This window comes from Paraburkholderia sp. (genome assembly GCF_036488795.1).
Taxonomy (GTDB): domain Bacteria; phylum Pseudomonadota; class Gammaproteobacteria; order Burkholderiales; family Burkholderiaceae; genus Paraburkholderia.
Window position 1 is genome coordinate 1 of record NZ_DASXHA010000135.1, and the last position, 57,006, is coordinate 57,006.

A 57,006-nucleotide genomic window follows, 5' to 3' on the forward strand; every position below is an offset into this window, starting at 1 on the left:
GCCTCGACTACGCGTCGCTCAAGGAAGTGAAACCGGATCTCGTCTATTGCTCGGTGACCGGCTTTGGCCAGACCGGCCCGTATGCGCAGCGAGCGGGTTACGACTTCATCATTCAGGGCATTGGCGGTTTCATGAGCATTACCGGCGAGCGCGACGGCCTGCCGGGCGGCGGTCCGCAAAAGGCCGGCGTGGCGATTGCGGACCTGATGACCGGCATGTATTCGACTGTCGCCATCCTCACCGCGCTGGCGCATCGGGACCGTACCGGCGAAGGCCAGTACATCGACATGGCGCTGCTGGACGTGCAGGTGGCCATGCTGGCCAACATGAACTCCAATTTCCTCGCCAGCGGCCAGCCGCCGGTGCGCTGGGGGAATGCGCATCCGAATATCGTGCCCTACCAGACCTTCCAGACCAGTGACGGATGGATCATCGTCGCGGTGGGTAACGACGGCCAGTTCCGCAAGTTTGTCGAAGCCGGCAAGCGCCCGGAACTGGCGGAAGACGAGCGCTTCGCCACCAATCCGGCCCGCGTGCGCAATCGCGACACGCTCGTGCCGATCCTAGCCGCGATGGTCCGCACGCTGGGCAAGGATGAGTGGATCGCCGCGCTGGAAGGCGCCGGCGTGCCGTGTGGGCCCATCAACGACCTGGAGGAAGTGTTCGAGAACGAGCAGGTGGTGGCGCGCGGCATGCAGGTGCACCTGCCGCATCCATCGGGCGGTACCGTGAAGCTGGTGCGCAATCCGATCAACATGAGCGGCACGCCGCCCGTGGCCCTGTCCCATCCGCCCACGCTCGGCGAGCACACCGAGAGCGTTCTGCGTGAGGTACTCGGTTACGACGATGAGAAGCTTGCCGCGTTGCGCGGGCAATCGGTGATTTGAGGCGGGCGGTACCGGAGCTGTCAGGAGCCCCGCAGACAGTGGAAACACCCCCGGCACTTCCGCCCACGCAGGCTACTGGAACACCCGTCCCACCCCCACGCCACGGGGATCGGCCGCAGGTTGCGGCGTCGTGCCATCGACGCGGATCAACTGCACGTCGCCGTTGAACGACTGACCCTCCAACGTATAGCCCAAGGCCTTCAACTGATCGGCCAGATCGCCGGTGATCGGATGGTACGGCTCCCAGTAGATGGTCTTCTGCGGCAGCAACTGGTGATGAAACCGCAGCGCGGCCAGCGCATCGGTGGGCGACAGGCCGAAATCGTAGATGTCGGTCATCACCTGGAAAATCGACGTGAAGATCCGCGAGCCGCCCGGTGTGCCGATCACCAGCGCCACCTTGCCGTCCTTGAGAAGGAGCGTCGGCGTCATCGACGACACCGGCCGGCGCCCCGGCGCAATCGTGTTGAGCCCATCGGCCGTCCCGCCTGAGGGGTTCGTCGCGGCAGGGGTGATGTCGAAATCGTCCATTTCGTCATTCAGCAGAAAGCCGCCGCCGTCCACCACTACGCCCGCGCCAAACGAGCCGTTCAGCGTGTACGTGTTCGACACCGCATTACCCCACTTGTCGACCACGGAAAAGTGCGTCGTCTGCGGCTTTTCCGCCGTCGTGCCACCGGCTCCCGCGCCGAGCCCCGGTTTGACCGGCGCTGCGCCCGGCACTTCGTCGGGACTGACTTCGTCGGCGCGCGGCCCGAGGTAGGCATCGTCGATCAGCCTCGCGACCGGTACCGGCGCCGCATCCGGGTCGCCCATGTATTGCTGGCGATCGGCGAACACGCGGTCCTCAATCTGCGCGATCAGGTGAATATACGGCGCGGAATTCAGGTCCAGCCCAGCGAAAGCCGGCTTCAGATCCGCCTTCATCTTGAGCATCTGGATCAGACCGACACCGCCCGAACCAGGCGGCGGCGCCGTGACCACGCGGTAGCCGTTCCAGTCGGCGGTCAACGGGTCGCGCCAGAGCGCCTTGTACTGCTGCAAATCTGGCTTCGTGATGAGCCCGTGCCCGTACATCTGTGCGGCGATCAGATCCGCCGTGTGGCCTTCGTAGAACTCACGGCCGCCGTCGCTGGCGATGCGCGAAAGCGTCTGCGCCAGTTCCGGCTGCCGGAAACTGACGTCCGCCTTCAGGTTCGAGAAATACGCGTCGAAGTTGGTCTTGCCCGCAAAGCCCGGCGCGGCGGCGTCATGAATTTTCTGCAGTCGCGCATCGACCTTGAAGCCATCGGTCGCGTAGTGGATGGCCGGGGCCAGCACCTGTTTCCACTTCAATTTGCCGAAGCGCCGCTGCGCCTCCCACATTCCGTCGACAGTGCCCGGCACGGTTGCTGCGCGATACCCCACCACGCTCATGCCGGGAACCGGCTTGCCTTTGTCGTCGAGGTACATCTCGCGGGTCGCCTGCTGCGGCGCCCGGCCGAGGTAATCGAGAAAATACGGTTTGCCGTCCACGTAGAGCGTCATGAAACCTCCGCCGCCCAGATTGCCGGCGTCGGGATAGGTCACGGCGAGCGTGAACGCGATCGCCACCGCGGCATCTACCGCGTTGCCGCCCTCGGCGAAAATCTGCTGCGCGGTATCGGCGCTATAGCGATCCGGCACGGCGACCGCCGAGCCGTCCAGCACCGGCTTCGGCTCGGCCGTTTTCGCGAGCGCCGGAACGCTGGCCGCGAGACTGCCCATGAAGCCGGCGACAAGCGCCGCGCCTGCGGCCGCCAGCTTCAGTGTGAGGGGTACAGTCCTGCGCATGGAAGCTTCCTTTCAACAGATTGCGGATTCTGCGAGGCGCCTCGTGGGCCGCCGCGACGGTCGCATCCTAAGGTGACGGCCGACCTCTCAACAAAGCGATTTACCTCCTGTTACAGCATGCAACAGAGCGTCGCGACCAGGAAAAAACGCGCGGAACCGCGCCCATCGTTGGCTGGACGCCGCACTCGGTCTGCCGGAAGGGTGGTCGTCAGGTAGAATTGACAGACAAGTGAGCGCATTGCGCGCCCTCGACCGACTTTCTCCATCTCGCATGAATACCGAACGCAACGACGCGCCAGCGGCATCCAATTTCATCCGCAACATCATCGACGACGACAACCGCTCCGGAAAGTGGGGCCAGCGCGTGGAAACACGTTTTCCGCCCGAGCCGAACGGTTATCTGCACATCGGTCACGCGAAGAGCATCTGCCTGAACTTCGGCGTGGCGCGCAGCTACGGCGGCGTGTGCCATCTGCGCTTCGACGATACGAATCCGGAAAAGGAAAGCGTCGAATACGTCGAATCGATCATCGACTCGGTGAAGTGGCTCGGTTTCGAGTGGACTCAGGACGACAAGGAACAGCTCTATTACGCGAGCGATTACTACGACAAGCTCTACGAATTCGCCGAGCTGCTGATTCAGCGCGGCAAGGCGTACGTGGATAGCCAGTCGGCCGAAGAAATGCGCGCCAACCGCGGCTCGGCTACCGAGGTCGGCACGCCCTCGCCGTTCCGCGAACGTTCGGTGGAAGAGAACCTCGATCTGTTGCGCCGAATGAAGGCGGGCGAATTCCAGGAAGGCGAGCACGTGCTGCGCGCGAAGATCGACATGGCATCGCCGAACTTCAACATGCGCGACCCGGTCATCTACCGCATCCGCTTTGCGCACCACTACCGCACCGGTGACAAGTGGTGCGTGTATCCGATGTACGACTACACGCACTGCATTTCGGACGCGCTGGAAAACATCACGCACTCGCTGTGCACGCTGGAGTTCGAAGATCACCGTCCGTTGTACGACTGGATCCTGAACGAGCTGGCCGAAGCGGGAATCTTCACGCGCCCGCTGCCGCAGCAAATCGAGTTTTCGCGTCTGAACCTGACATACGCCATCACCAGCAAGCGCAAGCTGTTGCAACTCGTGACCGAAGGCCACGTGGACGGCTGGGACGATCCGCGCATGCCCACCATCGTCGGCGTGCGCCGGCGCGGTTTTACGCCGGAGGCAATCCAGCTGTTCTGCGAGCGCATCGGTGTCACGAAGGTCGATTCATGGATCGACATGAGCGTGTTCGAAGGCGCGCTGCGCGACGATCTGGACGACAAGGCGCCGCGCATCGCCGCCGTGCTCGACCCGCTCAAGCTGATCATCGACAACTTCCCCGAAGGGCTCACCGAAGAGTGCAGCGCGCCCGTCCACCCGCATCATCCGGAACATGGCACGCGCCTGTTCCCGATTTCGCGCGAACTGTGGATCGAACGCGATGACTTCACCGAAACGCCGCCCAAGGGCTACTTCCGCCTGTTCCCGGGCAACAAGGTGCGCCTGCGCTACGGCTACGTGATCGAATGCACCGGCGCGGACAAGGACGAAAACGGCAACGTGATCGCGGTCCACTGCAATTACTTTCCGGACAGCAGGTCGGGCACGGAAGGCGCGAACAACTACAAGGTCAAGGGCAACATTCACTGGGTCAGCGCGGTTGGCGCCTGCCCGGCTGAAGTGCGCATCTACGACCGGCTGTTCAAGGAACCGCAGCCCGACGCAGGCGGCCGCGACTTCCTCGAAGCGCTCAATCCGGATTCGAAGCGGGTAGTCAACGCGTACCTGGAACCGGGCGCGCGCGACGCGCTGCCGGAACAACGCTATCAGTTCGAACGGCACGGCTACTTTGTGGCCGACCGCGTCGACTCCAAGCCGGGCAAGCCTGTTTTCAACCGCATCGTGACGCTGCGCGACAGTTGGGGCAAGCCAGCGTAAGCTGGGCTGGCTGACAACTATCGGACGCGCACATTGTGTGTACTCCTGAGGCCGCGAGCGCGCCGCGCCCGTGACCTCAGGCCAGTTTGTGGCACAACGGTCCATCGAAAGTGACGGTGCGAGCACCGCTTCGGGGAGGAACGATGAGGTTTGCAGCCCGCCATCCGTCATGCGTACGCAGTGCGCTGGCCGCGCTCGCGGCGGCATGGCTCGCGTGCTCCGCGCACGCGCAGGAACTCACCGGGACGCTCAAGAAAATTCACGACGACGGCGTCGTGACGCTCGGTGTGCGCGAAGCGTCGATCCCGTTCTCCTATTTCGACGGCAACGGCACGGTGGGCTATTCCCAAACCATCGCACTGCAGATCGTCGATCAGATCAAGAAGTCGCTCGGGCTGCAGGAATTGAAGGTACGCGAGATCACGGTGACGTCGGGCAACCGCATTCCCATGTTGCAGAACAACCAGATTGATCTGGAATGCGGCTCCACCACGCATACACACGAGCGCGATAGCGAAGCGGCTTTCTCCAATAGTTTCTTCCAGTACGCGGTGCGGATGATCGTGCGCCGTAAAAGCGGGATCACCGACTTTGCGGACCTCGCCGGCAAACCGGTGGTCACGACGGCCGGCACATCCGACGAGCGCCTGTTGCGTCAACTGAACAGCGAGAAGCATCTGAACATGCGCATCACGAGCGCCCGGGATCATCCGGATGCGTTTGCCGCACTAAAAGATGACCGCGCGGTGGCATTCGTGATGGACGAGCCGATCATTTACGGCTTCAAGGCGACCGACCCGCACCCCGACGACTTTCTGGTGACGGGCACGCCACTCGGCTATGAGGTGTATGCGTGCATGTTCCGCAAGAACGATGCACCAATGCGCGACCTGGTAAATGGCGTGGTCGCGCGGATGCAAACCTCGGGCGAGGCCGAGCGTCTATACAACATGTGGTTCACGCAGCCCATTCCGCCACACGGCATCAACCTGAACTTCCCGCTGTCAGAGTCGAACCGTGCCCTGTTCGCTCATCCTAACGATCGCGCGCTGGACTGATCACCTGAGGCGAACTGCCGCCCTCACCTTCTCGCAACGTGCGATGCAGTTCGACCAGCGACAGCGTGGTCTCGAAGAGTCGCGTCAGACTGCGGCTTGCGTAGCGTTCGACCTCGAGCGGCTCGGTCCAGCGATAGGCGTCCATTTCGGGAATCAGGACGCCGTCCGAGCGGCGCGGAAACATTGACGTGCACACGCAACCCGACAGATCGAGTTCGTCGGCACGAGCACGCGCTGCGAACAGATGCAGGTCCTTGTCGCGCCGGTAGACGAACAGGCCCAGATCCTTCAGGCGCGCTGCGTCAATCACCATGCCGGTCTCTTCGACCATTTCACGCAGCGCCGTGACGTGCGGTGCCTCGCCTTGCTCGCCGTGTCCTTTGGGAATGTCCCAATGAGACGTCTCAGTAGCGTGCGCGAGCAGGACTCGCCCATCCGGGTCGAGCAGGATGACGCCGCAAGAAACAATGCGTCCGCTCAATGCTTCTTCTGCAATTGCCACGCGCCGCTGCCTTCACGGCAGAACTGCGGGCGAAGCGTCATGGATTGTCCTTTCGCGTTCAGCACGACGGTGGTGTCGCGACAGGTGCGCGTGCCTTCCCTGCCCGTGCTTTGCGGCGTGATCGTTGCGTCGATGCGCACGCTGTTGCCGGTTCCTTCGTTGACCCAGGTAGCGGCTTCGCCGTCCTGCTTGTCGTCCAGGGCGCTGAATACGGCCTTCTTGACCGAATCGATGTCGCGCTGCTTCATATAGGCGATCGGTGTGTCGTTGAGAAAGCCAAGATTTGCTGCCTGAGCACACATGGCTGCGGCCAGCAGCAGTCCGCCCACCGTCACGTGAAACAGGGCACGGGTTCGCATCGACATGGGTCGTTCTCCTCGGAAGCTGGTTCGGGTGGTCATGAAGCGGTTCGCGATCTGGACCTGAAAAGAATAGCACGCCACCCGCCGGATAGTCGCCCGAAGCGTCCGCCCGACGCGTCGGCCTCACCTCACACCGCGGCCAGCGAGCCTACCCACCCGCGCTGCTCACTTAAGACACGAAGCGCGTTTTCAGACTCGTCTCATGGTCGCTCGCACGACCGCTCCATAACATTAGCTGTCTCGCACGACACTTTTGTGCGCACCACCCTTCGCAGTTCCCCCATGGATCTCTCATTCGCTCTCAAGTCGTTTGCCGTCGTGCTGGCCATCTTCGCCGTCGCGCTGGTGCCGTTCTTCGTGCGCCGCGACCCGGCGCCGGTGCCCAGCATCGTGCGCATCGAGCCGCTGCCACATCCGCAGTGGCCGGCCGTCATGACCCGCGTGGGCACCGTCACATTGCTCGCCTCGTTCGTGCTGCTGATCGGCGGCTGTTATCTGTTGCTTAATGGTTAGGCTGCCGAATTGATTTCGGCGTCCTCGGCGAGCTGGGCCAGGCATATCGGCATAGTCGACCGGCAGATACAAGCGACGGGCGCGTTTGTCGCGGGAGCTGACTTCTCTCTTGCGGACATTCCGGTCGCCCTGTCGATCAACCGCTGGTTCAGCACGCCGCTCCAACACCCGCGGTTTCCCGCAGTGTCAGACTATTTCGAGCGTCTCGCGAAGCGGCCCGGCTTCCTCGCTTACTGCAGGAACGGTTCGCCGTAAGCATGTAATGAGGCACGGCCCGAGACACGGCGGTGCCCGCGCAGGCCCGTAGCGCGGCACGGCCGTTGTCGCGCCGCGCTTCGCCGGCTTTGCGCGTGGCCGGAATCGGCGTCCCGGGCGTGTAGATTGCTATGCTCCGCAGTTGTATCCTCAAAGCAGTGCGGGAGCGTCGCGCGCCCCGTCAACCGGAAAGCCATTAGCATGAAACTATCGTTGCCGCCCCAAGGGCGGCCCAACCGCGTGTACCCGCCGGGTGCGCCCAGTTTGCATGGCCTTGCGTCGGTGATCACCGGCGTCGTGGTGGTCTGCGGGCTGTATTTCGGCCGCGCGGTCCTGATTCCCATCACGCTGTCCGTCTTGCTCAGCTTTCTGCTTGCGCCGCTGGTCGCTTCGCTGCGGCGTCTGCACATGGGCCAGTTGCCGTCGATTTTCATTGCGGTGTTTTTCGCTCTGGCCATCGTGCTGGGCGCGGGCGCGCTGATCGGCGCGCAAATCGTCCAGCTGGCGGCCGATCTGCCGCAATACCAGGTGGCGATCGAACGGAAGATCGAAACCGTGCAGGAAAAGACCGTCGGCCGCGCCGATGTCCTGCTGGGCAAGGCCGCCATTACCTTGCAGCGGGTCGCGCCGTCGCGGCCGGCGGCGCCGCGCAGTTTCAGCAAGGCGAACCGCAATGCGCCTCAGCCGCCGCTGCCCGTCGAAGTGCACGAGCCCGCCCTCACGCCGATGCAACTGGCGCAGCGCGCCTTTTCGCCCGCTGTCGCACCGCTCGAGACCACCTTCATCGTGCTGGTCGTCACCATCTTCATCCTGCTGCAGCGCGAGGATCTGCGCGACCGTCTGATCAGTCTGTTCGGCTCGCGCGATCTGCATCGCACCACGACCGCCATCAATGACGCCGCGAGTCGTCTGAGCCGCTATTTCGTCGCACAGCTCGGCCTGAACCTGAGCGTGGGCGCGGTGCTGGCGGTGGGGCTCGCGGGCATCGGCGTGCCGGGGGCGCTGCTATTCGGCGTCGTCGCGGCGTTGCTGCGCTTCGTGCCGTATATCGGCATCTGGATTGCCGCGCTGCTCGCGGTGTGTCTCGCCGCGGCCATCCAGCCGCAATGGACGATGGCGGTCTGGACGCTGATCCTGTTCGTCGTGGTGGACCTGGTTGCGGGCCAGGTGGCCGAGCCGCTGCTGTACGGTCGACGCTCGGGGCTTTCGCCACTCGCGGTCGTCGTCGCGGCGATTTTCTGGAGCTGGCTGTGGGGCCCGGTCGGGCTCGTGCTGTCGACGCCGCTCACACTGTGCCTCGTCACACTGGGCCGCTATGCCGACCGTCTGAACTTCCTGACCATCCTGCTTGGCGATCAACCCGCGCTTACGCCGGCCCAGACGTTTTATCAGCGCCTGCTCGCGGACGATCCCCATGAAGCCCTCGTGCAGGCAGACCGTCTGCTCAGTGAGATGTCGGTGATCGATTACTACGACCAGGTCGCGCTCGAAGGCTTGCGCCTCGCACGCAACGACGCGCTGCGCGGCGTGCTGACGCCCGAGCAACTGGCGCGTTTCAATGAGGCGGTGGTGGATATCATCGAAAATCTCGAGGCGATAGAAGGCGCAGCCGACCGTGGCGCAGCGCCCGAAGCGGCCGACAGTGCAGCGCCGCCCGAGCGCACCGAACCGCACTACAGTGGCGGCGCCGACGCCCCGGACACGCTAAGTGCTGCGAACGACGCCGTCGTGTTGTGCATCTCGGGACGCGGCGCGTTCGACGAAGTGGCCGCCGCCATCGCGGTGCAACTGCTCGCGCGACAAAACGTCACGACGGTCGCGACCACCTATGAACAGTTTCGCAACGCGCGCAGTGAAAGGAAACAGACGGACGGTGCACCGATCATCTGCATTGTTTCGCTGGATGCCGCCGAATCGCCGCCGTATCTGCGCAATCTGTTGCGGCGCATCCGCAATCAGCCGGCGCCATCGACGATCATTGTCGGCTTCGGCGGACAATCGGAAGGACAGTCTGAGATCGGCATCGTCAGCGGCCATCGTAATGCGACGACGTTTCGCGGCTTGATCGAGGAATGCCGCGCCGCTGTTGCGGCGACAGTGCGCCCCGAACATGTCCAGGGCGCCGCTTAGTCGGCGCACGGAGCGATTGCACGGCCCATGGGTCTGCCCTATGCAGGGATGGCCCGTGTGATCGCGCCTTGACCACGACGAGCCGCGTTCAAGGCGGCGCCAGCGGCCAGTACAATAAGCGTCACGTCTTCGCCCACCTCGCGACACCGCCATGCAGCATCTGAAATACCTCAGTGCCTATCCCGCCACGCTACAGGACAAGGTGCGCCGGCTGATCGCCGAACAGCAGCTTGGCGCGTATCTGGCCGAGAAGTATCCGCACCGGCACACGGTGCAAACCGATCGCGCGCTTTACGAATATTGCGCGGACCTGCGGCGCGAATTCCTGCGCAGCGGGCCGGCTATCGACAAGGTCATCTACGACAGCAAGCTCGACGTCTTGCGCCACGCGTTGGGCCTGCACACGACGATTTCGCGCGTGCAAGGCGGCAAGCTCAAGGCGAAAAAGGAGATTCGCATTGCCTCGCTGTTCAAGGATGCGGCGCCCGAGTTTCTGCAGATGATCGTCGTGCACGAACTTGCTCATCTGAAGGAAAGCGACCATAACAAGGCGTTTTACCGTCTGTGCGAGTTCATGCAGCCCGGCTACCATCAGACCGAATTCGACTTGCGGCTTTATCTGACGCATCGCGATCTGCTGCGCGGGCAATGAAAAACCCCGCAAAGCGAGGCTTTAACGGGGCGTGTCGCTGCGGCCGAAGATCGCCGCACGGATAGATGGCCCCCCCACGAGGAATCGAACCTCGATTTCAGGTTTAGAAGACCCGTGTTCTATCCGTTGAACTATGGGGAGGCGAAACTGGAATTTTAACCGACCGGGCAGCACTTGCCCGGGCGTATGTTGCGGTCAGCGGCCGCTGCAACCGACGCAGGGGGCGGATTATAACCGATCATCCTGCGCCGCCCACGCCGCTCAATCAGCCGCCCGGCCGCTCATGACCCGGTCTTAAACCGGTTGCGGGTGCAGCATGAACCAGCCCAGACACACGATGCCTGCGAGCACGCAGTACACGCCGAAGCTCGCCAGCCGGCCGCGGCCTTCGAAGTAGCGCATCAGGAAGCGCACGCTCAGATACGCGGCGATAGCGGTCAGCACACCGCCGAGCAGCGCGTCGCCCAGTTGGCCTGGCGCGTGAAACAGCTTCGGCAATTCGAGAATGCCGGCCGCGAAGATGATGGGCGTGCCGAGCAGGAACGAGAACTCGGCAGCCTTTTCGGCTGTCAGTCCGGCGGCATTGCCGGCGATCATCGTCAGGCCGCTGCGCGAGAAACCCGGAATCAGCGCGCCGATTTGCGCCAGCCCGACGAAAAACGCCTGGCGGAACGTCAGCTTTTCCGGTGCCTGATGCGCACGCGCACGCTGCAGGCGGTCGCCGAACCACAGCAGCACGCCATTGACGATGAGTGCGATCGCGACAATACGCAGATCGTGGAACAGCCGTTCGAGCCGCTTCTCGAGGATGAGGCCCACCAGACCCGCCGGAATCGTCCCGATGATCAACGCCCACATCATGTGACCGTCGTCGTTGCGGCGGCCGCCGAGCGACGCGAAAAAACCGCCTACGAGCGCGATCCAGCGCTTGCGGAAATACCACAGTAGCGCGAGCGCGGTACCGAGGTGCAGCGCAACGAGGAACGGCAGAAGCTGCGGCGCATGTTCGTCAATATGCATGCCGAACAGCGCGGGCACGAGCAGGGTATGGCCGAGGCTGCTGACCGGGAACAGTTCAGTGACGCCCTGCAGCACGCTCAAAAAAATCAGAAACGACAAGCTCACGCGGCGGTCCTCTTAACAGGTGGGGAATCAGGGGCAGCACGCGGCATGGGTAAGCCGGCGCCTCGAAGCGCCCCGATTATGCCTGGCCGGTATGTCAGCGCCAAGCTTTTGAGCCACCTTTGGGAAAATTTTGACGCGCTGCGTCACAACTCGAAACGGATGTTACGTAGCGGAAAGACTCCGGCGCGCCCCCGCGGCGAGTCCAGAATCCAGGTGCGAGGCAGATGGAAAATCACTCCGCGCTACAGAGAGCCGCAGGTCGGATCGCGACGGAAAGTTTAGCGTTCGAGCTTGAAGAAGAAGTACACAGTGCTGCCGGCGAACATGCCGAACAGGGCCACGGCCATAGCGGTCGCGAGATCCATTGCGCCTCCGGAATCGGTGGGGCCCAGCGGCTGGAATGCCGGGCATTCGTCCGAATTATCGGCAAGCTGACCGGTGGCGCGAACCCGCAATTTCCCCAGAAGGGTTTCCCCGTAGCGCAAAGCGGCGCAAAATCGGCGACACGCCGTGCCTTCGTCACGGCGCTCCTGGATCAACAACCGCTCCTCAATCTGATCGCCCAACATGCCCCAATTCCAGCATCAGGACATTCTCGAGATCGCGCACGGCGCCTCACTGCTTCGCTTCGCGCCGCAAGCCGGCGGCCGGCTACTGTCATGGCACATCGACGGTCAGTCGGTGATCCACTGGCCCGACGCGCCCGACTGGAGCCGCGCTGCGCACATCCGCGGCGGCAATCCGCTGCTGTTTCCGTTTCTCGGCCGCCATCGCGTGGATGGCCAGATCGGCCGCTGGCGCGACGCGCAAGGCACGGTGCGCGACCTGCCCATGCACGGCTTCGCGCGCGACCTGCCGTTTCAGGCCAGCGTCGATGAAGAAGGCGCAGGCATCCGGATGACGCTCGCCGACAGCGAGGCCACCCGCATCGCCTACCCGTTCGGCTTTCGCTTCGAAGCGGTGTACCGGCTCGCCGACGCTCACACGCTCGACGTCGAACTGATCACGACCAACACCGGCGACACCGCGCTGCCGTACTACGCCGGTCATCACTTCTACTTCTCGCTGCCGCACACGCAACGCGGTGAAACCGTGCTGGAGTTGCCCCGCACGAAGCTTTGCCTGCAACGGCCGGACGGCTCGATCAGCCCAGCCGAGCCGGGCAAGGCGAGCTATACGCTCGACGAAGCGGACATTGTCGACCGCTTCCATTGCCTCGACGGCGCGCCGCAGCGGCCCGTGCGGATCATCGAGTCCGGTCTGAAACGCACCATCTCGATCGACCTGCAACGCCCGGGCTCGGTGCCCTGGTACGCGGTCACGACGTGGACCGAAGCGGCGGAATCGGACTTCTATTGCGTCGAGCCCTGGCTCGGCCTGCCCGATGCGATCCACAACGGCCTCGGCCTGCGCTGGCTCGAAGCCGGCGAATCGGAAACGGCGGCGCTGCGCATCAGCGTCGGCGCGCTCGACTGAGACACTGCCTGGGCGGCGGCCACGCCGGGCGGCGCGGCCGCCCTGGCACGCGCCCTGCTGGACACCTCGCGCCCGCAGGTTTCGCGTGCTGCAATGCAAAACCGTTAGAATCGAACGCTTTGCCATCTGCCGTGTGATCGGGATCGGCGCGCGGTGGCGCTTTGCGAGGTCCAATGTTGGGAACAAGAAGAATACGACAGCTCGCCTGCACGGCGTTGCTGGCAGTCCTCGCCGCGTGCGGGTCTGCGCCGGTGGGGCCGGGGTACTATCGAGTCGAACGGGGCGATACGCTGTACAGGATTGCCCACAGCAGCCGGCAATCGGTGCAGAGCATCGTGCGCTGGAACAATCTGTCGAATCCCGACAGCATCGAAGTCGGCCAGGTGCTGCGCGTGGCTCCGCCCGGCAACGCGGCGCCGGTCACGGCGTCGACAGGCGGTTCGCGTGGCAGCAGCCGGAGCAGCGCGGCGTCGGCGCCAGAGCCGCGTAGCACGCCGGCGGAGGTGGCACCCTCGCCCGCTCCGGCCTCGTCGATCTCGCTGATCTGGCCGGCCAACGGCACGGTCATCCGCCGCTTCGACGGTTCGAACTCGAAGGGCATCGACATTGCCGGCAGCGCAGGGACGCCGGTCGTCGCGGCGGCAGCAGGCACGGTTGTGTATGCGGGCAATGGGCTGCGCGGCTACGGCAACCTGTTGATCGTGAAGCACAACGCCGACTACCTGACCGCCTACGCGCACAATCGCGCGCTGCTGGTGAAGGAAGGCCAAAGCGTGACGCAAGGCGAGAAGATCGCCGAAATGGGCGACTCGGACACCGACCGCGTCATGCTGCACTTCGAACTGCGTTACGAGGGTCGCTCGATCGACCCGTCGCGCGCACTCCCGGCGCGGTAAGCCGTGCGGCAACGCGCGGCAACTTAAGAGGAATCTCAGATGAAGACTGGATGGAAACCAACTGCCGCCGTGGTGGCGGCAAGCTTCGCGGTCCTGACGCTGGCGAGCCTGGGCGGCTGCGCCAGCTCTACCAACATGACCTATCTGCCGAGCGGCGACACCGGCTTCGCCATCAATTGCAGCGGCAGCGACGCCAGCGAGAGCTGGGCCGAATGCTATAAGCGCGCGGGCGAAGTTTGCGGCGCGTACGGCTACGATGTGGTTTCGAAGGACGTCGACAATGGCGCAACCTCCGGCGGTTCGATTGGCGGCATCTTCGGTGCCAACGTCAAGAATCGTTCGATGGTGGTTCGCTGCAAGCAGTAAATCACCCCGTTTTTCAAAATCCCGCTTGCAAAAAAAAGCCCGGCTCGAGGGCCGGGCTAACGGGGGTTCGGCGCATATCGGTAAAGGACCGGTTCACCATGCGCCAAAACCGAATCTATCAACGTGATCAGGCCCATGCAATAGGTTAATTTTGTCACAAATGTGACGCGGCGCACGGTGTACGCATTCCGTGAACTGGAAATAATCTAAAAGGCGAATTAAAATGAGGTGCAGGCCACATATAAAACGCCTAGAGCTCCCTGCCCCGGATCCGGCACGCCATCCGGACAGCCTTACTGGCATTGACTCTCATGGCCGGCCCTCGCTTTTTTCCGCCATTCGCGCCAATTAAAATGTCAAATCCGGAATCAACCGCCTTCCGATTATAACGACTCGCACTTCTTGGTGCGCCAACGCACCCTTCAGTGGCTTTATTGGCATTCCGCGTCACGCGAATTGTTTTTAGCTCCAGTTTATTCAGATTAATTCGCACCGCGCGAATTAACTGATCCGCCAAAATCCGCCAGACTAAAAAGGTGTTTGCGCTTTCTCCCTATCAAAGCACGCGCAGACCCAGTTCCGTCACCAGCACCGCGGCCTGTTGATGCGAAATGGTGGCGCCGCGAAACAGGCCCGCGTCGACGAGGCGCACGCCGCTCAGGTCGACGAGGCGCAGATCCGCGCCGTCGAAGCGTGCGCCCTTCAGGTTGGCGTCCTTGAGGCTGCCGCCTTCGAAGACCGCTTCCCGGAAGTCGGCGCCGGCGAGATCGGCATCGGAAAAATCCAGTTCCTGCAGGGTGGCTTTGCGAAACGACAGGCCGCGCAGGTAAGCGCCGACCAGCAAGGTCTCGGCGAATGTCAGGCCCAACGAGCCGCACTCCTCGAAGTTCGCCCCCGTCAGCTTGCAGCCCCGGAAAGCGGCCGATGCCAGCTTGGCGCGGCGCCACACGGTGTTGTTGAGATCGCTCGACTGGAACGCGGCATCCACGAGATCCGCGCAGGCAAAATCCGCCTGCCGGGCGCGGCAGCGCAGCCAGCGGGTTTGCGTGAGCACCGCGCCGAAAAACGAAGCCTCGACGATCGTGCAGCGATGAAACTCCGCGCCGCGCAGATCGAGCCGCGCCAGATCGGCACCTTCGAAATCGCAGTCTTCGAAACGAAGCGGCTGTCTGGCCGCGCCGATCAACCGTTCGACGTCTTGCCGCGAGAGCGTCGCAGCGGCGACGCTGTGAATATCGGAAGTAGGCGTCGTAGAATCCAGTGACATGAGAAGGTGTTCCAGTTGCTCCGGCGCGTGCCGGTCCGTCCACGATGAAGGACAATCAAGGCCAAAACGACAAGCCTACCGGAACACGCCGCTACCGTGGCGCGATCTCCGATGGTTTATAGTGACGGCCGCTTGTCTGAAACCTCGCCTACGCCGATGACTTCGAACGACGCCAACCATAGCCCGCTCTACCTCTCACTGCTTTCGGAAACCGCGAAAATCGGCTGGTCGGAACTCGAACAGTTCTTTGCCCGCGGCATCCTGCTGCATGTCGCACGCGATCTCGATCTGGTGAGCGTCGCCGAAGCCATCGCCAGCGACGACACCACGCAAGTCGCCCAATGGTTATCCGCGGGCCTCGTCGAACGCGTGCAGGCCGAAACCGCCGCCGATTACGCCGCGCGCGACCCGGATCTGTGGGCGGTGGTCGTGTCGCCCTGGGTGTGCGTACAGGAGCGCGGTTGAGCGGTACCGACAGCCCGGATGGGACCGTCGAGCGGTGCCTGGCTGACCCGCTGCAGGCGGTTCCCGCGTCGCCGGCGCGCTGGCATCGGCGCGTCCTCGCGCTCGCATTCCCGATTGTCCTCGCCAACCTGACCCAGCCGATCCTCGGCGCCGTCGACACCGCCGTCGCCGGTCATCTGGAGGGCGCGTCCTACCTGGGCGGCGTCGCGCTCGGCGGACTCTTTTTCAACTTCGTCTTCTGGGGCTTCGGCTTCCTGCGCATGGGTACCACCGGGCTTGTCGCGCAGGCCTGGGGCGCCCGCGATCACGCCGGTCTGCGAGACAACATCGTGCGCGCGCTGCTGCTGGCCGGCGCGATCGGCGCGGCGGTGCTGCTTCTGCAAACACCGTTAATAGGCTACGCATTGCGCGCCCTCGGCGGGAGCGCCGCCGTGCAGCAGCAGGCGCAGTTGTATTGCCACGCACGGATCTGGGCTGCGCCGTTCGCGCTCGCCAACTATGTCGTACTCGGCTGGCTACTCGGCACCCAGCGGGTGCGGCTTGCGCTTCTCGCGCAGGTATTCATCAACAGCGTCAATATCGCGGCCGTGCTGCTCTATGTGTACGCATTCAAATGGGGAGTCGCGGGCATCGGCGCCGCCACGGCCAGCGCGGACGCGCTCGGCTTTGTGCTCGGCGCCGCGCTGTTGTGGCATCTGCGGCCACGCGGCCTCGCCCCGCTGAGCCGTGCGGCATTGTTCGATGCAGCCGCGTTGAAACGCCTCGTTGCGCTCAACCGCGACATCTTCCTGCGCACGCTCTGCCTGCTGGGGTCGTTCGGCTGGTTCGCGCATCTGGGCGCCCGCCAAGGCGATACGACGCTAGCCGCCAACGCGCTGCTGCTCAATTTCCAGACCTTCATGGCGTATGGACTGGACGGCTTCGCGCATGCGGCGGAGGCATTGGTCGGTGCGGCCATCGGCGCGCGTGACCGTCATGCGTTCAGACAGGCGGTCAAGGTGACGATGCTCTGGTCGGCGCTCGGAGCGCTCGGCTTTTCGCTGATTTATTGGGGCGCGGGCGCGTGGATCATTGAGCGGCTGACCGATCAGGCCGCGGTACGTGCGAGTGCCGAAGCTTATTTGCCTTGGGCTGCGCTGTCGCCGGTGATTTCAGTGTGGAGCTTTCTGCTCGACGGCGTGTTCATCGGCGCGACCCGTACGCGCGAGCTGATGGTGTCGATGGCGATTTCGTTTGGGGTATTTCTCGCGGCGTCGTGGGCCTTCATGGCTGTGCACGGCAACCACGGTCTGTGGGCCGCGCTGCTGGTCTTCATGGCCATGCGCGGCGCCACGCTGATGCGGCTGTTGCCGCGCATCGCGCACGGCATTGCTCGGGCGCCGGCCGTGAGCGGGGCGCCCGGCTGAAGGTCGTGGCCGTGTCCGGACAGCCGCAGCCGTGCAGTTACCGCTTGAAACAAGCGCATACATATGACGCGAGGTGCGCACTCTAGAATGAATGCAGCCCGCGCTCTCCGCGCGAACAGTCTGCGCGGGTCAGAAGCGTCGGCGTGCCCGCGGCGACGCTTCGCCTTTTCTATTGCGCGCTTTCCGTTGACGTTTCATGCGCCGCTGAGCGGCGTCACCGCCGCGCCGGCGCTCTCGAGTTATTGCGGAGCGGCTTGCTGCGGCGCGCCGAGTGGCTCGGCGGGCGCGTTCATCATGGACGGTGGGCGGTCGTCGGTCGGCACGCCGTGATAATCAGGTGGATCTTTCGGGGGCGGACCATGGTGGACGGCCGCGGGGTCGTTGGTGCAGCCTGCGAGGACCGCCGCAACACATGCAATCAGAAGAACGCGATTCATAGACTCTCTAAAGGAAACATAACAACGGCGTGCGCCGAGAGTCTACCTGTAAAGGCTTGTGCACAGCAGCGAAGCGGACTAGACCTGCCGGCCTCGCACGCGGCATAAGCGCGCGGCGCGTGCTAGCGCGCCCGCGTTGTACGTTGCACCCTCCCTTCGCCGCCGCGTGACCTACTATGTATTGATGGCTGCAATCGTCAAAGGAGGCTGCCATGGATGCTGAATCGATCGCGGGTTTCGTCGGCCTGGGTATAGGGCTGATCGTCCTGATCGGACTGTCGATTTTCGAATCGCGGACCTACCGGCGCGAACATGACGGCGAAGGAATGATGCACCACTGGTTGTCGGAGCATCACGTGCTCAACCGGATTCGTCGAAGACATTAGCCCGTCATTCAGGCGTTGAATCTGGACTGCGGCGCTGCTTCGTTTGGGCCGCACGTCCGGTCTGCCTTGATATGCCGCTTTGTTGCTGGTTTGGTTAGCGGCACGCAGTAGTGTTGCCGCTTGAAACGCCCGCATCCCCTCTCCAAAGCGTGCCGCTTCTCCCACAAAACATCCCCCTTGGCATAGACGCGGTGTTTTCGCATTTCGCGATTGACGGCGGTGAGCAAGGCCAGATAGAATCTCTGATTCGTCGGAGCGTAGCGCAGCCTGGTAGCGCATCTGATTTGGGATCAGAGGGTCGAAGGTTCGAATCCTTTCGCTCCGACCAATAGAATCAAAGGGTTACACGCCTATGCGTGTAACCCTTTTTCTTTTCCAGCCGCCGTGTGACTTACTTTCAACAGCGGCCATTTCTCACGGTTCAATGACCGAAGTAAATCGAGCGCGTGCTGGGCGCGATCGCCGCTGCCGGGGCACCCGATGCCGACGAGCCACTCTCTACCCCGCCAACACCGCTGGACGATTCGCCTTGTTGCGCGGCGACCCGTGCTTCGGCCGCCTGAATCTGGGCCGGATAGGTCGCATCGTTGCTCGACGCAGGGTTATAACCGGCCTTTTCGAGTTGCACGAGTTCGGCGCGCACTTGTGCGCGGGTGACAGGTTGATTCGACTGGGCGAACGAAGCAATTGGAGCGGCCAGAACAGCGGCAATGGCAACGGCCTTGATGAGCGATTTCATGATGACTACCTCCAGAGATTGTTTTGCACGAAGCTGCAAGCAGTGTTGTTTGCAGCCGGTGAATACAGTCTAGGAAGCCAGGAACCCAGGGTAAATACCTAAGTTTTGAAATCACTTTTCTCGCAAAGCTCACAATGGGGATGGCCCGCAGGCACGAAGCTCCAACCCTGTCAGTCCGCCAGGAAGGGACCTGGTCAACAGGCACGGAGGACGCTACAGACGTAGCTGATAAACAGTAGAGCAGATGTGGGCCGGTTCAGCCCACCATTGCCGGAAGAGGCATTTCCGGAGAGATCCTGAACATCTGGAACCGGCTTGACTTCGATTGTCACGGCCCCACGAATATCGAATCGGGCTTATATCTTCGCGGCCGTTATGTGCGACGTGCAAAAACGCGTGCAAGCCTGCCCTCATCAAGAGCAAGCTTGCAGTTCCATCAAAGCGACGCTCGCCATCAGCGGTTATCGCATAACCTGCGGGCTGCGGCGGCAACTGCCTGCAGCCGCGGTCTCACCGCCGCGTCCGGCCGAACTCGTAGAGGCTGCGCCGATCCAGTTCGCCAATCACGCGCTTGCGCGCCGACTCTCTGCGGTAATGCGCCACCGCAAAAGCCAGTGCGACCACCAGCGCCGAAAACCCGATCACCGAACCCAACACAGTCGCGTCCATAGCGGCCTCATTTCAGAAAGTACGGTGACCGCTAGCAGAGCTTGAACTGGATGGGCTGCTTAATGATGACCGTATTGAACCACCGGCACCGAGTACGAACTCACCGCCGAGCTGGTGCGTTCACTCGCCTGCGACGTGCCGTTGCTGCCAGCCCCGTAACCGCCGTTATCCGCTTGCCCGCCGGCCTTTTCTGCAGCGACGCGAGCCTCAGCGGCCTGAATGTTTTCCGGGTAGTGCATCCAGTCGTTCGGGTTGTAACCAGCCTTTTCGACCCGCGCCAGATCTGCACGCACTTCAGCGCGCGTCAGCGGTTGCTGGTCCGACTGGGCAAACGCGGCGAGCGGCGCGGTAATTAAGGCAGCAATAACAGCAGCTTCGATCAGCGACTTCATGATGACGACCTCCGGGATTATTTTGTCCGGCGCCACACCCACCTTGGTGTGCAACCGATGACGAGAGTCTAGGAGTGCCCGACCCTAGGGTAAATACCTATATCCCGAAAACACTGTTGTGAAAAGCCGCACAATTGAGATAACGCCGGGGCGCTCCGCCTTGCTGTCACGTGCCTCGCCATGCAAAGTGATACAAAGACGGCGGCGCCCACAGGCGCGCCTCTCACCAACAAGGAGACACGCATGAACCTGATCCTGTGGCGTCACGCCGAAGCCGAAGACAGCGCCCCCAGCGATCTCGCCCGCCAGTTGACGACGCGCGGCCGCAAGCAGGCGCAAGCCATGGCGAAGTGGCTGCGGGCCCGCCTCGAGGAGGATGCCGTGATCCTCGTCAGTCCCGCCACGCGCACCGTTCAGACGGTCGAAAGCCTCACTGATCAATACCGCGTGATGCGCGAGCTCGCGCCCGGTGCGAGCGTCGACGACGTCCTCAATGCCGCCGGCTGGCCGGAAGGCATCGCGGCGACGGTGGTGATCGTCGGGCATCAGCCGACGCTCGGTCAGGTGGCGGCGCGGCTGCTCGCCCAGAGCGATGTCAGCTGGTCGGTAAAGAAAGCCGGTGTGTGGTGGCTTTCCGGGCGCGGGCGCGATGTCGTGCTGCGCGCGGTCATCAGTCCCGACCTGCTCTAAGTGCATCTTCGCCGGCCCGGCCCAACCTTCATTTCGATCACGCAAGGCTTACGGCACGTCATCTAATAGTCACGTGTTTGCCACGCGAGCGTCACCAGGCGTTACTACATTGGCGAAAAAGTGAATTTCTCTTTTTCGACCAGGAACGCCACATGCAAGATCTGCCGACGTCCTCCCTGTTGCTCGCTTCGAACGTCGAGACGCGCCGCCGTCTGCCGCGTGCCGAAGAAACGGTCACTGCCCAACACCGGTTGCAAGTGGCCTGGGCGCGGACCGACGACGAGCTTCGCGAAGCGCAGCATCTGCGATATCGCGTCTTTGCCGATGAAATGGGGGCACGCCTGACAGGCCCTGCAGGCCTCGACGTCGATGCATTCGATATGTACTGCGATCATCTGCTGGTGCGCGATCTCGACACGCTGAAAGTGGTCGGCACCTATCGCGCGCTGCCGCCGCATCAGGCGGCACGCATCGGGCGTCTGTATGCGGAAAGCGAGTTCGACGTGTCGCGCCTCACGCATCTGCGCGCCAAAATGGTGGAAGTGGGCCGCTCGTGCGTGCATCCGGACTACCGCAGCGGCGCAGTGATCATGTCGCTGTGGGGCGGTCTGGCAGCGTATATGTTGCATAACGGCTACGAGACGATGCTCGGCTGCGCGAGCGTCGCGATGGCCGATGGCGGCCACTATGCCGCCAATCTCTATTGCGGCCTGCGCGACAGCGCCATGACGGCGCCGGAATACCGCGCGTTCCCGCATACGCCGCTACCCGTGGACGAACTGAAGACGGGCGCGGATGTCGCACCGCCGCCGCTCATCAAAGGCTATCTGCGGCTTGGGGCGAAAATTTGCGGCGCACCGGCATGGGATCCTGATTTCAACACAGCCGACTTTTTGACCCTGCTGCGCCTGTCCGAGATCAATGCGCGTTACGCACGCCATTTCCTCGGTGACGCGCTGCCAGGTTAACCGGACATCGGCAGGCTGCGCGCACATCAGCACGCGCATCAAACGAAACAGCCCGGCAAGTCACTCTGCCGGGCTGTTTTTTCGAGGCATGAAAACCGTCGACGTTTGATCAGTCGTCCGTATAAACGACCCGATACGGGATACCGACCTTCTCCCACTCCGCCGCCTCCTGAATCAGGCTGTAGTCGGTCAACGGGTTATTCGCCACCCATTCGTTCGGCAGACGCACTTCATAGCCGTTGTTCACGCGCGACACGGAGATGCCCGGCAAACCGACATCCGCACGGCGCCGGCACAGCAGCGCGGCAAGCCGCAGACAGAACAGCAGCGGCCATTCCACCTCACGCGTTTGCGACAGCTTGCCGAGCTTGCCCGCATGCCCCAGCACGAGCGCCGCGAGGCGTGCCTGATCGGTGCGGGAAAAGCCGGGCATGTCCGCGTTGCTGGCGATATACGCCGAATGCTTGTGATACGCGCTGTGCGAGATCGACAAGCCGATTTCATGCAGCGATGCAGCCCAGCTGAGGAACATGCGATTCTCGGCGCGGCGCTCGGCGTCCGGTTCCTCGAACTGATCGTAGAAGCTCACAGCCAGCTCGCCAATCCGCCCCGCCTGCGCACGATCGACGCCATAGCGGCGCATGAAACCCTCCGCCGTGACCGTACGCATGTCTTCGTGCTGCGAACGGCCCAGCAGGTCGTATAGCACGCCCAGACGCAAGGCGCCGTCAGTGGTGTCGACGTAATCGACGCCCAGTTCGTCGAACACCGCCAGCATGATCGACAGGCCGCCGGCCAGCACCGGAATGCGGTCCGCCTTCAGCGCGATCAGTTTCAGCCGGTTGACGTTCTCCGCCTTGATCAACGCGCGCTTCAGCCGTTCCAGACCGCCGCGCGAAATGCCGTGCGTGATGCCCGCATCGTTGAAACCATTGGCCTCGACCAGCTCGGCCAGCGCGCGCGCCGTACCCGAGGAGCCGATGGCCTGCTCCCAACCCGTCTTCTTGTATTCGCTGGAGATAATCTGGATTTCGCGGCCGGCAGCGAGTTCCGCCTGGCGCATCGTGTATTCGTCGACGTTGCCCGCCGGGAAAAAGGCCCGGCTATGGCTCACGCAACCGATATACAGGCTCTCCATCTTGATGGGCGTGTAATGCGAGCCAATGATGAATTCCGTCGAACCGCCGCCGATGTCCACCACCAGCCGCTTGCCCGGGCTGGCAGGCACGGAGTGTGCGGCGCCCGCATAAATCAGACGAGCCTCTTCGCGTCCGGCAATCACTTCAATCGGGAAACCGAGTGCGGCTTGCGCCTCGCCGAGGAATTCGCCGGCATTCTTGGCGATGCGCAGCGTATTGGTGGCAACCGCGCGCACGTGATCCGGGTGGAAGTCGCGCAGCCGCTCGCCGAAGCGCTTGAGTGCGTCCCATCCGCGCACCTGCGAGGCGCGGTCGAGCATCTTGTCGCTCGACAGGCCCGCGGCGAGCCGCACGGACTCGCGCAATGCGTCGACCTGGTAGATCTGGCTGCCCGCGTCCGTTTCTTCGACGCGGCCCACGATCAGCCGGAAGCTGTTGGAGCCGAGATCGACCGCGGCAAGCAATTGTGGAGTGTTGACCATCGAGTGTGCGGACTCCATGCGCGCAAACGCGGCAAACTTGCTGCCGGCCGCGCTGTGAAAAGGTTCCATTTTAAGCGTACCGGACCTCACGATGTCACCTTCACGATAGTGGCGTGCGTTATGGTCCCATACGGACTGCGTCATCTTTACGACATAAGCCGAATACAGCGTAGAATTTGTGACAATTCGAATGTCATAAGATCGTCATCATACTGTGAGAATTTCCGAGCGTCTTTACGCCTCTTTACCCGACCTTCCTGTCCCGCTGCCGATGTCCATCCGCTACCCTCTTTTGAATCGCGAACTGGGCATTCTGGGTTTCAACGAGCGTGTGTTGGCGCAGGCCGCCGATCCTGCCGTGCCGCTGCTCGAACGCCTGCGTTTCATCTGTATCACCAGCAGCAACCTCGACGAATTCTTCGAAGTCCGCATGGCCGGGCTGCAGGAGCAGATGCGCGACAACCCCGGCGCACTGTCGCCGGACGGCATGTCGCTGCAGCACGTGTACGACCTCGTGGTCGAGCGCGCGCAGAGGCTTGTGCATCGACAGTACACGATGCTGCACGACACCGTGCTCTCCGCCCTCGAACACGAAGGCATCTATTTCCACGGCACCGAAGCGTGGAACGAGGCACAGACAGAATGGGCGCGCGCCTACTTTTTCAATGAACTGCTGCCTGTGTTGACGCCGATCGGCCTCGACCCCGCGCACCCGTTCCCGCGCGTGCTCAACAAAAGTCTGAACTTTGTCGTCGAACTCGAAGGCAAGGATGCCTTCGGCCGCCAGGCGCTGATGGGCATCGTGCAGGCCCCGCGCGCACTGCCGCGGCTCGTGCGCATGCCGCAGGAACTGTCGGGCTATCCGCATGGCTTCGTGCTGCTCAGCTCGCTGCTGCAGCGCTTCGTGGGCGAGCTGTTTCCGAGCCTCGTGGTGCGCAGTTGCAACCAGTTCCGCATCACGCGCAATAGCGAACTGTTTGTCGACGAGGACGAAATCACCAATCTGCGCGTCGCGCTGCAAGGCGAGTTGCCGGCCCGGCATCTGGGCAACGCGGTGCGTCTGGAAGTGTCGGCGGAAACGCCGGCGCATCTGGTGCGGCGCCTGCTCGACGAAAGCGAGCTGTCCGACAAGGACTGCTACTTCGTCAACGGCCCCGTCAATCTGGTGCGGCTGATGCAATTGCCGGAGATGGTCGACCGGCCGGATCTGAAATTCGTGCCGCACATCCCGAGCATTCCGTCGCAGATCGCCAATACCGCGAGCCTGTTCGATGTGATCGATCAGGGCGACGTGCTGCTGCATCATCCGTATGAGAGCTTTCAACCGGTGCTCGAGCTGCTGTTGCAGGCAGCGAAAGATCCGAACGTGATGGCGATCAAGCAGACCATCTACCGCACCGGCACCGATTCCCCGCTGATGGACGCGCTGATGCAAGCCGCGCGCAACGGCAAGGAAGTCACGGTGGTGGTGGAACTGCTCGCGCGCTTCGACGAGGAAACCAACATCAACTGGGCGGCACAGCTCGAAGCGGTAGGCGCGCACGTCGTATACGGCGTGGTAGGTCACAAGTGCCACGCGAAGATGATGCTGATCGTGCGGCGCGTCTCCGAGAACGGCAAGATGACGCTCAAACGTTATGCCCACCTCGGCACCGGCAACTATCATCCGCGCACCGCGCGTCTTTACACCGACTTCGGGCTGATGACAGCCGACCAGAAGATCTGCGAAGACGTGCATCATGTGTTCCAGCAACTGACGGGCATCGGCGGCGAGTTGACGCTGCACGAGTTGTGGCAATCGCCCTTCACGCTGCACCCGAAGCTGGTCGACGCAATTCGCGCCGAAGCGGAGCACGCGCGCGCCGGCAAGAAGGCGCGCATCGTCGCGAAGATGAACGCCCTGCTCGAGCCGACCGTGATTGCCGAGCTGTACGAAGCATCGCAAGCCGGTGTGAAAATCGATCTGATCGTGCGTGGCGTGTGTTCGTTGCAGCCCGGCGTGCCCGGGCTGTCGGAGAACATCACGGTCCGCTCGATCGTCGGGCGCTTTCTCGAGCATCATCGCATCTACTACTTCTACGACGGCGGCAAGGAACAGGTCTATCTGTCGAGCGCGGACTGGATGGATCGCAACTTCTTCCGGCGTGTCGAAGTATCGTTTCCCATCAACAACCGGCGTCTGAAGCGGCGCGTAATCGCCGAGGGTCTGTCGGCGTTTCTGGGTGACAACACCGCCGCGTGGCTCATGCAAAGCGACGGGCACTATCGGCGGCGCCGCCCCGGCAAATCGTCCCGCAATGCGCAGATGAGTTTGCTGACGAAGTTCTGCTCTTGAGGTTCGCCAGCAGCACGATGTTGACGCCGCATCAAAAGACCCGCCTGAACAGGCGGGTTTTCGTTTATGCCGGCGCTGATTGGCAACGCGCGGTGCGAAACACCGGGAAGCGCACGGTGAAGGTACTGCCGCGCCCTTCTTCGCTCTTCACTTCGAGTTGTGCGTCGTGCCGTTGCAGCACGTGCTTGACGATGGCAAGGCCGAGACCGGTGCCGCCGGTGTCGCGCGAACGGCTGCGGTCGACACGGTAGAAGCGCTCGGTCAGCCGCGGGATGTCGGCGGCCGGAATGCCGAGGCCGCTGTCGGTGACGGAAAACACCGCGGAGCCGCTGGTCTCGTGCCACTTCACGTGAATCTTGCCGCCGTCCGGCGTGTAGCGAATTGCATTCGTCACGAGATTGCCGAGCGCGCTGAGGATTTCCGTCTCCATGCCGGTGACGGTCAGACCCTCGTCGAAATCGAACGTGAAGCGATGATGATCGCCGGACAGATTGTCCGCGTCGTCGCGCAAGTGGCGCAGCACCGCGCGCATGTCGATCATATGCTCGCTTGGCGGCTTGTTGTCGCCTTCGAGCTTGGCCAGCACCAGCAAGTCGTTGACGATATGCCGCATGCGTCCTGCCTGCTGCTCCATCAGTTCAAGGTAGCGGTTGCGCTCGGCTTCGCTGAGCGGCAGCTCGCGCATCGTCTCCAGAAAGCCGGACAGCACGGTCAACGGCGTCTTCAGTTCATGCGAGACATTGGCGACGAAGTCACGCCGCATGGCATCGGTACGTTCAAGCTCCGTGATGTCTTGCGACAACACCAGCTTGCGATTCTCGCCATACGGAAACACCTGCACCGACAACACGTTCTGGCGCTTCTCGCCCATCCCGCGCATGATCAGCATCTCTTCGTAGCGGTGCGAATTCAGGTAGCGCACGAAGTCCGGCTGACGCACCAGATGCGTGATGTGCTGGCGCAGATCGCGCTTTGCATCGAGCCCGAAGTGAACTTCGGAGATCGCATTGCACCATTCGATCTGATCGTGATCATCGAGCATCGCCACGCCGTTCGGCGAGGCCTGGATGGCCTGAATGAAACGCGAATGCTGTTGCTCGACCTGGCGCACCTGCGCATGCCAGCGCTTCGCGAGCTTGTGCAAACGGTAGTAGATTTCGCCCCAGATGCCCGGCGCGCTGGGCACTTCGCCGTACACCGGCGCATCAAGGAGGCGCCACAGACGCTGCTTGTGAAAGGTGCTAAAGAAGCTCTGTGCGAGCAGCACGAAGACCGCGACGATCAGTGCCGTCTTGACGCTGACGAACACGCCAAGCGCCACGCACAGAACAGCAAGCAGCACGATCGACACAATGGAGCGCGCCCAGATGATGTTCATGTTCTAGCGATCGAAGAGAAGACAATGCGCGCCGCACACTGACGTTGCGGCGCGCCGATGATCAGGCGTTAAAACCTTCGGCCAGGCGCGCTTACGCGCTCTTCGCCAGCCGGTAACCGCTGCCCCGAACCGTCTCGATCATAGCATCGCACCCGGCCGGCTTGAGGGCCGCGCGCAGGCGCTTGATGTGGACGTCCACCGTGCGCTCTTCCACGAATACGTGGTCGCCCCACACCTGATCGAGCAGTTGCGTGCGGCTATGCACGCGCTCGGGGTGCGTCATGAAGAAATGCAGCAGACGGAATTCGGTCGGGCCCAGATCGAGCTTGATCTCGCTGCCTTCGGCATGCGCCGCGACGCGGTGCGTGGCCGGGTCGAGCTTCAGCCCATTGATGGCCACCACGTCCTCGGTCAACTGCGGCGCGCGGCGGCGCAGCACCGCCTTGATGCGTGCCATCAGTTCCTTTGGCGAAAACGGCTTGGTGACGTAGTCGTCCGCGCCGATTTCGAGGCCGAGCACCTTGTCCTGTTCATCGCCACGTGCGGTCAGCATGATGATCGGAATGTGCCGCGTGCGTTCGTTGTTGCGCAGATCGCGCGCGAAAGCGATGCCTGACTTGCCCGGCAGCATCCAGTCGAGCAGGACGAGGTCGGGCAGCACATCGCTGATCAGGTTCTGCGCCTGCTCCGCGTTATAGGCGCGGATCGGGCAATGGCCCGCGTGCTGAAGATTGACCGAAATCAGTTCGGAAATGGCGGGCTCATCTTCGATGACGAGAATGCTGCTGGGCATCGGCACCTCTTGACCTTTATACGGTGGGTTAACTGAGTGCTTCGCGTTCGAGCGCGTCGCGCGACTTGTGCCGCACGTCGGTGCCCTTGACGATGTAGATGATGAACTCAGCGATGTTCTTCGCGTGGTCGCCGATCCGCTCGATCGCCTTGGCGATGAAGAGGAAATCGAGGCCCACCGAAATCGAGCGCGGATCTTCAGTCATGTACGAAATCAGCTTGCGCACGAAGGCACGGAATTCTTCGTCGATCGCCTTGTCGTCGCGCACGATCTGCGCGGCGGCCACGGTGTCGAGACGGGCGAACGCGTCGAGCGCGCGGCGCAGGATCGACACAGCCATCTCGCCGGAGAGCTTGATTTCGGCGATGTTGATGGTGCGCGACGCGCCGTCTTCCATCAGACGCTTGGTACGCTTGGCGATTTTTTCGGCTTCGTCGCCGGCGCGTTCCAGATTCGTGATGGTCTTCGAAATCGCGATCAGCAGACGCAGGTCACGCGCGGCCGGCTGACGGCGCGCGATGATGTTGCTGCACTCTTCGTCGATATCGACTTCCATCTTGTTCAGGCGCTCTTCGGCGGCGATCACCTGCTCGCACATATCCAGGTCGAAGTTGTTGAGCGCGTTCATCGCATTGACGATCTGCGACTCGACGAGGCCGCCCATTTCGAGGACCTTCGAGGAAACCAGATTCAGATCGGCGTCGAACTGGCTGGAGAGGTGTTTGTCGGACATGTCGTGCTCCCTTGATGGTGCTCGTCGCGCTTAACCGAAGCGACCGGTAATGTAGTCCTCGGTTTCCTTGCGGACCGGCTTGATGAAGATCTTTTCGGTGTCACCGAATTCGATCAGCTCGCCGAGGTACATATAGGCAGTGTAGTCCGAACAACGTGCGGCCTGTTGCATGTTGTGGGTCACGATCACCACGGTGTAATCGCTCTTCAGTTCCGCGATCAGTTCTTCGATGCGGCCCGTCGAAATCGGGTCGAGTGCCGAGCACGGCTCATCCAGCAACAGCACTTCCGGACGGATCGCAATGCCGCGCGCAATACACAGACGCTGCTGCTGGCCGCCCGAGAGGCCGTAGCCGCTCTGACCCAGCTTGTCCTTCACTTCGTTCCACAAGGCCGCCTTGGTGAGCGCCCATTCCACGCGGTCGTCCATCTCCGAGCGCGGCAGTGTTTCGAACATCTTCACGCCGAAGGCGATGTTGTCGTAAATCGACATCGGGAACGGCGTCGGCTTCTGGAACACCATGCCGATCCGCGCGCGCAGCAGCGAAATATCGCGCCTCGTAGTCAGCAGGTTTTCGCCGTCCATCAGGATTTCACCTTCGGCACGCTGCTCCGGATAGAGCGCGTACATCTTGTTGAAGGTGCGCAGCAGCGTGGACTTGCCGCAACCCGACGGACCGATGAACGCGGTCACCTTGCCTTCGGGAATGCGCAGGTTGATGTTCTTCAGCGCGTGGTACTTGCCGTAGAAGAAGTTCAGGTTGTTAACTTCAATCTTCGGCTGCGCCGACGCTTGCGCGTTGTCGCCCTGGGCGGGGTCGAAACCAGCAGGCGCGGTGGGGCGCGCGATCGGGTTAAGTTGAGTTTCTGCCATATTCATCGGATTTACTCCGCCCTTACTTTTTCGAAAAGATCGTACGCGCGAGGATATTCAGTCCCAGCACCCCGAGCGTGATCAGGAAGACGCCGGCCCACGCAAGCGATTGCCATTGCGGGAAGGCGCTCATCGCAAACTGATAGATCGTGACCGGCAAGTTCGCGACCGGCTGATTCATGTTCCATGAGAAGAACTGATTCGACATTGCCGTGAAGAGCAGCGGCGCCGTTTCACCGGCAATCCGCGCAACGGCGAGCAGCACGCCGGTGATAATGCCGGCAATCGACGCCTTCAAGGTGATCGACAGGATCATCTTCCACTTCGGCGTACCGAGTGCGAAGGCCGCTTCACGCAGCGCGTTCGGTACCAGCTTCAGCATGTTTTCGGTGGTGCGGATCACGATCGGAATCTGCAGCAGCGCGAGCGCGAAGACGCCCGACCAGCCGCTGAAGTGACCCAGCTTCGCCACCACCAGCGCGTACACGAACAGACCCACTACGATCGACGGCGCCGACAGCAAGATGTCGTTGATAAAGCGCGTAACGCTCGCGAGCCAGCCTTTCTGGCCATATTCGGCGAGGTAGACGCCGGCCAGAATGCCGATCGGCGTGCCGACCAGCGTGGCCAGCGCAATCAGCATCAGACTGCCGACCATCGCGTTGGCGAGACCCCCGCCATCGGTGTTAGGCGGCGGTGTCGACTGCGTGAACAGTTCGATCGACAGACCGCCGATGCCCAGACGCAGCGTCGTGAACAGAATCCACACGAGCCAGATCAGGCCGAAGGCCATCGCCGCAAGCGAGAGCGTCAGCGCGATTGCGTTCTTCACCCGGCGGCGGCTCTGCAAGCGGTTGCGCATTGCTTCGAGGGCGGCGGCATCCGTCGAACCCGGCATATTCATCGAAGGGTTGCTCATTTGCCGCCCTCCCCTTTTTCGAGGCGAAGCAGCATGATCTTCGAGATGGCCAGCACAATGAAGGTAATCACAAACAGGATCAGGCCGAGTTCCATCAACGCGGATGTATGCAAACCTGGTTCCGCTTCGGCAAATTCGTTGGCGAGCGCCGAGGTAATGCTGTTGCCCGGCGAGAACAGCGAGACGTTATCGAGCAGATTGGTGTTGCCGATCACGAAAGTCACAGCCATCGTCTCGCCCAGCGCGCGGCCGAGGCCGAGCATGACGCCGCCGATCACGCCGCTCTTGGTGAAGGGCAGCACGATCTTCCACATCACTTCCCACGTGGTGCAGCCGATGCCGTACGCCGATTCCTTCAGCAGGACCGGCGTGACTTCGAACACGTCGCGCATCACCGAGGCGATGTATGGAATGATCATGATGGCGAGAATCACGCCCGCGCACAGAATGCCGATGCCGATAGGCGGCCCCTGAAACAGTGCGCCTACGAACGGCACGCCACCCAGCACCGAGCCCAGCGGCTTTTCGAACCAGCTCGCGAAGATCGGCGAGAACACCAGCAGGCCCCACATACCGTAGACGATCGACGGGATCGCCGCGAGCAGCTCGATCGCAATGCCGAGCGGCCGGCGCAGCCACGCGGGCGCCAGTTCAGTGAGGAAGAGCGCAATGCCGAAGCTGACCGGCACCGCGATGATGAGTGCAATGATCGAAGTGGCGATCGTGCCGTAGATCGGCACCAGCGCGCCGAACTGCTTGCTGGGTGGATCCCAGTCCGCGGTCCACAGGAAGGCAAACCCGAACTGCTTGATCGACGGCATGGAGGCGACGATCAGCGAAACGATGATGCCGCCGAGCAGCAGCAACGTCACGATTGCGGCGACGCGCGTGAGGCCGCCAAAAATAACATCGCCGGCGCGGCTAGGCGCTTTTTGCAGGCCTACGCTGCCAGGCGGCTTCGACCGGGGAGCATTGTCCCGGGCGGCGCCAGGCGCGAGTTGGATGTCGGACATAAGAACTTGTCTGCCTGTTTCCAGATGCTGCGTGACACGACGCCACGCAAACAGTGCTTCAGCCGCCCAGCCTCACATGAGGCGGGGCGGCTCATTACGGTGTTACGACGAGGCTTCGCTTATTCTGCGACAGCCTTGCCCGATGCGTCCTTCACCTTCTCTTTCCACTGCGTCTTGATTTCCGACACGACCGATTCCGGCAGCGAGATGTAGTCCAGGCTGTCAGCAGCCGACGAACCATTCTTGAATGCCCAGTCGAAGAACTTCAGCGTTTCGGCGCCTTGCGGTGCCTTGTCCTGCGTCGTGTGCAGCAGCACGAACGTTGCGCCGACGATCGGCCATGCGTCCTTGTTCGGCTCGTTCGTCAGGATCTGATAGAACGACTTCGACCAGTCAGCACCTGCTGCCGCTGCCTTGAACGTTTCCGTCTTCGGCTCGACCACTGCGCCCGACGCGTTCTTCATGTCGGCGTAGATCATGTGGTTTTGCTTCGCGTACGCCCATTCGACGTAACCGATTGCGCCCGGCAGGCGTTGCACGAAGGCTGCGACGCCGTCGTTGCCCTTGCCGCCCGTGCCCGTCGGCCAGCTGACCGTTGCGCCTTCACCGACCTTCGACTTCCAGTCGGCGTTAGCCTTCGACAGGTAGTTCGTGAAGATGAACGTGGTGCCCGAGCCGTCAGCGCGGCGAACCACTGCGATGTCCGTATCCGGCAGCTTGAGCTTCGGGTTCAGCGCCGTGATTGCCGGATCGTTCCACTTCTTGATCTTGCCCAGATAGATGTCGCCGAGCACTTCGCCCGACAGGACCAGCTCACCCGGCTTCACGCCAGGGATGTTCACTGCCGGCACGATGCCGCCGACCACCGTCGGGAACTGGAACAGGCCGTCCTTGGCCAGTTCGTCGTCCTTCAGCGGCGCGTCCGAACCTGCGAAATCAACCGTCTTGGCGATGATCTGCTTGATGCCACCCGACGAACCGATACCTTGATAGTTGACCTTGCCGCCGCCCGATTTCTGGTAGGCATCAGCCCACTTCGTGTAAATCGGTGCTGCGAACGTGCTGCCCGCGCCGGTGATGTCTGCTGCTTGCGCTGCGATTGCGAAAAGCGCGCCAGCGACGCCAGCGAACACGGTTTGCATCAATTTCATGAGACCTCCAGTGGTGTGAGCGGATTGCACGAACACCGCGAAGCTTAGGGTCTCTTTGTGACAGTAACGTGACGAACCGTGAAACTCGTGTGACAGTAGCATTACTGCCGTGAAAGGCTGGAAGGTGCGTGAAAAAGCTGCCGCAGCGACGCTAGCGGCGCGCCCATATAGGTTAGGTGAAACAGGCGCGAATTGAACGTAAGTCGCGACAAAACAGGTGCGGATCGTAATTTTTCCCGTTTGCCACAGACCGTAAAACGGGGAATTTTGACGGGAAACGGCTAACCAGCCGTTGGCGGGAGTTCATCGCGGCGTCAGGTTCCTGGGCGCGGCGATGAACTTCCCTGGCGATGCGCGAGCCTCGCTCAGGCGGTGGCCTGCTTGACGACGCTGGCGATGCTCTCTGCGTGCAGCACTGCGTCATTGACGCGCTCGGCTTCGACCATCACGCGCAACACCGGTTCGGTGCCTGAAGCGCGAATCAGCACGCGCCCACGGCCCTCCAGCGCGGCTTCGGCGGAGCTGATCGCGCTGCGGATCACGGCACTGCCCTTCCAGTCGGCGCCGGGCTGCATGCGCACATTAATCAGCTTTTGTGGGAACAGCGTCACGCCTTCGAGCAGTTGCGCGAGCGTCTTGCCGCTACGCTTCATGGCGGCCAGCACCAGCAGCGAGGACACAATACCGTCGCCGGTCGAATGGCGGTCAAGCGAGAGGATATGCCCCGAACCTTCCGCGCCGAGCTGCCAGCCGTGCTCGCGCAGTTGTTCGAGCACGTAGCGGTCGCCGACCGCGGCCCGCACGAACTTAACGCCCGCGCGCTGCAGCGCCACTTCCACAGCCATATTGGTCATCAGGGTGCCGACGGCGCCTTCGACCTTGCCGTCGGTCGCGATACGATCCTTGACCAGCACATAAAGGAGCTCGTCGCCGTTATAGAGGCGGCCTGCGGAATCTACGACCTGCAGACGGTCGGCGTCGCCGTCGAGTGCAATGCCGAGATCCGCGTGATTGGCCCGCACCGCGCGCACCAGCGCGTCTGGGGCGGTCGCGCCGACGCCATCGTTGATGTTGAAGCCGTTCGGCGCCACGCCGATGGGAATCACGTCCGCGCCGAGCTCGTGGAAAACGTGAGGCGCAACATCATAGGCAGCGCCGTGCGCGCAATCGACCACCAGCTTCATGCCGCGCAGATCGAACGCGGCCGGGAAGGTGCTCTTGCAGAATTCGATATAGCGGCCGGCCGCGTCATCGAGACGGCGCGCCTTGCCGAGTTGCTCCGAGGCGGCGCAATCGAGCGGCAGCGCGAGTTGCTCTTCGATCTTCGACTCGACTTCGTCGGGCAGCTTGTCGCCGGACGCCGAGAAGAACTTGATGCCGTTGTCGTAGTACGGATTGTGCGACGCGCTGATCACCACGCCGGCCGCAAGCCGCAGCGCCCGTGTCAGATATGCGATAGCGGGCGTGGGCATGGGACCCGCCAGCATCACGTCGACACCCGCGGCCGAGAAACCCGCTTCGAGCGCGGCTTCCAGCATGTAGCCGGATACCCGCGTGTCCTTGCCGATCAGCACCGTAGGACGCTGTCCGGTGTGCACCCAGCGGTCGCCGCCCGCCAGCACCTTGCCGGCGGCGTAGCCCAGCCGCAATACAAAATCAGGCGTGATCGGCGCCTCGCCGACCTTGCCGCGAATACCATCCGTACCGAAAAAGCGACGTGTCATCGTGAAATTTTCCTCCTTCTGCTACAGGTCAGCCGCGACGCGCTGCGTCGCGCACGGCTGTCCAAACTTTCAATGCGTCAATGGTCTGCGCCACATCATGAACGCGCAGGATGGCCGCGCCGCGCTCAGCCGCACACACCGCGGCTGCGACACTGGCCGCCGTCCGTTCCGGCGCAGCTCGGCCCGTTACCGCGCCGAGCATCGACTTGCGCGACATGCCGGCAAGGATGGGAAACGGCGCGGGAAACGGCGGCTCGCCGCGCGGCGCCGTGTCCGGCAAGTGCGCGAGTAACGCGTAGTTGTGTTCGATCACCGCCTTGCCGAACCCGAATCCGGGATCGACCGCGATGCGCTGCTTTGCAATGCCCGCCTGCATCAAGGCGCGCGCCCGCTGCTCCAGAAACTCGCGTATCTCGCGCACGACGTCCTCGTACGCCGGTTCGCCGAGCTGCATGGTCTGCGGCTCGCCCAACATGTGCATCACGCACAGGCCGCATTGGCTGTCACGCACGGCGTCGATGGCGCCGGGCATCCGGAAGCCCCAGATGTCGTTGATCAGATCGGCGCCGGCTGCCAGCGCATGGCGCATGACCTCGGGTTTATAGGTGTCGACCGACAGCGGCACCTGCGCGCCGCGTAGTTGTTCGACGAGCGGAATGACCCGCTCCAGTTCCTCGTCGAGCGGCACGGGCGGCGCGCCGGGACGCGTCGATTCACCACCAATGTCGATGATATCCGCGCCGTCGAGCATCATCCGCTCGGCCTGGCGCAGCGCATCGCCGCGCATGGCGAACTTGCCGCCATCGGAGAAAGAATCGGGCGTGACGTTGAGGATGCCCATCACCAACGGGCGTTCGAAGCTCAACGTGAAGCGGCCGCATTGTAACGGCTCGGGCGTGGGAAGAAATGGCAATGCGGAATTCGACACTTAACGGGTCATCCAGACAAATACGGGCGAACACAGGACAAACCACACGAATGCAAAACGGGCCGGTGTGAAATCACACCGGCCCGTGCTTTGGACGTGGCTCCGATCAGGCCGGCGCAGTGGCGCTGCCCGGCTTCACCTCGCTACCCGTGCTGCCGCCAGAGGAAGCATCCGTGCTAGCCGGGGGCGAGCTCTTCGGGGCGCGCGGCGGACGGCCTGCCATGATGTCGTTGATCTGATCCGAATCGATCGTTTCCCACTCCATCAGCGCGGCGGTCATGGCTTCGACCTTGTCGCGGTTCTCGTCGAGCAGGCGCTTGGCGAGGTTGTACTGCTCATCCAGCACGCGACGGATTTCCGCGTCGACCTTTTGCTGCGTCGCTTCCGAAATGGTCCGCGTGAAGCCGCGGCCGAACGGCGTAGCGTCGTTCTCGTCGTCGACGTAGACCATCGGCCCCAGCGCGTCGGTCATGCCGAAGCGGGCCACCATGGCGCGGGCCGTAGCCGTTGCCTTGTTGAAGTCGTCCGAAGCGCCCGTGCTGATCAGGTTCAGGAACAGCTCTTCCGCGACGCGGCCACCGAACAGAATGGCCAGACGATCCAGCAGGTAGTCCTTCGAATACGTTTCGTTGTCGTGCTCCGGCAACTGCCACGTCACACCCAGCGCGCGACCGCGCGGAATGATGGTGACCTTGTGCACCGGATCGGCCTTCGGCAACAGCTTCGCGATCACCGCGTGGCCCGACTCGTGATACGCCGTGGCGCGCTTCGACTCTTCGCGAATCACAGCCGACTTGCGCTCCGGACCCATGAAGATCTTGTCCTTCGCGTCTTCGAAGTCCGCCATTTCGACGATGCGCTTGCCGCGGCGTGCCGCGAACAGCGCCGCTTCGTTCACGAGATTCGCCAGATCGGCGCCCGAGAAGCCCGGCGTGCCGCGCGCGATTACCGCCGCGTCGACGTCGTTCGAGATCGGCACCTTGCGCAGGTGAACCTTCATGATGTGCTCACGGCCGCGAATGTCCGGCAGACCGACGTACACCTGGCGGTCGAAACGGCCCGGACGCAGCAGCGCCTTGTCCAGTACGTCCGAACGGTTCGTTGCAGCGATCACGATCACGCCCGAGTTCGCTTCGAAGCCGTCCATCTCGACCAGCATCTGGTTCAAGGTCTGTTCGCGTTCGTCGTTACCGCCGCCCATGCCGGCGCCGCGATGACGGCCGACCGCGTCGATTTCGTCGATGAACACGATACACGGGGCATGCTTCTTGGCCTGCTCGAACATGTCGCGCACACGAGCCGCACCGACACCGACGAACATTTCCACGAAGTCCGAACCCGAGATGCTGAAGAACGGCACCTTCGCCTCGCCCGCAATAGCGCGCGCAAGCAGCGTCTTACCGGTTCCCGGCGGCCCGACCAGCAGCACCCCGCGCGGGATGCGGCCGCCCAGTTTCTGGAATTTCTGCGGATCGCGCAGGAAGTCGACCAGTTCCGAAACTTCTTCCTTGGCTTCGTCGCAACCGGCGACGTCGGTGAAATTAATCGCGTTGTTATTTTCGTCGATCAGACGAGCACGGGATTTACCGAACGAGAACGCACCACCTTTCCCGCCTCCCTGCATCTGCCTCATCATGTAAAACCAGAACCCGATAATCAGGATTGTCGGTCCGAGGTAATACAGCGCGGAAACAAGCGCGTTCGGTTCGTCATCGGCCTTGCCGCTCACCTGAACGCCATACTTCATCAGGTCGCCGACCATCCAGATGTCGCCGGGCGACACGATCTGGTACTTCTGGCCGTCTGCTGGAGTGACCGTGAGGTTACGCCCCTGAACGATGACGTTCTTGACCTTGCCGTTCTTCGCGTCATCCATGAACTGCGAATAGGAAACGCCTTCCTGGACACGGGGCTTATCGAACTGCTTGAACACCGTAAACAGCACCAGTGCGATAACCAGCCACACTGCTGCCTTCGAAAACATATTGTTGTTCAAAGCACCACTCCTTCACTCATAGACGGGCGCCTACATTTGCCTTGCGGCACCACTAAAGCATTCTAATCCAGTCCGCAGACCCCTGCCATAACGTTTCGCTACCACATAAATAGCGCACGACGCGGTTTCTACACCGCTTTTCCGACACCTACCGGGCTGCGAAATGGTCACAGGGGGCCCGATCAACCGGGCCTTTTCAGATGCTTCCCCAAAATAAACGTTTCGGACGACTTGTCCCGCGATGCTTTGGGCTTGCGGGCGGCCACCGTCTTAAACTGCTGCTTGAACTTTTCGACAATCTGGCTGTAGCCGCTGCCGTGAAAACATTTGACTAAAAGGGCACCATCCGGCTTCAGGTGATTCTGCGAAAATTCCAGCGCCAGATCGCACACATGCTCGATCCGGGCGGCGTCCGCCAGCGCCACTCCCGACAGGTTGGGCGCCATATCCGAAATTACAAGGTCGACCTGACGCTCGCCGACAATTTCTTCCAGCTGATGAAGCACGGTGTCCTCGCGGAAGTCGCCCTGAATGAAGGTGACATCGGCGATCGGCTCCATGGGCAGCAGGTCGAGCGCAATGATCGTGCCGTCGATCCCGCCTTCACGCGCCGCATCACGTTTCGCGCCTTGCGCCAGTTTGTTGCGGGCGTACTGGCTCCAGCTGCCGGGGGCCGAGCCGAGGTCGACGATCACCTGGCCGGGACGGATCAGCTTGTCCTGCTCGTCGATTTCCTTCAGTTTGTAGGCTGCGCGGGCACGATAGCCCTCCCGCTGCGCCAGCTTCACGTACGGATCGTTGATGTGATCGTGCAGCCACGAGGTGTTGAACTTGTTTTTTGCCATTAAACGTTGAACTCTTGCTGCGTGATGTCGCACTTTTAGCGGATAATACGCGTTTTATTCGCGCGGCTACCGCCCGGTGGGTCATCACCCACGAGCCGTCGGCCGCGATTCTCTGTTGTTCTGACGCGCCGCCCTGCGCGATTGACCTAAGCGATCGTCACTGCAGGCGCCGCCATTTTAGTCGAGTCTTCCACTTTCCATGCCAGCCCTCAAAGTCTCTTCCGATCAACGCGCCGAGTTGCGCTCCCAGGCTCACGCGCTCAAACCGGTCGTGCTCATCGGCGCCGAGGGCTTGACCGAGGCCGTTCTGGCCGAAATCAAGGTCCACCTGGGCGCCCATCAGCTGATCAAGATCCGCGTGTTCGGCGACGAGCGCGAAGAGCGCCTCGCCATCTATGAACAGATCTGCGACACGCTGAACGCCGCGCCTATCCAGCATATCGGCAAGCTGCTGGTGATCTGGAAGCCGGAAAGCGTCCAGCCGGCCGTCAAGTCGAAGCGCGGTGCGCTGCCAAGCGCCCGTGAAGCGGCAGAAGAGGCGAAACCGGGTAAGGGCCGCGCGCCGCGCGTAGTGACGGTCGTGAAGCCGTCCGAAATCCCGATGCGCAAGCCGAAGCCGAAAAAAGTCGTGGTGCGCGGCAACGAACGTGTCACCGCAGGCGGCAATATCAAGCGCGCCAAGAAGCGCCAGACCAGCGCGAAGCGTCCACATCAGTCGGTCAAGTAGTTCGAGCGGACCGCGGTTGCAAACCTGTTTGCTTGCAACCGCCATGGCGGGTCGTCCGGCGCCTCGTTGAGCAGCAGGCTTGCTGCAACCAGGGCCTGCAATCCCAGACGTATCCGGTCCGAAACCAGGTTGCCCGAGGCGGCACATACAGCCCGACGCCCTATCAGCCCGTTAAAGCTGGCCGCCCGCCTGGCGCTTAGCCCGCAGCACGCTTTCCTGCGGCGTTACGCCCATTCTGCCCGGCGAGCGCCGGAGTGGCCTCCGCCGGCAGCTTCCAGACCAGCGCAATAGCCAGCAAACTCTCAACGAGATAGAACAGGCTCGACACGCCGTGCAGCACGCCGAAGCGCGCGGCATTGGCGGAATGCGCGACGTCCGTGCCTGACTCGAGCGCGGCCATGCGAATTGCATTCATGAACGGCTGCAGCGCGAAATACCCAAGCAGCACGCAAATGAGCATGCCGGCGATCAACCAGCGCAGCCGGCGGTAGGCCTCATGGCCGCGGCGAATCAGCACATTGGCGAGCACCAGCAGCAACACGCCGCAGACCACGCCAAGCACACCTTCGATGCGAAACAGCTGGGCCGCGACCGCGCCTGCGGCGATGCGATCCAGCGACATGAACAGCACCGGCGCGACCGCATAGCCGATAGTCAGCAAACTGCCGACCCACACCATGGTCAACAGCCGGAATACCTTGTGCGGCACCGGTGACATCTGAGTGGACATCTTCGTGGACACCTGAGCGCGTTTAGACGTAGCTGACAGCGATGATCTCGTACTCGCGCACGCCGCCCGGTGCCTGCACCGACGCCACATCGCCTTCCGACTTGCCGATCAACGCACGCGCGATAGGCGAGCTGATCGAAATCAGGCCATGGTCGATATCCGCTTCGTCGTCGCCGACGATCTGATACGTGACCGAAGCACCCGAATCCAGATCCTCCAGCTCGACCGTGGCGCCAAACACCACGCGGCCGTCGGCGTCCACCTTGGACGGGTCGATCACCTGCGCGCCAGCCAGCTTCGATTCGATTTCGGCAATCCGGCCTTCGATGAAACCCTGCTTTTCCTTCGCCGCGTCGTATTCCGCGTTTTCCGACAGATCGCCTTGGGCACGCGCTTCCGCGATCGAATTGATCACCGAGGGACGCTCAACCGATTTCAGGCGCTGCAATTCATCGCGCAACATTTCTGCGCCGCGCTTCGTCAATGGAACAGTGCTCATAAACAACTCTATGCAAAAAACAGCCGTAAAAAAAATCACCGCGGTTAAGTGCATTCCGTGGAGACTGGAAGCCCGGGGAACCCGGGCCACAGCACCTGCGGAACGCCGCTTAACCGCGGCACTTACATCTTGGACAGGTATTCGAAGCCTTAGTTTAGGCGAGCATGGAGCCCTTGTAAATCATAGACTTCCAGGTCCTTCAAATAGCGCAAACCTTCAACGGCGGCCCGCGCACCCGACATCGTCGTGTAATACGTGACCTTGTTCGCCTGCGCGCTCATGCGAATTGAACGCGAATCGGCAATCGCCGCGCGGGTTTCGTCGACCGTCGTGAAGACCAGCGCGATTTCGCCATTCTTGATCATGTCGACGATGTGCGGGCGGCCGTCCTTCACCTTGTTGACCACCTTCACCGGCACACCGGCCGCTTCGATGGCGGCAGCCGTACCCTTGGTCGCGACGATCGGATAGCCCAGTTCGTGCAGCATGCGCGCGACTTCGACCGCCTTCGGCTTGTCGGCGTCCATCACGGTCAGCAGCACCGTGCCCGACTCCGGCAAACGCGAACCGGCCGCGAGTTGCGATTTGAAGAGCGCTTCGCCGAAGGTCTGGCCCACACCCATCACTTCGCCGGTCGAACGCATTTCAGGTCCGAGCACCGGGTCGACCGTCGGGAACTTGACGAACGGGAACACTGCTTCCTTCACGCTGAAGTACGGCGGATCGATTTCCTTCGTCACGCCCTGCTGCGCAAGCGTCTGGCCGACCATCGCACGCGCGGCGATCTTGGCGAGCGGCAGGCTGGTCGCCTTCGACACGTACGGCACCGTGCGCGAAGCGCGCGGGTTCACTTCCAGCACGTAGATGACGTCTTCCTTCGAACCGTCTGCCTGCGGCACTTGCTGGATCGCGAACTGCACGTTCATCAGGCCGATCACGTTCAGCGCCTTGGCCATTGCCCCGGTCTGGCGCTTCAGCTCCGCAACGGTCTCTTTCGACAGCGAATACGGCGGCAGCGAGCAGGCCGAGTCGCCCGAGTGCACGCCGGCCTGTTCGATGTGCTCCATCACGCCGCCGATAAACACGGCTTCGCCATCCGAGATGCAATCCACGTCGCATTCGATCGCGTCGTTCAGGAAGCGGTCGAGCAGCACCGGCGAGTCGTTCGACACCTTCACGGCCTCGCGCATATAACGTTCGAGGTCACGCGGCTCGTGGACGATTTCCATGGCGCGGCCGCCCAGCACGTATGACGGACGCACCACCAGCGGATAGCCGATTTCATCGGCCAGCTTCAGCGCTTCGTCTTCAGCGCGTGCCGTGCGGTTCGGCGGTTGACGCAATCCGAGGTCTTGCAGCAGCTTCTGGAAACGCTCGCGGTCTTCGGCCGCGTCGATCATGTCCGGCGACGTGCCGATGATCGGCACGCCATTCGCCTCGAGATCGAGCGCCAGCTTCAGCGGCGTTTGACCGCCGTATTGCACGATCACGCCGAGCGGCTTTTCCTTGTCGACGATTTCGAGCACGTCTTCGAGCGTCAGCGATTCGAAGTACAGGCGGTCGGACGTGTCGTAGTCGGTCGAAACGGTTTCAGGGTTGCAGTTGACCATGATCGTTTCGTAGCCGTCTTCGCGCATGGCGAGCGCGGCGTGCACGCAGCAGTAGTCGAACTCGATACCCTGGCCGATCCGGTTCGGGCCGCCGCCCAGCACCATGATCTTCTTGTTGTTCGTGGGGTTGGCTTCGCACTCTTCCTCGTAGGTCGAGTACATGTAGGCGGTTTTCGTGGCGAATTCGGCCGCGCAGGTGTCGACGCGCTTGTAGACCGGACGTACGTTCAGCTCGATACGACGCTCACGCACCTGTGCCGGCTTCGCGCCGAGCAGCTTCGCGAGACGACGGTCCGAGAAACCGCTTTGCTTGAGATACTTGAGTTCTTCCTTCGACAGGCTCGCCAGGGTACGGCCGGCCAGCGCCTTTTCCTTCAGCACGATCTGCTCGATCTGCGCGAGGAACCACGGGTCGATCGAGGTCTCTTCGAAGATTTCCGCCGCGCTCATGCCGATACGGAACGCATCGCCCACATACCAGATGCGGTCCGGACCGGCTTCGCCGATCTCGCGGATGATCTCGTCGCGGTTATCGGTCTTTTCGTCCAGACCGTCGACGCCGACTTCGAGACCGCGCAGCGCTTTCTGGAACGACTCCTGGAAGGTGCGGCCAATCGCCATCACTTCACCGACCGACTTCATCTGCGTGGTCAGGCGCGGATCGGCTTCGCGGAATTTCTCGAACGCGAAACGCGGACTCTTGGTGACGACGTAGTCGATGGTCGGCTCGAACGATGCCGGGGTCTGGCCGCCGGTGATTTCGTTCTTCAGCTCGTCGAGGGTGTAGCCGCACGCGAGCTTCGCGGCGACCTTGGCAATCGGGAAGCCGGTTGCCTTCGACGCCAGCGCCGACGAACGCGACACACGCGGGTTCATTTCGATCACGATCATCCGGCCGTCTTTCGGATTGATCGAGAACTGCACGTTCGAGCCGCCCGTGTCCACGCCGATCTCGCGCAGCACCGCAAGCGACGCGTTACGCAGGATCTGATATTCCTTGTCGGTGAGCGTTTGTGCCGGCGCGACCGTGATGGAGTCGCCGGTGTGGATGCCCATTGGATCCAGGTTTTCGATCGAGCAGACGATGATGCAGTTGTCCTGCTTGTCGCGGACCACTTCCATCTCGTACTCTTTCCAGCCGAGCAGCGATTCTTCGATCAGCAGTTCGCGCGTGGGCGACAGGTCGAGCCCGCGCTTGCAGATCTCTTCGAATTCGTCACGGTTGTACGCAATGCCGCCGCCTGAACCGCCCAGCGTGAACGACGGACGGATCACTACCGGATAACCGCCGCTGCCGGTTTCGATTGCAATCTGCGCCTGCACCTGCAGCGCTTCTTCCATGGAATGCGCAGTGCCCGACTTGGCCGAACCGAGACCGATTTTGGTCATCGCGTCCTTGAACTTCTGACGGTCTTCCGCCTTGTCGATGGCTTCCGGCGACGCGCCGATCAGCTCGACCTTGTACTTTTCGAGCACGCCGTGCGCGTGCAGGTCGAGTGCGCAGTTCAGCGCGGTCTGGCCGCCCATGGTCGGCAGGATCGCGTCAGGGCGCTCCTTGGCGATGATGCGCTCCACCACTTCCCACGTGATCGGCTCGATGTAGGTCACGTCGGCCGTGTTCGGGTCGGTCATGATCGTCGCCGGATTGCTGTTGACGAGAATGACCTTGTAGCCTTCCTCACGCAGCGCCTTGCACGCCTGTGCGCCCGAGTAGTCGAACTCGCACGCCTGGCCGATGATGATCGGACCCGCGCCGATGATGAGGATGCTCTTGATGTCTGTCCGCTTGGGCATAACGCTCTCGCTAATGTATTCCTGTGTTCTTACCGTTGGCGCGCGTCGTAGCAGCAATCAGGCTGCTCTCGCGCGCTCTGTTCTGTCCGCGGACGAAGCGCCTCGCGCTTCGTCCTTCGCGCGCCATTACGCGGCCGCGGTATTGCCAGCCTTTTTCGTGTCCATCAACGCGGTAAAGCGGTCGAACAGATAGGCAATGTCGTGCGGGCCGGGCGACGCTTCCGGGTGACCCTGGAAGCAGAAAGCCGGCTTGTCGGTCAGCGCGAAGCCTTGCAGCGTGCCGTCGAACAGCGAGACGTGCGTGACCTTCGCGTTGGCGGGCAGCGTGGCGGCATCGACTGCGAAGCCGTGGTTTTGCGACGTGATCACGACGCGGCCGTCGTCCAGATCCTTCACCGGATGATTCGCGCCATGGTGGCCGGTTTTCATTTTCATGGTCTTCGCGCCGACGGCGAGGCCCATGATCTGGTGACCGAGGCAAATCCCGAAGGTCGGAATGCCGCGTTCGATCAACTCCTTCGTCGCGGAGATGGCGTAATCGCACGGTTCCGGATCGCCGGGGCCGTTCGACAGGAACACACCGTCCGGATTCAGCGCGAGCGCATCAGCGGCAGAGGCTTGCGCCGGCAGCACGGTGACGTGGCAGCCGCGTTCGGCCAGCATGCGCAAGATGTTGTACTTGACGCCGTAATCGAATGCGACGACGCGGTATTTCGGCGCGTTCTGCGTGCCGTAGCCTTCGCCCAGACGCCATTCGGTCTGCTTCCATTCGAACGATTCCCGGGTCGACACGACCTTGGCGAGATCCATACCGGCAAGGCCCGGGAACGAGCGCGCCAGTTCGATCGCCTTGGCCTCGTCGTCCGAACCCGCGAGGATCGCGCCGTTTTGCGCGCCCTTGTCGCGCAGCACGCGCGTGAGCTTACGGGTGTCCAGACCGGCGATGGCGACCACGCCTTCGTCCTGCAGATATTGCGAGAGCGTGCGCTCCATGCGGAAGTTCGATGCGAGCACCGGCAGGTCGCGGATGATCAGGCCGGCGGCATGGACTTTGGTGGCTTCGACATCTTCGGCGTTCACGCCGACGTTGCCGATGTGCGGATACGTGAGGGTCACGATCTGACGCGCGTAGCTCGGGTCAGTCAGGATTTCCTGATAACCGGTGATAGCGGTATTGAAAACGACTTCGCCAATCGTATGGCCGGGGGCGCCGATCGAGTAGCCACGAAAGACCGTGCCGTCGGCGAGCGCGAGCAGAGCGGGAGAAAAAGACGGCAACACGGGAGACTCCTTGGGGGAACACCCTGTGCCGACCTGTCTATCCGAGCCGTGCGAGCCGCAGCGAGGCGCATCAGCGTGATGCGCGCGCAGGCTCGCTCGCGTACCGCGGCAGACGTCGCAAGGGCGCGATGGATCCATTGTGTGGACTGATCGGCTGGGTGCGGTGCGTCGGCGGCGCGCGGCGGATGAACGGTGTGGGAGAGGTAGGCGCTAGGGTGCGGGTTGATAAGCTCAAACCTTGGAATTATAGCTCGAAACTGCCCTCCCTTCCAAATCCGAGATGGCCGAAAGGCGCGGCGTGGCGCCGCGCCGGGGGCACGAGAGGCTTATCCGGTCTGGTTCTCAGCCTGTTTGGCAGACGCCCGCGAGGCTCGAATCGGGATATCGGACCGGTTTGGCGCCGGTGTCACGCGAGGAGGGTCGAATCAGGCGTCGGATGGCTGTTCGGGCTGCAAATGCACCGGCTTGGCCAGCGCCCGGCCTGGCAATACGTACCAGATGGCGCTCAGCACCTGCAAGGCGACCAGGATGCTCCACGCGGCGAGGTGCGCGGCGGCCGGATATCTTCCGGCCGTTGCCGGCCACAGCGACAGCACCGCGCCGACGCCGATCTGGAAGCCGAAGATCAGCAGGAAAATGATCAGCGTGAGCGTCGTATTGACACGGCCCGTCAGTTGCGCCGGGAAGTGCCGCGCCAGCACCGCATAGCTGAGGATGCCGGTGCCGCCGAAGACGCCATAAGCCGCCCACAGCAGGCCCGCCGGCAGCGGCGCGCCAAACATGATCAGCAGTTGCGTCAGGACGAAGAGCGCCATTCCCACCCCGCAAAAGGCGTACAAGGAGACGCCCCGCTTCTCCAGCGAGCGCGCCGCGGCGCCAAAACCGACACAGCCGGCCATCATCGCAAAGCCGAGAATCGATACCAGCGCAGCGGCCTCGCGGGGCGCGAGGCCCATGACGTCGCGCATCCACGCGCCGACCCACAGCGACTGCATCGCGTAGAAGACGCCCTGCGTCACCACTGAAAACGACGCGGCCTTCCAGAACGCGGCGCTTTTGAGGATGTGCAAGGTGCCTTTGAACTGCGTGCCGAGGCTCGCCTGGCGATGGGTTTGCGGCGTTTCCGGCGCGATCGTCCACAGCGCGCCGGCGACCACCAGGGTCAGCACGCCGAGTCCGGCGCACACCGCGCGCCATCCGGCGAACGTCAGCACCCAGGTCAAGGGCGTGCCGACCATCACGCCGCCTAACCCGCCGACCGCCATCACCAGACCGTTCATCAACGGCAGCCGGGCCGCTTCGAAGTGCTGCGCGAGCGCCTTGAACGCCGCTCCCAGACAAACCGACACGCCGACCCCGATCAACAGACGCCCGAGCATCATCACTTGCAGACTGTGCGCCGCGCCGAACACCCAGATTCCCGCGGCGGCAAACAGCAGCGTGGCCGCCGTCACGCGGCGCGCGCCGAAGTGGTCCAACAGCACGCCCGCCGGAATTTGCGCGCCCGCGAAACCAAGGAAATAGAGACTCGTCAGCAGACCAAGATCCGCCGCTGACAGGCCCAGATCATGGGTGATGAGCGGAGCGAAGCCCAGATTGACGCCGCGAAACACGTAGGAAACGAAGTAGCCTGCTGAGAACAACAGGAAAACGCGAAGCTGGGTCGACGACATAGGGGATGCGATTCAGGGTCAGGCAGAACCCCGAACAATAAAGGAAATGGAGTAAAAAGGGGCGGAAAAACCCTTAAATGAAAACGCCGTCACCACAGGTGACGGCGTCGAAAAAACGAGAAGTGATCGGAGCGCAATTCATGCGCTGCCCCCGCAGCGCATGGGGTCACTTCCGTGAGAGCCGCTTTGGTCTAATTGCCCTTCTTCGTCTTGGCTGCGGTCTTGAGGCGGCTTGGCGCCGCAGCCTTTGACGCCTTGCTGGACGTGCTCGACGAAGCCGTGTTCGAAGTCTTGCCCTTGCTGGCACCCGACTCTGACGATTTACCGGACTTGCCTGCCGAATCCGACACCTTCACGACGCCGGTATGGCCACGACCACTTTTCTTACTGTAGCGCGAATCATTCTTCGTGTCTGTGACCTGGGTGGCAATGCGCTCGACCGCACCGCCTTGCACGTTCGTGGCGATGCGCTCAGGACCGGGTTCGCTGGGCAGCGCCTTGCCGACCGGCACGTGCAGCACGATCACCTGACCGGGTGAAACCTGGTCGCGATGCGTACGGTTCCAGCCCTTCAACTGTCCGACGGAGACGCCATAACGAACCGCAAGGGCCGCCATCGTCTGCTTGCGGCGCACGCGAATCAGCATCTTGCGCGTGTCGGGGACGTCGGGTTCCATGGCCAGCACGGCGCTTTCGGCCACGTCGGCGCTGATGTCCTCGTCGTCGTTGTCGTCGCCACGCGGCACGACGATGGTGGAGCCCGGCTTCAGACGCATGCCGGCGGGAATCTTGTTGACTTCCATCAGCGTGTCGGCGTCGACCCCGATCTTCTGCGCAATCGCTGCAGGCGCGGCGCGCTCCGTCACCGTGTAGGTGGTCCATGACGACAGATTGCCGGTGTACGCCTTCAGGTTGTGCTCGAAAGCGCTGGCGTTGTCGAACGGCAGGAGAATCTGCGGCTGGGTCGCGCCCAGAATGACCGGCTTCTTGAACGACGGATTCAATGACCGGAATTCGTCCGGCGTCATGTTGGCAAGCTTTGCCGCAACGTCCACGTCCATGTCGTGCGCAGTCGTGACCGTCACGAAATACGGGTGGTTCGGAATGGACGGCAGCGTGAGACCATACGCCTGCGGGTTCATCACGATGTTCTTCACCGCCTGCAGCTTCGGCACGTAGTTACGTGTCTCGTTCGGCATGCGCAGGCTTTGGTAGTCGGTCGGCAGCCCGGCCGCTTCGTTACGGGCGATTGCCCGCTGCACGTTGCCCTCGCCCCAGTTGTATGCGGCGAGCGCGAGCTGCCAGTCGCCGAACATGTCATGCAGACGCGACAGGTAATCCAGCGCGGCGCTGGTGGAGGCAAGCACGTCACGGCGCTCGTCCTGCCACATGTTCTGCTTGAGGTTGTACGTGCGGCCGGTGTCGGGCACGAACTGCCACATGCCGGCCGCCTTCGCGACCGACAACGCCTGCGGGTTGTACGCGGACTCGATGAACGGCAGCAACGCCAGTTCGGTCGGCATGTGCCGCTCTTCGAGTTCCTCGACGATGTGATACAGGTATTTCTGCGACCGCTCGGTCATACGCTGAACGTATTCCGGGCGCTGGGCATACCAGTTGGCCTGCATGTCGACGAGGTCGCTTTGCAGGTCAGGCATCTGAAAACCACGGCGGATTCGGGCCCACAGATCGGCGTCAGGGCTCGTCAACTGATCGACGGAGCCTTGATCGACATTGATCGTTTCTTTGGCAGAGGCTGTATTGCGAAGTGCGTCGGCTACTGCTTGCTGGGTGGCAGGATTGGAAGCGGTGGTGTTGCTAATCGTCGTCGGCCCCTGGCTCGCGCACGCGGCGAGCATGAGGACCAACAACGCACTAAAGATAAATCTCATGAACGTCTCGGCTTCCATAGGACTGGAATTTGCAGCCGATAGTACGAAAGCGAACGGTTTACGTCAATCGGAAATATACGAAAAACCTCTGCCAAATCTTAGGCTTGGCAGATTTTTCCGAACTGCAAGGTGAAGATGACCGTTAACTGGCCAGTTAGCGGAACCGGTTCTTCCATTCACGCATCAGCGTAAAAGCCGCCAGACGATCCGGAACCGATTCGTGCAACTGCTCGGCAAGGGTGCTCTGGACGGCCGGTTTGTCGGCCCGCAAGAACGGATTGACGGCCCGCTCGTGCTCGATCGTGGTGGGCAGTGTCGGCACATTGCGCTCACGCAGCGCGGTGGCTTTGTCGCGCCATGCCTGCAGTTCCACATTGCCTGGCTCGCAGGCGAGCGCAAAGCGGATATTCGACAGCGTATATTCGTGTGCACAATGGACTTCCGTGGCGCCCGGGAGCGCCGCGAGCGAATCCAGCGACTTCAGCATCTGTGCGGGCGTGCCCTCGAAGAGCCGGCCGCAGCCGCATGCGAACAGCGTGTCGCCGCAAAACACGTGGGGCGTGCCGCGCGGATCCCCCGCCTGGAAATACGCGATGTGACCGGCCGTGTGTCCAGGCACCTCCAGCACGCTCAGCTCGAGCGCCGGCTTTGCAATGCTCACGCGATCGCCGCTTTTCAGCCGGTAGGTCAGATGCTCGATCGCTTCGCCGGCCGGGCCATAGACGGGCACAGACTGGCCATTCAGCAGATCGGCCACCCCGCCGACGTGGTCTTGGTGATGGTGCGTGAGTAAAATAGCGCTCAATTGCCAGCCCCGTTTCGCCAGATAGGCGCGAACCGGAGCAGCCTCACCCGGATCGACGACCACCGCGTGGTGTCCGTCCGACACGAGCCAGATGTAATTGTCTTCAAACGCCGGGACAGGGACGTACTCGAGCGAATTCATAGGCGACGCAATCTTCAATATGTCTGACCGAACGATTATAGACTGGCCCGCCTGGACCGACTCGCCACCCGGGCGATACGTGCTCGAATGGGAACAGGCGCAACTCGACCGCGTGGTGTCGGACGTGTTCGGCTACCATGCGCTGCAGCTCGGCCTGCCGCAACTCGACGCGCTGCGCGAAAACCGCATGCCCGGCCGCGGACTGGTGCTGGATGCCGCCAGCGGCGCCAGCGCGCCGTATGAGTTTCCGCGCGCGCTCGGCAGCGGCCCGGCTGACCGGCACGCCCCCGCCGGCCGCAGCACGGTGTGGTGCGACCTGCTCGACCTGCCGTTCGAAGCACAGAGCGTGGATCTGATCGTGATGCCGCACACCCTCGAGTTCACCCGCGATCCGCACCGCCTATTGCGCGAAGCCGAACGCGTGTTGATGCCCGAAGGCCAGCTGATCATCCTCGGCTTCAATTCGCTGTCGCTGTGGGGCGCGCGGCAATCGGTCGGCAAGATGACCGGCCGGCCGTTCGTGCCGGCCGCGCACGACCTGATTGCGTTCACGCGGTTGAAGGACTGGATTAAACTGCTCGGCTTCGACCTTGAACGCGGCCGCTTCGGCTGTTATCGTCCGCCGCTCGTCAGCGACCAGTGGCTCGCGCGCTACGGCTTCATGGAAGCCGCCGGCGACCGCTGGTGGCCCATCTTCGGCGCCACTTATATGGTGAAGGCCATCAAGCGCGTGCGCGGCATGCGTCTGGTGGGCCCGCTGAAGGTGAAAAAGCCCGTCCTCGCGGCGGGCCTCGCCCCTGCCGCCACTCCGAATACACGCAACCACAGAAAATGACTTCCGAATTTATCGATATCTATACGGACGGCGCCTGCAAGGGCAATCCGGGCCCCGGCGGCTGGGGCGCGCTGCTGCGTTTCGGCGCGCAGGAAAAAGAGCTGTTCGGCGGCGAAGCGAACACCACCAACAACCGCATGGAACTGATGGCCGTGATAGCCGCGCTTGAAGCGTTGAAGCGGCCGTGCAAGGCGGTCGTGCATACCGACTCGCAGTACGTGCAAAAAGGCATCAGCGAGTGGATCCACGGCTGGAAAAAGAAAAACTGGATGACCGCGGCGAAGACGCCGGTGAAGAATGCGGACCTGTGGAAGCGGCTCGACGCGCTCGTCCAGCAGCACGAAATCGAATGGCGCTGGGTCAAGGGTCACGCCGGACATCCGGAGAACGAGCGCGCCGATGCGCTCGCCAATCGCGGCGTCGCGACGCTGGCGGAAATCTGATGCGCCCTTGCACTTGCATGCTGTTTCTTCTTACGCCAATTTCCAGAGCGGGCTAATCCGACATGCGTCAACTCATCCTCGATACCGAAACCACCGGCCTGAATGCGCGCACCGGCGACCGCATCATCGAAATCGGCGCGGTCGAACTGGTGAACCGCCGGCTCACGGGCAACAATCTGCACTTCTACATCAACCCGGAGCGCGATAGCGATCCGGGCGCACTGGCGGTCCACGGCCTGACCACCGAATTCCTGAGCGACAAGCCAAAGTTCGCGGAAATCGCCGCCGAACTGCGCGACTTCGTGCAGGGCGCGGATCTGATCATCCACAACGCGCCGTTCGATATCGGTTTTCTCGACGCCGAATTTTCATTGCTCGGGCTGCCGCCGTTCAGCTCGCACTGCGGTGAAGTGATCGATACGCTGGTGCGCGCCAAGGCCATGTTCCCAGGCAAGCGCAATTCGCTCGATGCGCTGTGCGACCGCTTCGGCATCAGCAACGCGCATCGCACCTTGCACGGCGCACTGCTCGACTCGGAGCTGCTCGCCGAAGTCTACCTGGCCATGACGCGCGGCCAGGAGAGCCTCGTCATCGACATGCTCGGCGAGTCTTCGGCAGGCGGCCACGACAGTGCACCGCGCGTCGCGCTCAGCTCGCTCGATCTGCCGGTGATCGTCGCGAGTGACGAAGAGATCGCCGCGCACCAGGCAGTACTCGACGGCCTCGATAAGGCGATCAAGGGCACCAGCGTGTGGCGCCTCGAACCGGCTCCTGCCGTCGATGAGCAAACCGCTTAAAAAGTACTTTACGAAGCGAAAAAGCTCTGACATAATGCACAGCTCTTCGGGTGGTTAGCTCAGCGGTAGAGCACTGCCTTCACACGGCAGGGGTCACAGGTTCAATCCCTGTACCACCCACCAGATTCGGGTGACCCGCAAGATAAAAGGCCCTCAGACGAAAGTCTCAGGGCCTTTTTCGTTGCCGCTCAGGTTCGCGCTTGCGGATTCAATCGCGGGCGCAGCATTCGCCAAACCTGGCCTGCAAAAAACAAAACGGGCGACACGCCGCCACCGCATGTCACCCGTCTTTCAATCCGGCTACCTTCGAACTTCAAGCCCGCTGCAAGCTAAACTCCGTCAGCGCGTCGATCAGCTTATCCACCGCCTGCTCCGTCACCGCGTTATACAGCGACGCGCGCAGTCCGCCGATCGAGCGGTGCCCTTCCAGCCCGACAATACCGTGCTCACGCGCCTCTGCGATAAACGCCTCGTCGAGACGCTTGTCGCCGAAAGTGAACGCCACATTCATCTGCGAGCGCCACGGCAGATCGGCGTGAATCTTCACGGCATCGCCTAACGTATCCAGCGTTTCGTACAGCCGGCGCGACTTCCTTTCGTTGATGCCTTGCATCGCCTGCAAACCACCCACTTCGAAGCGCAGCCAGCGGCTGATCAGCGTCAGCACATAGATTGCGAACACCGGCGGCGTGTTGTAGTTCGAGCCGTGCGTGACATGCGTGTTGAAGTCGAGAATCGCCGGCAAGCCATCCGGAATCCGTTCCAGCAAATCACGCTTGATCACCGCCACCGTCACGCCGGCCGGACCCAGGTTCTTCTGCGCGTGCGCATACATCATCGAAAACAATTCCGGGCGGCACGGCTTCGACAGAAAGTCCGACGACATGTCCGCGATCAGCGGCACCGGCATCTCACGCTCGATATCCGGAAACTGCAAGCCCTCCACGGTTTCGTTGGAGACGTAGTGCAGATAGGCAGCCGAAGGCGAAATATCCAACCCATGCAGATCGGGCAGTCGGCGATACCCCGCCGAGTGTCCATCCCAGGCCACCTTCATCGCGCTGACTTTCGCGGCTTCGGACATCGCTTTGCCGCTCCAATAGCCCGACGCCACGTATTCCGGCGGCGCATAGGCTTTGGTCGCAAAGTTCATCGGAATCATCGCGAACTGCAGGCTGCTGCCGCCCTGCATGAAGGTCACCGCGTAATCGTCGGAAAGACCCAGCAGGCTGCGCAGGTTCGCCTCGGCTTCATCGAGGATCGACTTGAACCAGTCCGACCGATGGCTCATGCCGAGCACCGAGATGCCCGTGTCCGGCAACGCGGCGATCGCCTCGCGCGTCATCTCGAGCACGGACTCCGGCAGCGCGCCCGGACCACCGGAAAAATTCAATGTGTTGGATTTCATGGTTCCTTGACCGGTCATCGGTTCGTTTAATTCGGACGCGCGCCCGCGCGGCACAGCATGGCGTAGAACGCGTCGAAGACGATCTGCATCTGCGGCGCCTTGTACGGGAACATGGCCGGGTCGTCCATGTCGTGCACCACCATTGCGGTGGCCGTTTCGAAGATCAGCAAACGGCCGTCGCCTGTTTCGGCGCAGTCGAAGCCGATGTAATCGAGCCCCGTCAATGCCTCGATGGCGCGGAACGCCTCGCGGTGGCGCACCGCGAAATCGGCGTCGAAGGTCGCCATCATGTCCGCTTCCGCCACTCGACGTTCAGGATGCCCAATCATTTCCGGGTACGGATAGTGAACCATCCATTGGCTCGAGATGCCCATGTGGCAGAGGAACGGCTTGCCGTCGATCATCACGATCCGGTACTTGCGGAACAGTCCATCCGCATCGCTATAGTCGATGAACGGCGCGACGTAATACTCCGGAACTTGCGAGCCTTCCAGGTACGCAGCCAGTTCATGCCGGTCGGACACTTTCACGAGCCCCTGCCCCGCATGCGAGCCCACCGGCCGCACGATGAACGGATAACGTCCGTCCACCACTTCGGAAAGATCGAATGCGCCCGCCGCGGCTTCCAGCACGCGCTCACGCGGCAGACGCACGGTATGCGCCATGCAGATGCCGGGCACCTTGCCCAACAGCGCATAAGCGGCATCGCGCGTCGTATGGGCGACTCGTTCCGGGCGGTTCAGCACCCGGCGCTCGTGCCCATGGGTTAGCGCGGCAATGCGAGCCAGCGCGTCGGCGTTATGGTCCAGCGCGCACGCGGCGTTGAGGATGACATCGTGCTCAGGCAAGCGGATATCCGGCGGCAAGTCCTGGTCCACGTACAACACGTCGACCTGCAGATCGGCGCGCTGCAGCAAACATTCGAACGGCGTGTTCGTCATCAGATCGCCGGGCGCCTTGAGCACCAGCACTTTCACCGGCGCCGGCACGGCGCGCGCATTCTTCAGGCGGTAAAGCCGGTTCATCTGAAGGGCCAACCCCTGAACCGCGAGTGCCGACGGCTTCTGATACTTGAGTTCCAGTACGAGCGCGAAATCCAGCAACGCATAGGGATCGTCGTGGCGCTGGGTATGTTCGAGCAGCCGCTCTCCGAGCTGGGTCAGGTCCTCGCCCGCCGTGGCCGCGCGCAGCAACCTGGCGAGGCCAAGCGGCTGATACGCCGGCGATGGCGCAGGCGACGCGCTGAGCCCTGTCTGAGCAATATCCATGAATGGGACGCTTCGATTAAGTGTGTAAGTGTGCCGTGGCGCGCCCAGGCGGCAGAACGTCGACGCAAGACGCGGGATCTAGCACTTGATCAAGGTTACCCGGGCTGGTCTTTGGGCAATGAGGCGAGAAGAGGGGCAGACTGCCGCCTATTCACATGAATGGTGCGGCAGGTGAAGAACCTCGACGCGACGCGCGCCGCCGCCCCTTACGGATGTAAGGCGGCGATGCCGAGCGCTCGCAGCACCGGCAGATGAATCTGCGCAAAGCGGCTCGCTTTCGCGATCAGATCGTCCATGGATGGCACGTGCGCGGCCTGTGGCGCCGCACGCAATGCCGTGTCAGCGAACGCGGCCCATTGCGCAGGTTGCTGCAACTGATGCAGTCGCGCCAGCAGGAAGAGTTGCGCCAGACGCGGCATGGCGACGCCTGACCCTGACACCGGGCTTACGAGGAAGTGAACCTTGTCGTCGTATCTGGCCTGCTCGCAGATGGACGCGTTCAATCTGTCCGCAAGCGGTCTGGCAGTGTCGATCTGCGCATCGTCCTGCGCATTGAGAAGAACCCCCGTGCCGATCAGCAAGGTCGCCGCATCGACAACCTGCATGAGCGCGATGCCCCGGTCCTGAACGCGGGCCGCGATCTCGCCGAGCGTCGCCGGACGATGATCGGCCAACACATCGAGAACGGGACCGTACAACGTCTCGGGCAGCTTCATCTCGCCGAGCGCGCCGCGCACTTTCAGCACTACCGCTGCTCTTGGCAACGCCAGAATCACACGGTGCGCGCGCAGTGCCGCCTGCCGCTCGTCGTCACTGAGCACGCGCGGGTTGTTGACGCCTTCTTTGCTCCCGCCTTTGATCCAATAGTCGCGTCGCAGCGACCGGTTCACGCAGAAATCACGGGCGGTTTCGCGCAGGCCCGGATCCGCGATGCCTTCCAGCATGACGCGTTGCGCGGCCGTCAGATTGATCTCGTCGATCTGATCGCGATAGTCCGCCGGACCCGCATAGTGCAAACCCGCCGCATCAAAGGACCCGGCAACCTCGGCGAACGAGACGGGTTGCCAGTCGCGATTGAAATACTCGTGTGCGAGATAGTGAGGGTTCTCGCGCGACAACGCATCGAGCCGATCCGCCAGCATCGGATTCACCAGCGCGTAGCCGGGCTGCGTGGCAAACACTTGCCGCGCAAACTCGAGCGCGGCTTTGACGCGGGCATGCACGCGCGTCTCGCCCGCAGCCGTGTCGGCTGCGCCAGCTTCATCCGGGCCAGATAGCGTTTCCTGCCGGAAATGCAGGTTCATCAAATCGCGCAGCGGCATCATCGCGGCCCACCCGGGCGGGGTGTTATAGCTCAGATACACCACGCCACCCGTCTTCAGCTTACGTCGCAGAAAGTCGACGATCACCTTACGGTTCTCTTCCGAAACCCAGGTCCAGATTCCATGCATGCCGATGAAATCGAATTCCGGCAAATCGTCGCGCGCGCAAAATTGCGCAAAGCTTTCGGCGCACACGTGCACCTGCGATCCGACACCCTCCGCAAGCCGCTGCGCGAAGCGCGCATGAGACGCGTTGAAGTCCGTGCCGTACCAGCGCATTGCCGAGCCGGCCGCGTGAATATTCATGCTCACACCATGCCCGAAACCGAGTTCGCAAGCCGTGTGCAGCGCGGGAACGGCAACGCCCGCGCGCAGCAATGCAAGCTTGATCCGCAGCGGATTCAGCTCGTCGCAATAGCCGAATGTGTACGCAATATCATCAACGCTTCCCGCATTTCCATCACTCACGTGTTCTCGCCCTTAATGTCTTCGCGGATGTCCGCGCATCAGCCGGACAGCACGTCCGGCGATATCGCCCACACGATACCGGCGCGGCGCAGCGGACGCAAAAATTTCCCAAAGCGCATACGGCGACGGGCTCGCGAAACTCGTTGCGCGCGCATCTATCTGCGCGCCGCCGTATCGGCTCAGCAACTTTGATTTTGAAGTACTTGCAACTGCCACAAAGCACAGATATATTTGGACCTCTGGCTTCAGTCCAGATTAAAGTTGGTTCCGCAGTCTTCACTTCACTCATCACTTAAGGGAGGCATCACATGATTCACATGCAAGTTGCCACCCTAAACGTGGCCTCGCGACCTTAACGTTTCGTTAGAGCGTCGCTTCAAACAGGTCTGCCGTTACGCAAGCCTGTGCAATTTCCAGACGGTCCATTGCCTGTTGTTTGCCAGTCATTTCTGGCGCGCTACGGCTGTCTATTCCTCTTGCTCCTGACTGGAATCCCGGGGTCCCTGCGTCCCCAGGCCGTGACATATGACTAATAAAAAACTTAAGTTTCGCGGACAAGCCTTCAAGGACGTCCTCAGCTTTACCGTTCGGCATTGGGCCGAACAACCCTGGCGCATCTTCGCCGTGATGGGATTCGCCCTGCTCGCGGCGCTGGCCGACGTGCTCACGCCGATGTTCGCCGGCTGGCTGGTCGACGCCATCGCCTCAGGTCCGGCCAGCAATCCGGCTGCATGGCACGATGCCATCAAGGCGTTCTGCCTGCTGGCGGGACTCGGCATCGGCGGCACGCTGCTTCGTCAGGGCGTGTATATGAACATCATCGCGTTGACGCTGCGCATCATGAGCGAAGTTGCCTCGAACGCGTTTCATCGCGTGCAGCGCTTTTCGACGGACTGGCACGCCAACAGCTTCGCCGGCTCGACGGTGCGCAAGATCACGCGTGGCATGTGGGCGCTCGACATCCTCAACGACACGCTGCTGATCGCGTTATTTCCGTCGCTCGTCATGCTGGTCGGTTCCACCGTGCTGCTCGGCTTGCGCTGGCCATTGATGGGCGCGGTCGTGGGTATCAGTTCGGTGATCTACATCGCGGTAACGGTGGTGCTGTCGCTCGGCTTCGTCGCGCCGGCCGCGCGTCTGGCCAATGCGTGGGACACGAAGATGGGCGGCGCGCTTGCCGATGCCGTGGGTTGCAATGCCGTGGTCAAGGCATTCGGCGCCGAAACGCGCGAGGAAGTGCTGCTCGCGCGCATCATCGACAAGTGGCGCCATCGCACCCGTCGTACGTGGCAGCGCGGCACCATCAACGGCGGCGTACAAGGCGGCATGCTGGTGCTGATCCAGGCGTCGATCCTCGGCACGGCCATTCTGCTGTGGGCGCGCGGCAAGGCGAGCGTCGGCGACATCACGTTTGCATTGACGATGTTCTTCATGCTGCAAGGCTATCTGCGCGAAGTGGGCATGCATATCCGCAACCTGCAGCGCTCGGTCAACGACATGGAAGAACTGGTGTCGCTGGAAAATCAGCCGCTCGGCATTGACGACAAGCCCGGCGCGCGCGCCATCAAAA

At 62.5% G+C, this 57,006-nt stretch carries 53 protein-coding genes, 3 tRNA genes and 1 pseudogene (1 of these 57 only partly in view); 24 read left to right on the forward strand and 33 right to left on the reverse strand.

Going from position 1 to position 57,006, the window contains the following annotated elements:
* A partial coding sequence (locus VGH41_RS19595) for a CaiB/BaiF CoA-transferase family protein (RefSeq protein ID WP_331599187.1) occupies positions 1-887 on the forward strand: 887 nt, incomplete at its 5' end.
* 72 nt (positions 888-959) lie between these two features.
* On the opposite strand, the gene ggt is transcribed toward VGH41_RS19595, so the two are convergent.
* Positions 960-2,699: a gamma-glutamyltransferase gene (gene ggt, locus VGH41_RS19600; protein WP_414696685.1), complete on the reverse strand. Its 1,740-nt coding sequence runs from the start codon at positions 2,697-2,699 to the stop codon at positions 960-962.
* A gap of 271 nt (positions 2,700-2,970) precedes the next feature.
* Between ggt and VGH41_RS19605 the strand changes: the two genes are divergently transcribed.
* Both VGH41_RS19605 and VGH41_RS19610 read left to right on the forward strand, forming a co-directional pair.
* Positions 2,971-4,680, forward strand: a complete 1,710-nt coding sequence (locus VGH41_RS19605; RefSeq protein ID WP_331599188.1) for a glutamine--tRNA ligase/YqeY domain fusion protein — start codon at positions 2,971-2,973, stop codon at positions 4,678-4,680.
* Positions 4,681-4,823: 143 nt separating this feature from the next.
* Complete coding sequence (locus VGH41_RS19610) at positions 4,824-5,738, forward strand: transporter substrate-binding domain-containing protein (RefSeq protein ID WP_331599189.1); 915 nt, start codon at positions 4,824-4,826, stop codon at positions 5,736-5,738.
* Here the strand turns inward: VGH41_RS19610 and VGH41_RS19615 are convergent.
* Positions 5,716-6,219, reverse strand: a complete 504-nt coding sequence (locus VGH41_RS19615; RefSeq protein ID WP_331599251.1) for an NUDIX hydrolase — start codon at positions 6,217-6,219, stop codon at positions 5,716-5,718. The genes VGH41_RS19610 and VGH41_RS19615 overlap by 23 nt on opposite strands.
* Positions 6,216-6,605 carry an RT0821/Lpp0805 family surface protein gene (locus VGH41_RS19620; protein ID WP_331599190.1) on the reverse strand — a complete coding sequence of 130 codons (390 nt, stop codon included), beginning with the start codon at positions 6,603-6,605 and terminating at the stop codon, positions 6,216-6,218. The genes VGH41_RS19615 and VGH41_RS19620 overlap by 4 nt, the downstream gene beginning before the upstream one ends.
* A gap of 279 nt (positions 6,606-6,884) precedes the next feature.
* Between VGH41_RS19620 and VGH41_RS19625 the strand changes: the two genes are divergently transcribed.
* The 4 genes and pseudogenes from VGH41_RS19625 (at position 6,885) to VGH41_RS19640 (ending at position 10,152) form a co-directional block, all read left to right on the forward strand.
* Positions 6,885-7,115 carry a hypothetical protein gene (locus VGH41_RS19625; protein ID WP_331599191.1) on the forward strand — a complete coding sequence of 77 codons (231 nt, stop codon included), beginning with the start codon at positions 6,885-6,887 and terminating at the stop codon, positions 7,113-7,115.
* 12 nt (positions 7,116-7,127) lie between these two features.
* Positions 7,128-7,370: pseudogene (locus VGH41_RS19630) on the forward strand (glutathione binding-like protein); the annotation flags it as partial.
* A gap of 201 nt (positions 7,371-7,571) precedes the next feature.
* Positions 7,572-9,500 (forward strand): AI-2E family transporter, encoded by a 1,929-nt coding sequence (locus tag VGH41_RS19635; RefSeq protein ID WP_331599192.1) that lies wholly within the window; start codon positions 7,572-7,574, stop codon positions 9,498-9,500.
* 151 nt (positions 9,501-9,651) lie between these two features.
* Positions 9,652-10,152, forward strand: coding sequence for a M48 family metallopeptidase (locus VGH41_RS19640; protein WP_331599193.1), 501 nt, complete (start codon positions 9,652-9,654; stop codon positions 10,150-10,152).
* Positions 10,153-10,218: 66 nt separating this feature from the next.
* Here VGH41_RS19640 and VGH41_RS19645 read toward each other — a convergent pair.
* The 3 genes from VGH41_RS19645 to VGH41_RS19655 all read right to left on the reverse strand — a co-directional run bounded on the left by VGH41_RS19645 (position 10,219) and on the right by VGH41_RS19655 (position 11,846).
* Positions 10,219-10,293 (reverse strand) — tRNA-Arg (locus VGH41_RS19645).
* A gap of 153 nt (positions 10,294-10,446) precedes the next feature.
* Positions 10,447-11,277: an undecaprenyl-diphosphate phosphatase gene (locus VGH41_RS19650; protein ID WP_331599195.1), complete on the reverse strand. Its 831-nt coding sequence runs from the start codon at positions 11,275-11,277 to the stop codon at positions 10,447-10,449.
* A 278-nt stretch (positions 11,278-11,555) separates the two neighbouring features.
* The gene (locus tag VGH41_RS19655; protein WP_331599196.1) at positions 11,556-11,846 is read right to left on the reverse strand and encodes a hypothetical protein; all 291 of its coding nucleotides are present in this window, start codon (positions 11,844-11,846) and stop codon (positions 11,556-11,558) included.
* Between VGH41_RS19655 and VGH41_RS19660 the strand changes: the two genes are divergently transcribed.
* From VGH41_RS19660 to VGH41_RS19670, 3 genes are all read left to right on the forward strand, one after another.
* Positions 11,845-12,753 (forward strand): aldose epimerase, encoded by a 909-nt coding sequence (locus VGH41_RS19660; RefSeq protein WP_331599197.1) that lies wholly within the window; start codon positions 11,845-11,847, stop codon positions 12,751-12,753. The genes VGH41_RS19655 and VGH41_RS19660 overlap by 2 nt on opposite strands.
* A gap of 173 nt (positions 12,754-12,926) precedes the next feature.
* A complete protein-coding gene (locus VGH41_RS19665) occupies positions 12,927-13,649 on the forward strand; it encodes a peptidoglycan DD-metalloendopeptidase family protein (protein WP_331599199.1) in 723 nt (240 codons plus the stop codon).
* 39 nt (positions 13,650-13,688) lie between these two features.
* Positions 13,689-14,015 (forward strand): hypothetical protein, encoded by a 327-nt coding sequence (locus VGH41_RS19670; protein ID WP_331599200.1) that lies wholly within the window; start codon positions 13,689-13,691, stop codon positions 14,013-14,015.
* 556 nt (positions 14,016-14,571) lie between these two features.
* Here the strand turns inward: VGH41_RS19670 and VGH41_RS19675 are convergent.
* A complete protein-coding gene (locus VGH41_RS19675; protein ID WP_331599201.1) occupies positions 14,572-15,282 on the reverse strand; it encodes a pentapeptide repeat-containing protein in 711 nt (236 codons plus the stop codon).
* 156 nt (positions 15,283-15,438) lie between these two features.
* Between VGH41_RS19675 and VGH41_RS19680 the strand changes: the two genes are divergently transcribed.
* Entirely contained in the window at positions 15,439-15,747 is a 309-nt protein-coding gene (locus tag VGH41_RS19680) for a DUF2288 domain-containing protein (RefSeq protein WP_331599252.1), read from the forward strand.
* Positions 15,748-15,785: 38 nt separating this feature from the next.
* Entirely contained in the window at positions 15,786-17,153 is a 1,368-nt protein-coding gene (locus VGH41_RS19685) for an MATE family efflux transporter (RefSeq protein ID WP_331599253.1), read from the forward strand.
* Between the two features lie 239 nt (positions 17,154-17,392).
* Here the strand turns inward: VGH41_RS19685 and VGH41_RS19690 are convergent, their stop codons facing one another.
* A complete protein-coding gene (locus VGH41_RS19690; RefSeq protein ID WP_331599202.1) occupies positions 17,393-17,590 on the reverse strand; it encodes a hypothetical protein in 198 nt (65 codons plus the stop codon).
* 212 nt (positions 17,591-17,802) lie between these two features.
* On the opposite strand from VGH41_RS19690, the gene VGH41_RS19695 reads away from it, so the two are divergent.
* Positions 17,803-17,976, forward strand: a complete 174-nt coding sequence (locus VGH41_RS19695) for a hypothetical protein (RefSeq protein WP_331599203.1) — start codon at positions 17,803-17,805, stop codon at positions 17,974-17,976.
* 251 nt (positions 17,977-18,227) lie between these two features.
* Positions 18,228-18,304 (forward strand) — tRNA-Pro (locus VGH41_RS19700).
* Between the two features lie 93 nt (positions 18,305-18,397).
* On the opposite strand, the gene VGH41_RS19705 is transcribed toward VGH41_RS19700, so the two are convergent.
* The 3 genes from VGH41_RS19705 to VGH41_RS19715 form a co-directional block, all read right to left on the reverse strand.
* Complete coding sequence (locus VGH41_RS19705; protein WP_331599204.1) at positions 18,398-18,715, reverse strand: DUF4148 domain-containing protein; 318 nt, start codon at positions 18,713-18,715, stop codon at positions 18,398-18,400.
* Positions 18,716-19,225: 510 nt separating this feature from the next.
* Positions 19,226-19,384, reverse strand: coding sequence for a hypothetical protein (locus tag VGH41_RS19710; protein ID WP_331599206.1), 159 nt, complete (start codon positions 19,382-19,384; stop codon positions 19,226-19,228).
* Positions 19,385-19,443: 59 nt separating this feature from the next.
* Entirely contained in the window at positions 19,444-19,776 is a 333-nt protein-coding gene (locus VGH41_RS19715; RefSeq protein ID WP_331599254.1) for a DUF4148 domain-containing protein, read from the reverse strand.
* 243 nt (positions 19,777-20,019) lie between these two features.
* On the opposite strand from VGH41_RS19715, the gene sixA reads away from it, so the two are divergent.
* Positions 20,020-20,466 (forward strand): phosphohistidine phosphatase SixA, encoded by a 447-nt coding sequence (gene sixA / locus VGH41_RS19720; RefSeq protein WP_331599207.1) that lies wholly within the window; start codon positions 20,020-20,022, stop codon positions 20,464-20,466.
* Between the two features lie 152 nt (positions 20,467-20,618).
* Complete coding sequence (locus tag VGH41_RS19725; RefSeq protein ID WP_331599209.1) at positions 20,619-21,434, forward strand: GNAT family N-acetyltransferase; 816 nt, start codon at positions 20,619-20,621, stop codon at positions 21,432-21,434.
* 109 nt (positions 21,435-21,543) lie between these two features.
* Here VGH41_RS19725 and ppx read toward each other — a convergent pair whose 3' ends face one another.
* Complete coding sequence (gene ppx / locus VGH41_RS19730; protein WP_331599210.1) at positions 21,544-23,124, reverse strand: exopolyphosphatase; 1,581 nt, start codon at positions 23,122-23,124, stop codon at positions 21,544-21,546.
* A 202-nt stretch (positions 23,125-23,326) separates the two neighbouring features.
* Here ppx and ppk1 point away from each other — a divergent pair, with 202 nt between their 5' ends.
* Positions 23,327-25,390: a polyphosphate kinase 1 gene (ppk1, locus tag VGH41_RS19735; protein WP_331599211.1), complete on the forward strand. Its 2,064-nt coding sequence runs from the start codon at positions 23,327-23,329 to the stop codon at positions 25,388-25,390.
* A 64-nt stretch (positions 25,391-25,454) separates the two neighbouring features.
* Here the strand turns inward: ppk1 and phoR are convergent, their stop codons facing one another.
* The 11 genes from phoR to VGH41_RS19790 all read right to left on the reverse strand — a co-directional run bounded on the left by phoR (position 25,455) and on the right by VGH41_RS19790 (position 37,743).
* Entirely contained in the window at positions 25,455-26,768 is a 1,314-nt protein-coding gene (gene phoR / locus VGH41_RS19740; RefSeq protein WP_331599212.1) for a phosphate regulon sensor histidine kinase PhoR, read from the reverse strand.
* 91 nt (positions 26,769-26,859) lie between these two features.
* Positions 26,860-27,561: a phosphate regulon transcriptional regulator PhoB gene (gene phoB / locus VGH41_RS19745; RefSeq protein WP_331599213.1), complete on the reverse strand. Its 702-nt coding sequence runs from the start codon at positions 27,559-27,561 to the stop codon at positions 26,860-26,862.
* 28 nt (positions 27,562-27,589) lie between these two features.
* Positions 27,590-28,294: a phosphate signaling complex protein PhoU gene (gene phoU / locus VGH41_RS19750; RefSeq protein WP_117335080.1), complete on the reverse strand. Its 705-nt coding sequence runs from the start codon at positions 28,292-28,294 to the stop codon at positions 27,590-27,592.
* A 30-nt stretch (positions 28,295-28,324) separates the two neighbouring features.
* Positions 28,325-29,173, reverse strand: a complete 849-nt coding sequence (pstB, locus tag VGH41_RS19755) for a phosphate ABC transporter ATP-binding protein PstB (RefSeq protein WP_331599214.1) — start codon at positions 29,171-29,173, stop codon at positions 28,325-28,327.
* Positions 29,174-29,189: 16 nt separating this feature from the next.
* Positions 29,190-30,086 carry a phosphate ABC transporter permease PstA gene (pstA, locus tag VGH41_RS19760; RefSeq protein WP_331599215.1) on the reverse strand — a complete coding sequence of 299 codons (897 nt, stop codon included), beginning with the start codon at positions 30,084-30,086 and terminating at the stop codon, positions 29,190-29,192.
* Positions 30,083-31,099, reverse strand: a complete 1,017-nt coding sequence (gene pstC / locus VGH41_RS19765; RefSeq protein ID WP_331599217.1) for a phosphate ABC transporter permease PstC — start codon at positions 31,097-31,099, stop codon at positions 30,083-30,085. The genes pstA and pstC overlap by 4 nt, the downstream gene beginning before the upstream one ends.
* 119 nt (positions 31,100-31,218) lie before the next feature.
* The gene (gene pstS / locus VGH41_RS19770; RefSeq protein WP_331599218.1) at positions 31,219-32,250 is read right to left on the reverse strand and encodes a phosphate ABC transporter substrate-binding protein PstS; all 1,032 of its coding nucleotides are present in this window, start codon (positions 32,248-32,250) and stop codon (positions 31,219-31,221) included.
* Between the two features lie 365 nt (positions 32,251-32,615).
* Positions 32,616-33,974: a phosphoglucosamine mutase gene (gene glmM / locus VGH41_RS19775; RefSeq protein ID WP_331599219.1), complete on the reverse strand. Its 1,359-nt coding sequence runs from the start codon at positions 33,972-33,974 to the stop codon at positions 32,616-32,618.
* A gap of 28 nt (positions 33,975-34,002) precedes the next feature.
* Positions 34,003-34,902: a dihydropteroate synthase gene (folP, locus tag VGH41_RS19780; protein WP_331599220.1), complete on the reverse strand. Its 900-nt coding sequence runs from the start codon at positions 34,900-34,902 to the stop codon at positions 34,003-34,005.
* A gap of 106 nt (positions 34,903-35,008) precedes the next feature.
* Positions 35,009-36,898 carry an ATP-dependent zinc metalloprotease FtsH gene (gene ftsH, locus VGH41_RS19785; protein ID WP_331599221.1) on the reverse strand — a complete coding sequence of 630 codons (1,890 nt, stop codon included), beginning with the start codon at positions 36,896-36,898 and terminating at the stop codon, positions 35,009-35,011.
* 182 nt (positions 36,899-37,080) lie between these two features.
* Positions 37,081-37,743, reverse strand: coding sequence for an RlmE family RNA methyltransferase (locus VGH41_RS19790; protein WP_331599223.1), 663 nt, complete (start codon positions 37,741-37,743; stop codon positions 37,081-37,083).
* Between the two features lie 199 nt (positions 37,744-37,942).
* On the opposite strand from VGH41_RS19790, the gene VGH41_RS19795 reads away from it, so the two are divergent.
* Positions 37,943-38,470, forward strand: a complete 528-nt coding sequence (locus VGH41_RS19795; protein WP_331599224.1) for a YhbY family RNA-binding protein — start codon at positions 37,943-37,945, stop codon at positions 38,468-38,470.
* A gap of 196 nt (positions 38,471-38,666) precedes the next feature.
* On the opposite strand, the gene VGH41_RS19800 is transcribed toward VGH41_RS19795, so the two are convergent.
* The 7 genes from VGH41_RS19800 to gloB all read right to left on the reverse strand — a co-directional run bounded on the left by VGH41_RS19800 (position 38,667) and on the right by gloB (position 48,895).
* The gene (locus VGH41_RS19800) at positions 38,667-39,179 is read right to left on the reverse strand and encodes a DUF4149 domain-containing protein (protein ID WP_331599255.1); all 513 of its coding nucleotides are present in this window, start codon (positions 39,177-39,179) and stop codon (positions 38,667-38,669) included.
* A gap of 43 nt (positions 39,180-39,222) precedes the next feature.
* The gene (gene greA, locus VGH41_RS19805; RefSeq protein ID WP_331599225.1) at positions 39,223-39,699 is read right to left on the reverse strand and encodes a transcription elongation factor GreA; all 477 of its coding nucleotides are present in this window, start codon (positions 39,697-39,699) and stop codon (positions 39,223-39,225) included.
* A gap of 149 nt (positions 39,700-39,848) precedes the next feature.
* Positions 39,849-43,103, reverse strand: a complete 3,255-nt coding sequence (carB, locus tag VGH41_RS19810) for a carbamoyl-phosphate synthase large subunit (protein ID WP_331599226.1) — start codon at positions 43,101-43,103, stop codon at positions 39,849-39,851.
* Between the two features lie 126 nt (positions 43,104-43,229).
* Positions 43,230-44,384, reverse strand: coding sequence for a glutamine-hydrolyzing carbamoyl-phosphate synthase small subunit (carA, locus tag VGH41_RS19815; protein ID WP_331599227.1), 1,155 nt, complete (start codon positions 44,382-44,384; stop codon positions 43,230-43,232).
* 425 nt (positions 44,385-44,809) lie between these two features.
* Entirely contained in the window at positions 44,810-46,057 is a 1,248-nt protein-coding gene (locus tag VGH41_RS19820; RefSeq protein ID WP_331599228.1) for an MFS transporter, read from the reverse strand.
* Between the two features lie 191 nt (positions 46,058-46,248).
* Entirely contained in the window at positions 46,249-47,949 is a 1,701-nt protein-coding gene (locus tag VGH41_RS19825; protein WP_331599229.1) for a transglycosylase SLT domain-containing protein, read from the reverse strand.
* A gap of 154 nt (positions 47,950-48,103) precedes the next feature.
* The gene (gene gloB, locus VGH41_RS19830; protein WP_331599230.1) at positions 48,104-48,895 is read right to left on the reverse strand and encodes a hydroxyacylglutathione hydrolase; all 792 of its coding nucleotides are present in this window, start codon (positions 48,893-48,895) and stop codon (positions 48,104-48,106) included.
* 19 nt (positions 48,896-48,914) lie between these two features.
* Here gloB and VGH41_RS19835 point away from each other — a divergent pair, with 19 nt between their 5' ends.
* The 4 genes from VGH41_RS19835 (at position 48,915) to VGH41_RS19850 (ending at position 51,093) form a co-directional block, all read left to right on the forward strand.
* Entirely contained in the window at positions 48,915-49,730 is an 816-nt protein-coding gene (locus VGH41_RS19835) for a class I SAM-dependent methyltransferase (RefSeq protein WP_331599231.1), read from the forward strand.
* The gene (gene rnhA / locus VGH41_RS19840) at positions 49,727-50,173 is read left to right on the forward strand and encodes a ribonuclease HI (RefSeq protein WP_331599233.1); all 447 of its coding nucleotides are present in this window, start codon (positions 49,727-49,729) and stop codon (positions 50,171-50,173) included. The genes VGH41_RS19835 and rnhA overlap by 4 nt, the downstream gene beginning before the upstream one ends.
* Before the next feature lie 62 nt (positions 50,174-50,235).
* Positions 50,236-50,970: a DNA polymerase III subunit epsilon gene (dnaQ, locus tag VGH41_RS19845; protein ID WP_331599234.1), complete on the forward strand. Its 735-nt coding sequence runs from the start codon at positions 50,236-50,238 to the stop codon at positions 50,968-50,970.
* Positions 50,971-51,018: 48 nt separating this feature from the next.
* A tRNA-Val gene (locus VGH41_RS19850) sits at positions 51,019-51,093 on the forward strand.
* Between the two features lie 190 nt (positions 51,094-51,283).
* On the opposite strand, the gene serC is transcribed toward VGH41_RS19850, so the two are convergent.
* From serC to VGH41_RS19865, 3 genes are all read right to left on the reverse strand, one after another.
* The gene (gene serC, locus VGH41_RS19855) at positions 51,284-52,378 is read right to left on the reverse strand and encodes a 3-phosphoserine/phosphohydroxythreonine transaminase (RefSeq protein ID WP_331599235.1); all 1,095 of its coding nucleotides are present in this window, start codon (positions 52,376-52,378) and stop codon (positions 51,284-51,286) included.
* Positions 52,379-52,404: 26 nt separating this feature from the next.
* Positions 52,405-53,646 carry a RimK family alpha-L-glutamate ligase gene (locus VGH41_RS19860; RefSeq protein WP_331599236.1) on the reverse strand — a complete coding sequence of 414 codons (1,242 nt, stop codon included), beginning with the start codon at positions 53,644-53,646 and terminating at the stop codon, positions 52,405-52,407.
* A gap of 206 nt (positions 53,647-53,852) precedes the next feature.
* Positions 53,853-55,274: a class I SAM-dependent methyltransferase gene (locus tag VGH41_RS19865; RefSeq protein WP_331599237.1), complete on the reverse strand. Its 1,422-nt coding sequence runs from the start codon at positions 55,272-55,274 to the stop codon at positions 53,853-53,855.
* On the opposite strand from VGH41_RS19865, the gene VGH41_RS19870 reads away from it, so the two are divergent.
* Both VGH41_RS19870 and VGH41_RS19875 read left to right on the forward strand, forming a co-directional pair.
* A complete protein-coding gene (locus VGH41_RS19870; protein WP_331599238.1) occupies positions 55,263-55,628 on the forward strand; it encodes a hypothetical protein in 366 nt (121 codons plus the stop codon). The two genes, VGH41_RS19865 and VGH41_RS19870, sit on opposite strands and share 12 nt — an antisense overlap.
* Before the next feature lie 333 nt (positions 55,629-55,961).
* A protein-coding gene (locus tag VGH41_RS19875; RefSeq protein ID WP_331599239.1) for an ABC transporter ATP-binding protein crosses the window boundary here: on the forward strand, positions 55,962-57,006 show its 5' portion. The gene runs 851 nt beyond the window's last position; only the first 1,045 of its 1,896 coding nucleotides appear in the window; its start codon is at positions 55,962-55,964; its stop codon lies off the right edge, out of view.

Bases quoted from the DNA above. Each gene is read 5' to 3' on its own strand.
- VGH41_RS19865 (WP_331599237.1), bottom strand. From the start codon at position 55,274: ATGAATATTCACGCGGCCGGCTCGGCAATGCGCTGGTACGGCACGGAC.
- pstB (WP_331599214.1), bottom strand. From the start codon at position 29,173: ATGAATATGGCAGAAACTCAACTTAACCCGATCGCGCGCCCCACCGCG.
- VGH41_RS19655 (WP_331599196.1), bottom strand. From the start codon at position 11,846: ATGTTGGGCGATCAGATTGAGGAGCGGTTGTTGATCCAGGAGCGCCGT.
- glmM (WP_331599219.1), bottom strand. From the start codon at position 33,974: ATGACACGTCGCTTTTTCGGTACGGATGGTATTCGCGGCAAGGTCGGC.
- pstC (WP_331599217.1), bottom strand. From the start codon at position 31,099: ATGTCCGACATCCAACTCGCGCCTGGCGCCGCCCGGGACAATGCTCCC.
- ppk1 (WP_331599211.1), top strand. From the start codon at position 23,327: ATGTCCATCCGCTACCCTCTTTTGAATCGCGAACTGGGCATTCTGGGT.
- pstS (WP_331599218.1), bottom strand. From the start codon at position 32,250: ATGAAATTGATGCAAACCGTGTTCGCTGGCGTCGCTGGCGCGCTTTTC.
- VGH41_RS19790 (WP_331599223.1), bottom strand. From the start codon at position 37,743: ATGGCAAAAAACAAGTTCAACACCTCGTGGCTGCACGATCACATCAAC.
- VGH41_RS19825 (WP_331599229.1), bottom strand. From the start codon at position 47,949: ATGAGATTTATCTTTAGTGCGTTGTTGGTCCTCATGCTCGCCGCGTGC.
- VGH41_RS19695 (WP_331599203.1), top strand. From the start codon at position 17,803: ATGGATGCTGAATCGATCGCGGGTTTCGTCGGCCTGGGTATAGGGCTG.
- VGH41_RS19710 (WP_331599206.1), bottom strand. From the start codon at position 19,384: ATGGACGCGACTGTGTTGGGTTCGGTGATCGGGTTTTCGGCGCTGGTG.
- VGH41_RS19660 (WP_331599197.1), top strand. From the start codon at position 11,845: ATGCCCCAATTCCAGCATCAGGACATTCTCGAGATCGCGCACGGCGCC.
- phoR (WP_331599212.1), bottom strand. From the start codon at position 26,768: ATGAACATCATCTGGGCGCGCTCCATTGTGTCGATCGTGCTGCTTGCT.
- VGH41_RS19675 (WP_331599201.1), bottom strand. From the start codon at position 15,282: ATGTCACTGGATTCTACGACGCCTACTTCCGATATTCACAGCGTCGCC.
- gloB (WP_331599230.1), bottom strand. From the start codon at position 48,895: ATGAATTCGCTCGAGTACGTCCCTGTCCCGGCGTTTGAAGACAATTAC.
- VGH41_RS19835 (WP_331599231.1), top strand. From the start codon at position 48,915: ATGTCTGACCGAACGATTATAGACTGGCCCGCCTGGACCGACTCGCCA.
- phoU (WP_117335080.1), bottom strand. From the start codon at position 28,294: ATGTCCGACAAACACCTCTCCAGCCAGTTCGACGCCGATCTGAATCTG.
- VGH41_RS19640 (WP_331599193.1), top strand. From the start codon at position 9,652: ATGCAGCATCTGAAATACCTCAGTGCCTATCCCGCCACGCTACAGGAC.
- VGH41_RS19860 (WP_331599236.1), bottom strand. From the start codon at position 53,646: ATGGATATTGCTCAGACAGGGCTCAGCGCGTCGCCTGCGCCATCGCCG.
- carB (WP_331599226.1), bottom strand. From the start codon at position 43,103: ATGCCCAAGCGGACAGACATCAAGAGCATCCTCATCATCGGCGCGGGT.
- VGH41_RS19725 (WP_331599209.1), top strand. From the start codon at position 20,619: ATGCAAGATCTGCCGACGTCCTCCCTGTTGCTCGCTTCGAACGTCGAG.
- VGH41_RS19680 (WP_331599252.1), top strand. From the start codon at position 15,439: ATGACTTCGAACGACGCCAACCATAGCCCGCTCTACCTCTCACTGCTT.
- dnaQ (WP_331599234.1), top strand. From the start codon at position 50,236: ATGCGTCAACTCATCCTCGATACCGAAACCACCGGCCTGAATGCGCGC.
- VGH41_RS19795 (WP_331599224.1), top strand. From the start codon at position 37,943: ATGCCAGCCCTCAAAGTCTCTTCCGATCAACGCGCCGAGTTGCGCTCC.
- ppx (WP_331599210.1), bottom strand. From the start codon at position 23,124: ATGGAACCTTTTCACAGCGCGGCCGGCAGCAAGTTTGCCGCGTTTGCG.
- rnhA (WP_331599233.1), top strand. From the start codon at position 49,727: ATGACTTCCGAATTTATCGATATCTATACGGACGGCGCCTGCAAGGGC.
- greA (WP_331599225.1), bottom strand. From the start codon at position 39,699: ATGAGCACTGTTCCATTGACGAAGCGCGGCGCAGAAATGTTGCGCGAT.
- VGH41_RS19690 (WP_331599202.1), bottom strand. From the start codon at position 17,590: ATGAATCGCGTTCTTCTGATTGCATGTGTTGCGGCGGTCCTCGCAGGC.
- serC (WP_331599235.1), bottom strand. From the start codon at position 52,378: ATGAAATCCAACACATTGAATTTTTCCGGTGGTCCGGGCGCGCTGCCG.
- VGH41_RS19715 (WP_331599254.1), bottom strand. From the start codon at position 19,776: ATGAAGTCGCTGATCGAAGCTGCTGTTATTGCTGCCTTAATTACCGCG.
- ggt (WP_414696685.1), bottom strand. From the start codon at position 2,699: ATGCGCAGGACTGTACCCCTCACACTGAAGCTGGCGGCCGCAGGCGCG.
- VGH41_RS19705 (WP_331599204.1), bottom strand. From the start codon at position 18,715: ATGAAATCGCTCATCAAGGCCGTTGCCATTGCCGCTGTTCTGGCCGCT.
- VGH41_RS19625 (WP_331599191.1), top strand. From the start codon at position 6,885: ATGGATCTCTCATTCGCTCTCAAGTCGTTTGCCGTCGTGCTGGCCATC.
- phoB (WP_331599213.1), bottom strand. From the start codon at position 27,561: ATGCCCAGCAGCATTCTCGTCATCGAAGATGAGCCCGCCATTTCCGAA.
- pstA (WP_331599215.1), bottom strand. From the start codon at position 30,086: ATGAGCAACCCTTCGATGAATATGCCGGGTTCGACGGATGCCGCCGCC.
- VGH41_RS19605 (WP_331599188.1), top strand. From the start codon at position 2,971: ATGAATACCGAACGCAACGACGCGCCAGCGGCATCCAATTTCATCCGC.
- VGH41_RS19820 (WP_331599228.1), bottom strand. From the start codon at position 46,057: ATGTCGTCGACCCAGCTTCGCGTTTTCCTGTTGTTCTCAGCAGGCTAC.
- VGH41_RS19665 (WP_331599199.1), top strand. From the start codon at position 12,927: ATGTTGGGAACAAGAAGAATACGACAGCTCGCCTGCACGGCGTTGCTG.
- sixA (WP_331599207.1), top strand. From the start codon at position 20,020: ATGAACCTGATCCTGTGGCGTCACGCCGAAGCCGAAGACAGCGCCCCC.
- VGH41_RS19620 (WP_331599190.1), bottom strand. From the start codon at position 6,605: ATGTCGATGCGAACCCGTGCCCTGTTTCACGTGACGGTGGGCGGACTG.
- VGH41_RS19670 (WP_331599200.1), top strand. From the start codon at position 13,689: ATGAAGACTGGATGGAAACCAACTGCCGCCGTGGTGGCGGCAAGCTTC.
- VGH41_RS19610 (WP_331599189.1), top strand. From the start codon at position 4,824: ATGAGGTTTGCAGCCCGCCATCCGTCATGCGTACGCAGTGCGCTGGCC.
- VGH41_RS19635 (WP_331599192.1), top strand. From the start codon at position 7,572: ATGAAACTATCGTTGCCGCCCCAAGGGCGGCCCAACCGCGTGTACCCG.